50 protein-coding genes and 1 pseudogene are annotated in these 53,685 nt (G+C 72.5%); 29 read left to right on the top strand and 22 right to left on the bottom strand.

The features are described from left to right. The first annotated feature begins 228 nt into the window (after positions 1-228). Together L2K70_RS13495 and L2K70_RS13500 are read left to right on the top strand one after the other, a co-directional pair. Positions 229-1,377, top strand: coding sequence for a CaiB/BaiF CoA transferase family protein (locus L2K70_RS13495; RefSeq protein ID WP_236402696.1), 1,149 nt, complete (start codon positions 229-231; stop codon positions 1,375-1,377). A gap of 65 nt (positions 1,378-1,442) precedes the next feature. Continuing rightward, positions 1,443-2,891 (top strand): flavin-containing monooxygenase, encoded by a 1,449-nt coding sequence (locus L2K70_RS13500; RefSeq protein WP_236402697.1) that lies wholly within the window; start codon positions 1,443-1,445, stop codon positions 2,889-2,891. A 7-nt stretch (positions 2,892-2,898) separates the two neighbouring features. Here L2K70_RS13500 and L2K70_RS13505 read toward each other — a convergent pair whose 3' ends face one another. Genes L2K70_RS13505 through L2K70_RS13515 form a run of 3 tightly spaced genes read right to left on the bottom strand, consistent with a single transcriptional unit; the run spans position 2,899 to position 4,327 of the window. Beyond that, a complete protein-coding gene (locus tag L2K70_RS13505; RefSeq protein WP_268930611.1) occupies positions 2,899-3,294 on the bottom strand; it encodes an arsenate reductase ArsC in 396 nt (131 codons plus the stop codon). Further along, the gene (locus L2K70_RS13510; RefSeq protein WP_236402698.1) at positions 3,291-3,974 is read right to left on the bottom strand and encodes an aquaporin; all 684 of its coding nucleotides are present in this window, start codon (positions 3,972-3,974) and stop codon (positions 3,291-3,293) included. Before L2K70_RS13510 ends, L2K70_RS13505 begins: the two co-directional genes overlap by 4 nt. Then, entirely contained in the window at positions 3,971-4,327 is a 357-nt protein-coding gene (locus L2K70_RS13515; protein ID WP_236402699.1) for an ArsR/SmtB family transcription factor, read from the bottom strand. Before L2K70_RS13515 ends, L2K70_RS13510 begins: the two co-directional genes overlap by 4 nt. A 76-nt stretch (positions 4,328-4,403) precedes the next feature. Here L2K70_RS13515 and L2K70_RS13520 point away from each other — a divergent pair, with 76 nt between their 5' ends. The 5 genes from L2K70_RS13520 (at position 4,404) to L2K70_RS13540 (ending at position 9,736) form a co-directional block, all read left to right on the top strand. Next, positions 4,404-4,844 carry an ArsI/CadI family heavy metal resistance metalloenzyme gene (locus L2K70_RS13520; protein WP_236402700.1) on the top strand — a complete coding sequence of 147 codons (441 nt, stop codon included), beginning with the start codon at positions 4,404-4,406 and terminating at the stop codon, positions 4,842-4,844. Between the two features lie 212 nt (positions 4,845-5,056). After that, positions 5,057-6,586 carry a DEAD/DEAH box helicase gene (locus L2K70_RS13525; protein ID WP_236402701.1) on the top strand — a complete coding sequence of 510 codons (1,530 nt, stop codon included), beginning with the start codon at positions 5,057-5,059 and terminating at the stop codon, positions 6,584-6,586. 161 nt (positions 6,587-6,747) lie between these two features. Next, positions 6,748-7,851, top strand: a complete 1,104-nt coding sequence (locus L2K70_RS13530) for an LLM class flavin-dependent oxidoreductase (RefSeq protein WP_236402702.1) — start codon at positions 6,748-6,750, stop codon at positions 7,849-7,851. A gap of 50 nt (positions 7,852-7,901) precedes the next feature. Next, complete coding sequence (locus L2K70_RS13535; RefSeq protein ID WP_236402703.1) at positions 7,902-9,029, top strand: carboxylate-amine ligase; 1,128 nt, start codon at positions 7,902-7,904, stop codon at positions 9,027-9,029. Positions 9,030-9,049: 20 nt separating this feature from the next. Beyond that, a complete protein-coding gene (locus L2K70_RS13540; protein WP_236402704.1) occupies positions 9,050-9,736 on the top strand; it encodes a CPBP family intramembrane glutamic endopeptidase in 687 nt (228 codons plus the stop codon). Between the two features lie 38 nt (positions 9,737-9,774). On the opposite strand, the gene L2K70_RS13545 is transcribed toward L2K70_RS13540, so the two are convergent. From L2K70_RS13545 to L2K70_RS13560, 4 genes are all read right to left on the bottom strand, one after another. Next, complete coding sequence (locus tag L2K70_RS13545) at positions 9,775-10,656, bottom strand: nucleoside hydrolase (protein ID WP_236402705.1); 882 nt, start codon at positions 10,654-10,656, stop codon at positions 9,775-9,777. Then, on the bottom strand, positions 10,653-11,549 hold the full coding sequence (locus L2K70_RS13550) for an NAD(P)H-binding protein (RefSeq protein WP_236402706.1): 897 nt from the start codon (positions 11,547-11,549) through the stop codon (positions 10,653-10,655). The genes L2K70_RS13545 and L2K70_RS13550 overlap by 4 nt, the downstream gene beginning before the upstream one ends. 12 nt (positions 11,550-11,561) lie before the next feature. Beyond that, positions 11,562-12,884, bottom strand: coding sequence for a cation:proton antiporter (locus L2K70_RS13555; RefSeq protein ID WP_236402707.1), 1,323 nt, complete (start codon positions 12,882-12,884; stop codon positions 11,562-11,564). A gap of 73 nt (positions 12,885-12,957) precedes the next feature. Continuing rightward, positions 12,958-13,536 carry a helix-turn-helix domain-containing protein gene (locus L2K70_RS13560; RefSeq protein WP_236402708.1) on the bottom strand — a complete coding sequence of 193 codons (579 nt, stop codon included), beginning with the start codon at positions 13,534-13,536 and terminating at the stop codon, positions 12,958-12,960. Between the two features lie 78 nt (positions 13,537-13,614). Between L2K70_RS13560 and L2K70_RS13565 the strand changes: the two genes are divergently transcribed. The 16 genes from L2K70_RS13565 (at position 13,615) to L2K70_RS13640 (ending at position 34,065) form a co-directional block, all read left to right on the top strand. Continuing rightward, positions 13,615-14,826 (top strand): acetyl-CoA C-acetyltransferase, encoded by a 1,212-nt coding sequence (locus L2K70_RS13565; RefSeq protein WP_236402709.1) that lies wholly within the window; start codon positions 13,615-13,617, stop codon positions 14,824-14,826. 122 nt (positions 14,827-14,948) lie between these two features. Further along, complete coding sequence (locus tag L2K70_RS13570) at positions 14,949-17,168, top strand: 3-hydroxyacyl-CoA dehydrogenase NAD-binding domain-containing protein (RefSeq protein ID WP_236402710.1); 2,220 nt, start codon at positions 14,949-14,951, stop codon at positions 17,166-17,168. 156 nt (positions 17,169-17,324) lie between these two features. Beyond that, entirely contained in the window at positions 17,325-18,023 is a 699-nt protein-coding gene (locus tag L2K70_RS13575; RefSeq protein WP_236402711.1) for an ABC transporter ATP-binding protein, read from the top strand. Next, positions 18,007-19,545, top strand: coding sequence for a hypothetical protein (locus tag L2K70_RS13580; protein ID WP_236402712.1), 1,539 nt, complete (start codon positions 18,007-18,009; stop codon positions 19,543-19,545). Before L2K70_RS13575 ends, L2K70_RS13580 begins: the two co-directional genes overlap by 17 nt. Before the next feature lie 184 nt (positions 19,546-19,729). Then, positions 19,730-20,356 (top strand): PadR family transcriptional regulator, encoded by a 627-nt coding sequence (locus L2K70_RS13585; RefSeq protein WP_236402713.1) that lies wholly within the window; start codon positions 19,730-19,732, stop codon positions 20,354-20,356. Next, the gene (locus L2K70_RS13590) at positions 20,353-21,075 is read left to right on the top strand and encodes an ABC transporter ATP-binding protein (RefSeq protein WP_236402714.1); all 723 of its coding nucleotides are present in this window, start codon (positions 20,353-20,355) and stop codon (positions 21,073-21,075) included. The genes L2K70_RS13585 and L2K70_RS13590 overlap by 4 nt, the downstream gene beginning before the upstream one ends. Then, positions 21,072-23,726, top strand: coding sequence for an ABC transporter permease (locus L2K70_RS13595; protein WP_236402715.1), 2,655 nt, complete (start codon positions 21,072-21,074; stop codon positions 23,724-23,726). Before L2K70_RS13590 ends, L2K70_RS13595 begins: the two co-directional genes overlap by 4 nt. Before the next feature lie 204 nt (positions 23,727-23,930). After that, positions 23,931-24,557, top strand: coding sequence for a TetR/AcrR family transcriptional regulator (locus L2K70_RS13600; protein ID WP_308195818.1), 627 nt, complete (start codon positions 23,931-23,933; stop codon positions 24,555-24,557). Between the two features lies 1 nt (position 24,558). Then, positions 24,559-25,338 carry a TIGR03084 family metal-binding protein gene (locus L2K70_RS13605; RefSeq protein ID WP_236402716.1) on the top strand — a complete coding sequence of 260 codons (780 nt, stop codon included), beginning with the start codon at positions 24,559-24,561 and terminating at the stop codon, positions 25,336-25,338. Further along, positions 25,335-27,083, top strand: coding sequence for an acyclic terpene utilization AtuA family protein (locus L2K70_RS13610; protein WP_236402717.1), 1,749 nt, complete (start codon positions 25,335-25,337; stop codon positions 27,081-27,083). The genes L2K70_RS13605 and L2K70_RS13610 overlap by 4 nt, the downstream gene beginning before the upstream one ends. Next, on the top strand, positions 27,080-28,255 hold the full coding sequence (locus L2K70_RS13615) for an acyl-CoA dehydrogenase family protein (protein ID WP_236402718.1): 1,176 nt from the start codon (positions 27,080-27,082) through the stop codon (positions 28,253-28,255). The genes L2K70_RS13610 and L2K70_RS13615 overlap by 4 nt, the downstream gene beginning before the upstream one ends. Positions 28,256-28,307: 52 nt before the next feature. Then, the gene (locus L2K70_RS13620) at positions 28,308-28,778 is read left to right on the top strand and encodes an SRPBCC family protein (RefSeq protein ID WP_236402719.1); all 471 of its coding nucleotides are present in this window, start codon (positions 28,308-28,310) and stop codon (positions 28,776-28,778) included. A gap of 14 nt (positions 28,779-28,792) precedes the next feature. Continuing rightward, positions 28,793-30,424 carry an acyl-CoA carboxylase subunit beta gene (locus L2K70_RS13625; protein WP_236402745.1) on the top strand — a complete coding sequence of 544 codons (1,632 nt, stop codon included), beginning with the start codon at positions 28,793-28,795 and terminating at the stop codon, positions 30,422-30,424. Further along, complete coding sequence (locus L2K70_RS13630; protein WP_236402720.1) at positions 30,421-32,397, top strand: acetyl/propionyl/methylcrotonyl-CoA carboxylase subunit alpha; 1,977 nt, start codon at positions 30,421-30,423, stop codon at positions 32,395-32,397. Before L2K70_RS13625 ends, L2K70_RS13630 begins: the two co-directional genes overlap by 4 nt. Continuing rightward, a complete protein-coding gene (locus L2K70_RS13635; RefSeq protein ID WP_236402721.1) occupies positions 32,394-33,560 on the top strand; it encodes an acyl-CoA dehydrogenase family protein in 1,167 nt (388 codons plus the stop codon). Before L2K70_RS13630 ends, L2K70_RS13635 begins: the two co-directional genes overlap by 4 nt. 124 nt (positions 33,561-33,684) lie before the next feature. Further along, positions 33,685-34,065 carry an MmcQ/YjbR family DNA-binding protein gene (locus tag L2K70_RS13640; RefSeq protein WP_236402722.1) on the top strand — a complete coding sequence of 127 codons (381 nt, stop codon included), beginning with the start codon at positions 33,685-33,687 and terminating at the stop codon, positions 34,063-34,065. Between the two features lie 2 nt (positions 34,066-34,067). Here the strand turns inward: L2K70_RS13640 and L2K70_RS13645 are convergent, their stop codons facing one another. The 14 genes from L2K70_RS13645 to L2K70_RS13710 all read right to left on the bottom strand — a co-directional run bounded on the left by L2K70_RS13645 (position 34,068) and on the right by L2K70_RS13710 (position 47,031). Continuing rightward, on the bottom strand, positions 34,068-34,508 hold the full coding sequence (locus L2K70_RS13645) for a hypothetical protein (RefSeq protein WP_236402723.1): 441 nt from the start codon (positions 34,506-34,508) through the stop codon (positions 34,068-34,070). A 9-nt stretch (positions 34,509-34,517) separates the two neighbouring features. Then, positions 34,518-34,997, bottom strand: coding sequence for a cupin domain-containing protein (locus tag L2K70_RS13650; protein WP_236402724.1), 480 nt, complete (start codon positions 34,995-34,997; stop codon positions 34,518-34,520). A gap of 7 nt (positions 34,998-35,004) precedes the next feature. Next, a complete protein-coding gene (locus tag L2K70_RS13655; protein WP_236402725.1) occupies positions 35,005-35,475 on the bottom strand; it encodes a VOC family protein in 471 nt (156 codons plus the stop codon). A 10-nt stretch (positions 35,476-35,485) separates the two neighbouring features. Continuing rightward, positions 35,486-35,941 (bottom strand): helix-turn-helix domain-containing protein, encoded by a 456-nt coding sequence (locus L2K70_RS13660; protein WP_236402726.1) that lies wholly within the window; start codon positions 35,939-35,941, stop codon positions 35,486-35,488. Between the two features lie 207 nt (positions 35,942-36,148). Then, the gene (locus L2K70_RS13665; protein WP_236402727.1) at positions 36,149-37,108 is read right to left on the bottom strand and encodes a PT domain-containing protein; all 960 of its coding nucleotides are present in this window, start codon (positions 37,106-37,108) and stop codon (positions 36,149-36,151) included. 34 nt (positions 37,109-37,142) lie between these two features. After that, positions 37,143-37,694, bottom strand: a complete 552-nt coding sequence (locus L2K70_RS13670) for an RNA polymerase sigma factor (RefSeq protein WP_236402728.1) — start codon at positions 37,692-37,694, stop codon at positions 37,143-37,145. A 70-nt stretch (positions 37,695-37,764) separates the two neighbouring features. Then, a complete protein-coding gene (locus L2K70_RS13675) occupies positions 37,765-38,541 on the bottom strand; it encodes a DUF1295 domain-containing protein (protein WP_236402729.1) in 777 nt (258 codons plus the stop codon). After that, entirely contained in the window at positions 38,535-39,866 is a 1,332-nt protein-coding gene (locus tag L2K70_RS13680) for a class I SAM-dependent methyltransferase (protein ID WP_236402730.1), read from the bottom strand. Before L2K70_RS13680 ends, L2K70_RS13675 begins: the two co-directional genes overlap by 7 nt. Continuing rightward, on the bottom strand, positions 39,863-41,236 hold the full coding sequence (locus L2K70_RS13685; protein WP_236402731.1) for an SAM-dependent methyltransferase: 1,374 nt from the start codon (positions 41,234-41,236) through the stop codon (positions 39,863-39,865). The genes L2K70_RS13680 and L2K70_RS13685 overlap by 4 nt, the downstream gene beginning before the upstream one ends. Then, on the bottom strand, positions 41,233-43,221 hold the full coding sequence (locus L2K70_RS13690) for an FAD-dependent oxidoreductase (RefSeq protein WP_236402732.1): 1,989 nt from the start codon (positions 43,219-43,221) through the stop codon (positions 41,233-41,235). The genes L2K70_RS13685 and L2K70_RS13690 overlap by 4 nt, the downstream gene beginning before the upstream one ends. A gap of 2 nt (positions 43,222-43,223) precedes the next feature. Then, positions 43,224-43,961 carry an anti-sigma factor gene (locus L2K70_RS13695; protein WP_236402733.1) on the bottom strand — a complete coding sequence of 246 codons (738 nt, stop codon included), beginning with the start codon at positions 43,959-43,961 and terminating at the stop codon, positions 43,224-43,226. Continuing rightward, entirely contained in the window at positions 43,958-44,569 is a 612-nt protein-coding gene (sigK, locus tag L2K70_RS13700; protein ID WP_236402734.1) for an ECF RNA polymerase sigma factor SigK, read from the bottom strand. The genes L2K70_RS13695 and sigK overlap by 4 nt, the downstream gene beginning before the upstream one ends. A gap of 34 nt (positions 44,570-44,603) precedes the next feature. After that, positions 44,604-45,266 carry a fasciclin domain-containing protein gene (locus tag L2K70_RS13705; RefSeq protein ID WP_236402735.1) on the bottom strand — a complete coding sequence of 221 codons (663 nt, stop codon included), beginning with the start codon at positions 45,264-45,266 and terminating at the stop codon, positions 44,604-44,606. A 223-nt stretch (positions 45,267-45,489) separates the two neighbouring features. Next, complete coding sequence (locus L2K70_RS13710; RefSeq protein ID WP_236402736.1) at positions 45,490-47,031, bottom strand: molybdopterin-dependent oxidoreductase; 1,542 nt, start codon at positions 47,029-47,031, stop codon at positions 45,490-45,492. Positions 47,032-47,087: 56 nt separating this feature from the next. On the opposite strand from L2K70_RS13710, the gene L2K70_RS13715 reads away from it, so the two are divergent. The 3 genes from L2K70_RS13715 to L2K70_RS13725 all read left to right on the top strand — a co-directional run bounded on the left by L2K70_RS13715 (position 47,088) and on the right by L2K70_RS13725 (position 49,027). Beyond that, positions 47,088-47,864 carry an enoyl-CoA hydratase-related protein gene (locus tag L2K70_RS13715; protein ID WP_236402737.1) on the top strand — a complete coding sequence of 259 codons (777 nt, stop codon included), beginning with the start codon at positions 47,088-47,090 and terminating at the stop codon, positions 47,862-47,864. A gap of 69 nt (positions 47,865-47,933) precedes the next feature. Continuing rightward, positions 47,934-48,617, top strand: a complete 684-nt coding sequence (locus L2K70_RS13720; RefSeq protein ID WP_236402738.1) for an SDR family NAD(P)-dependent oxidoreductase — start codon at positions 47,934-47,936, stop codon at positions 48,615-48,617. Continuing rightward, positions 48,614-49,027, top strand: coding sequence for a DUF1772 domain-containing protein (locus L2K70_RS13725; RefSeq protein WP_236402739.1), 414 nt, complete (start codon positions 48,614-48,616; stop codon positions 49,025-49,027). The genes L2K70_RS13720 and L2K70_RS13725 overlap by 4 nt, the downstream gene beginning before the upstream one ends. Positions 49,028-49,033: 6 nt before the next feature. On the opposite strand, the gene L2K70_RS13730 is transcribed toward L2K70_RS13725, so the two are convergent. Then, a complete protein-coding gene (locus L2K70_RS13730) occupies positions 49,034-49,996 on the bottom strand; it encodes a hypothetical protein (protein ID WP_236402740.1) in 963 nt (320 codons plus the stop codon). Between the two features lie 86 nt (positions 49,997-50,082). Here L2K70_RS13730 and L2K70_RS13735 point away from each other — a divergent pair, with 86 nt between their 5' ends. From L2K70_RS13735 to L2K70_RS13745, 3 genes and pseudogenes are all read left to right on the top strand, one after another. Further along, positions 50,083-52,290 carry a HelD family protein gene (locus L2K70_RS13735; RefSeq protein ID WP_372477488.1) on the top strand — a complete coding sequence of 736 codons (2,208 nt, stop codon included), beginning with the start codon at positions 50,083-50,085 and terminating at the stop codon, positions 52,288-52,290. A gap of 78 nt (positions 52,291-52,368) precedes the next feature. Next, complete coding sequence (locus L2K70_RS13740; protein WP_236402742.1) at positions 52,369-53,214, top strand: LamG domain-containing protein; 846 nt, start codon at positions 52,369-52,371, stop codon at positions 53,212-53,214. Positions 53,215-53,378: 164 nt separating this feature from the next. Continuing rightward, a pseudogene (locus tag L2K70_RS13745) lies at positions 53,379-53,685 on the top strand (hypothetical protein); the annotation flags it as partial.

A 53,685-nucleotide genomic window follows, 5' to 3' on the forward strand; every position in this document is an offset into this window, starting at 1 on the left:
GAGGTGTCGGGGGTGCTGGTGGGCCATGCCGGGTGTGTGCCGGACGTTGGCAACGAGTTGCAAGGTGGTCTGGGTCACCTCCGGTTGTGGTCACCGGATGTCCGGTGACCACAACGCTTGTCGGCCGAGATCTCGGGTACGAACCGTAGGACTCACCGGATATCCGGTGACTCCAGCCGTGCGGCCGCGCCCTCGCGACCGTGACAGCGTCGGTGTCATGATCGGCCCATGACGTACGAGCTGGGTCAGGGCACCGGGCCGCTGCGGGGCGTGAAGGTGGTGGAGCTCGCCGGGATCGGGCCCGGCCCGCACGCGTGCATGCTGCTGGCCGACCTCGGCGCGGACGTGATCCGCATCGACCGCCCGGGCGGGGGGATGTTCGCGCTCGGGCGCCAGGACCTGCTCAACCGCGGCCGGCCGAGTGTCGCGCTCGACCTCAAGCAGCCGGCCGCGATCGAGACCGTGCTCCGGCTCGTCGAGAAGGCGGACGTCCTCGTCGAGGGCCTGCGCCCGGGTACGACGGAGCGGCTCGGCCTCGGGCCCGACGACTGCCTGGCCCGGAACCCCCGGCTGGTCTACGGCCGGATGACCGGCTGGGGGCAGGACGGGCCGTGGGCGCAGGTCGCCGGGCACGACATGAACTACATCGCGATCACCGGCGCCCTCCACGGCCTCGGCCAGGACCGCGACCGGCCGCACTTCCCGGGCAACCTGCTCGGCGACTTCGGCGGCGGGTCGACCTACCTCGTCGTCGGCATCCTCGCCGCCTTGCTCGAGGCGCGGGTCAGCGGCGAGGGACAGGTCGTCGACGCGGCCATCGTCGACGGCACTGCCCACCTCAACACGATCGCCTCCGGTTTCGCCGCGATGGGCCTCGACAGCGGTCGGCGCCGGTCGGGACTGCTGGACGGCGGCACCCCCTGGTACGACGTCTACGAGACGGCGGACGGCGAGCACGTCAGCGTCGGCGCGCTCGAGCCGCAGTTCTGGGCGGCGCTGGTCGAGCGGATCGGCGTCGAGCTGCCCGACCGCGACGACCCGGCCAGCGCGCGCGTGATCAGGGAGAGACTCACGACGAGGTTCAAGGAGCGGACGCAGGCCGAGTGGGCCGAGGTCTTCGACGGCACGGACGCCTGCGTCGCGCCCGTCGTACCGCTCGCCGAGGCGCCGCACCACCCGCACCTCGCTGCGCGCGGCACCTTCGTCGAGCGCGACGGCATCACCCAGCCGGCCCCCGCGCCGCGCTTCTCGCGCACCGAGGCCGCCCTCGGCACCCCGCCGGCCCTGCCGGGCGAGCACACCGGTGAGGCGCTGGCGGCCTGGGGGATCGACGACGTCGACGCGCTGATCGCCTCGGGGGCGGCGGTGCAGGCCTGATCCCCCGGGCCAGTGAGGTGTAACTCATAGTTACGCCGTCGCCGGGTCGGCCTACATTGGGTGCCATGACGAAGGCCGAGCACGTCGACGTGCTGATCATCGGAGCGGGGCTGTCGGGCATCGGTGCGGCGGCCCACCTGGCCAAGGACCTGCCCGGGACGTCGTACGTCGTCCTCGAGCGGCGCGCGGTCAGCGGCGGCACTTGGGACCTGTTCCGCTACCCCGGCGTGCGGTCCGACTCCGACATGCACACCCTCGGCTACCGGTTCCGGCCGTGGCGCGGAAACGTCGCGCTCGCCGACGGCCAGTCGATCCTCGACTACGTGCGCGACACCGCGCGGGAGTACGGCGTCGACCAGCACGTCCGCTACGGCCACAGCGTCGTCTCGGCGGACTGGGACTCGACGACCGCGCGCTGGACCGTGACGGCCGAGGTCGACGGCGAGCCCCGCACGATCACCGCCGACTTCCTCTGGGCGTGCAGCGGCTACTACGACTACGAGGAGGGCTACACGCCCGACTTCGAGGGGCAGGAGCGCTTCGCCGGTCAGCTCGTGCACCCGCAGCACTGGCCCGAGGACCTCGACTACGCCGGCAAGCGCGTCGTCGTCATCGGCTCGGGCGCGACCGCGGTGACGCTCGTGCCGGCGATGGCCGCGGGCGGTGCGGGCCACGTGACGATGCTCCAGCGCTCGCCGACCTACATCCTCTCGGTGCCGGGCAACGACTCGGTGAAGGCCAGGCTCACCAGGCTGGTGGGGGAGGAGCGGTCGTACTCGCTCACCCGCTGGAAGAACGTCGCGCTGCAGTCCGCGCTCTACCGCATCAGCCGCGCCCGGCCCGACCTCGTGCGCAAGGTGGTGCGGAAGACCAACGTCGCCCAGCTCCCCCCGGGCTACGCCGTGGACACGCACTTCAACCCGTCCTACGACCCGTGGGACCAGCGGATGTGCCTGGTGCCGGACGGCGACCTCTTCGCAGCGATCAAGGACGGCACCGCGTCGGTCGTGACCGACCGGATCGCGTCGTTCACCGAGACCGGCATCGACCTCGTCTCCGGTGAGCACCTCGACGCCGACATCGTCGTCACGGCCACCGGTCTCAACCTGCAGATCTTCGGCGGCGCCGAGCTCTCCGTGGACGGCCAACCCGTCAAGCCGCACGAGACCATGGCCTACCGCGCGATGATGCTCTCGGGCGTGCCCAACTTCGCCTTCACGATCGGCTACACCAATGCCTCGTGGACGCTGAAGGCCGACCTCGTCGCGGAGTACGTCGTCCGACTGCTGAAGCGGCTCCGCTCGACCGGCACGCGCAGCGTCGTACCCGTGCGCGACGACTCGGTCGAGGAGGTCCCGCTCATGGACTTCGACGCCGGCTACGTCCAGCGGCTCGTGCACACCCTGCCGCGGCAAGGCACCGTCGCGCCGTGGGCGCTCAAGCAGAACTACCTCTACGACGCCATCAAGCTCCGCACCGCGAAGCTCGACGACGGCGTGCTCGACTGGCGCTGAGGCGCGGTCAGAGCGAGGCGATCAGGTCCTCGACACGCCGCCTGATCTCGTCGCGGATCGGCCTGACCGCCTCGATGCCCTGCCCCGCAGGGTCGTCGAGCGCCCAGTCCTCGTAGCGCGTGCCGGGGTAGAACGGGCAGGCGTCGCCGCAGCCCATGGTGACGACGACGTCGGCCTGCTGGACAGCCGAGTCACTCAGGAGCTTCGGCTGCTGGCCGGCGATGTCGATGCCGACCTCGGCCATCGCCTCGACGGCGACGGGGTTGATCGACCCGGCGGGCGCCGATCCCGCCGAGAGCACCTCGACGCTGTCGGCGGCGAGGTGGCGCAGCCATCCTGCGGCCATCTGCGAGCGGCCGGCGTTGTGGACGCAGACGAACAGTACGGTCGGCTTCTCACTCAACGGGTGCCTCCTGGGGCGCGCTGGGGCGTGGGGTGGAGCAGCCGCAGCAGGCCGAGGGCGACCGCGCCCCCGACGAGCTGCATGAGGACGAACATCGGCACCGATGCCGGGCTGATGCCGGCGAAGGTGTCGGACAGGGTGCGGGCGACGGTGACCGCCGGATTGGCGAAGCTCGTGGACGAGGTCGACCAGTACGCCGCGACGATCCAGCCGGCGACCGCCCAGGCGATCGTGTCCGAACGGCCCGTGCGGGTGCAGCCGACGATGACGAGCACCAGCCCAGCGGTCGCGACGACCTCGCCGAGCCACAACCCGGTTCCGGTGCGGTCGTGCGACGACAGGTCGACGGCGGACAGGTCGAACATCACGTTGGCGATGATCGCGCCCAGTGCGCCGCCGACGACCTGCGCGACGACGAGGACGGCCGCGGTGCGGGCCGGGATGACGCGGAGCACGAGCTCGACCAGCGTCACGACCGGGTTGAAGGCCGCCGACACCGGCTGGAGCGACACGATCAGGGCGACCAGTGCGGCACCCGTCGCGAGCGAGTTGGCGAGCAGCTGCAGTGCGACGTCGTCAGTGAGCTCGGTCGCCATCACACCCGACCCGACCACCGTGGCGACGAGCAGCATCGTCCCGACCAGCTCGGCGGTGGCGCGCGCGACCAGGGTGGGGGTCATGCGCTCCCGCCGATGAGGGCGGCGACGTCGGCCAGCACCTCGCGTCGTACGGCGTAGTAGACCCACACGCCCCGCTTGGACCGGTCGAGCAGCCCCGCCTCGTGCAGCACCTTGAGGTGGTGGCTGATCGTCGGCTGCGAGATGTCGAAGGCGTCGTTGAGGTCGCACACGCACGCCTCGCCGCCCTCGCTGGCGGCCACGATCGAGACCAGTCGGAGCCGCACGGGGTCCGCGAGCGCCTTCAGCAGCGGTACGACGCGCTCCGCCTGGTCGAGCGACAAGGGCTCGCGCAGGAGGGGTGAGCAGCAGGCGGCCGTCTCGACGGGCGTGAGCGTGAGCAACGACTTCGACACAGATCAATATTGACAGATGTCGATGTCTGCTGCAATCTCAACACATCGACCATCATCTATATGACTGGAGATTCTCATGTCCCGCCTGCAGCTCGCCCTCAACGTCGACGACCTCGAGACGTCGATCGCCTTCTACTCCACGCTCTTCGGCGCCGAACCCCACAAGCGCCGGCCGGGCTACGCCAACTTCGCCATCGCCGAGCCGCCGCTCAAGCTCGTGCTGATCGAGAACCCCGGGAGCGGCGGCAGCATCAACCATCTCGGGGTCGAGGTCGCGGACGTCGACACCGTCGACTCCGAGCTCACCCGCCTCGGTGCCGCGGGCTTCGCGACGACGGAGGAGCGCGACACCACCTGTTGCTACGCCAAGCAGGACAAGTTCTGGGTCCAGGGCACGCCCGACGGCGAGCGGTGGGAGATCTACACGATCACCGACGACCTGACCGCGCCGACCGACGTCGTGGTCGAGGAGACCCGTGAGCAGCTGACGGGAGATGCCCAGCCCTGCTGTGCGTGACCACCGGCTGGGCGTCTGAGTGGCGGCTCACACCGCAAACGATTCGCGGGAACACTACCCGTCCCACTAGCGTTGTCACCTCAGACGCCCGGCCGGTCTTGCCCCGGGCGCAGGTCCCCGATCCGGGTGACCCTCCCTCACTACTGAGGCACGTACGCCGCTCGACACAGATGCGGCTCACGGTGGCGAGACGCCAACCGAAAGCAACTCACATGACCTTCGCCGACCTCGGCGTCCCGTCCTCGCTCGTCCAGATCCTGGAGCAGCAGGGCATCACCACTCCCACCCCCATCCAGACCGCGACGCTGCCCGACAGCCTCGCCGGGCGCGACGTCCTCGGCCGTGGCCGCACCGGCTCGGGCAAGACGTACGCCTTCCTCCTCCCGCTCGTCGCCCGCCTGGACGCGAGCAAGCTGCCGGCCATGCCGCGCAAGCCGCGCGCGCTGATCCTGGCGCCGACCCGCGAGCTCGTCGGACAGATCGAGGCCTCGCTCAAGCCGCTCGCGGACGCGACCGGTCTCACCACCCGCACCGTCTTCGGCGGCGTCGGTCAGAACCCGCAGGTGACCGCGCTCAAGAAGGGCGTCGACATCGTCATCGCCTGCCCCGGCCGCCTCGAGGACCTCATGGGCCAGGGCTACGCCGACCTGTCGGCCGTCGAGATCACCGTCCTCGACGAGGCCGACCACATGGCCGACCTCGGCTTCCTGCCCGGCGTGCGCCGGATCATGGACAAGACGCCGCGGACGGGCCAGCGCATGCTGTTCTCCGCCACCCTCGACAAGGCGATCGACGTCCTGGTGAAGCGCTTCCTCACCGACGCCGTGACCCACGAGGCCGACTCGGCGCAGTCGCCGGTCGCCACGATGAAGCACCACGTCCTGCACCTCTCGCGCGAGCAGCGGGTGCCGGTGCTGGTCGACCTGACCAGCGCGCCCGGACGCACGGTCGTCTTCACGCGCACCAAGTACGGCGCCAAGGCGCTGGCCCGCCAGCTCAACAAGAACGGTGTGCCGAGCGTCGAGCTCCACGGCAACCTGTCCCAGAACGCGCGCACCCGCAACATGGAAGCGTTCCACGCAGGCCACGCCACGACCCTGGTCGCCACCGACATCGCCGCCCGCGGCATCCACGTCGACGACGTGTCGCTGGTCGTCCACGCCGACCCGCCGGTCGAGCACAAGGCCTACCTGCACCGCTCGGGCCGTACGGCGCGCGCGGGCAACGAGGGCACCGTGATCACCCTCATGACCGACGAGCAGCAGCGCGACGTGCGCGACCTGACCCGTCAGGCCGGCATCAAGCCCGTCACCACCAAGGTCGACGGCCCCAGCCACCCCGTGCTGGTCCAGCTCGCTCCCGGCGAACGGACGCTGGTCCCCGGTGGCCTCACCGTCGAGGCGCCGGCAGCCGGCGCCAACGGTGGTGGCGGTCGCTCCACCGGTGCCAACGCCCAGCGCAAGCGGGCCCGCAAGTCCGGCCAGACCAACGGCCGGTCGCGGCGCGGCAACCCGACGTCGTACACCACCGAGACCGGCCAGCCCTCGGGCTCCGGCTCGTCCGGCTCGTCCAACGGTGGCGGTGGCCAGCGCCGTCGCTCCGGCGGCGGCCAGTCCTCGCAGGGCGGCCAGGGAGGCAACGGCGGCAACCGACGTCGCTCCGGTGGCCGGTCCTCGCAGGGTCGCGGCCAGTCCTCGCAGGGCGGCGGGCACAGCGCCGCGTCGTTCTCCCGCGGCCGCTGACGGACACGATCACACCTCTCGACCGCTGGTCGAGGAAGGCGCCCTGGCGCCTGTCACGAGACCTGCACCGGGTCTGGTGACGGTCGCTGCGCGACCTCCTCGACCAGCGGAATGATGCTCCCGTCCCGATCGTTCACCCTTCAACCAACCCGGAGGCTGACATGACCGACGACGTCCGCGAGTTCGACCACAGAGTGCTCGGCACGAAGGAGCACCCGAGCCTCGGGCTCGACACGTTCGGCGACGCGCCCCTCGACGGCGCTCCCGGCAACCACGCCGAGACGATCCGGGAGGTCGTCGCGGAGGCGGTGCTGGCGGACCGGGTCGGCCTCGACTACATCGGCCTCGGTGAGCACCACCGCGCGGACTACGCGATCTCCGCGCCGGACGTCGTCCTGGCCGCCATCGCCGGACAGACCGAGCGGATCCGCCTCGGCACCGGTGTCACGGTCCTGTCCTCGGACGACCCGATCCGGGTCTACGAGCGCTTCGCCACCCTCGACGCCGTGAGCAACGGCCGCGCCGAGGTGCAGCTGGGTCGCGGCTCCTTCATCGAGTCCTTCGGGCTGTTCGGCCTCGACCTCGGTGACTACGACCGGCTCTTCGAGGAGAAGCTCGACCTCTTCGCCGCCGTCCAGCGCGAGCAGCCGGTGACGTGGGAGGGCACGATCCGCACGCCGCTGGTCGACCAGCCGGTCTTCCCGACCACTGCGGCCGGGAAGGTGCCCGCCTGGATCGGTGTCGGCGGCACGCCGCAGTCCGTCGTACGGGCTGCGCGCTACGGCATGCCGCTGATGCTCGCCGTGATCGGCGGCTCGCCGTCGGCGTTCGTGCCGTTCGCCGACCTCTACCGCGACGCGCTCGGCCAGCTCGGCCTGCCCGAGCTCCCGATCGGCATGCACTCGCCGGGCCACATCGCGGCGACCGACGACGAGGCGCGCGAGCAGCTCTACCCCCACCAAGCCGAGCTGGTCACCCGCATCGGCCGCGAGCGCGGCTGGGGTCCCTACAGCCGGATCGCCTTCGAGCAGTCGGCCTCGCCGACCGGCGCGCTCTTCGTCGGCTCGCCCGAGACCGTCGCCCAGAAGATCGCCTGGGCCGCACGGACCCTCGGCCTCTCCCGCTTCCAGCTGAAGTACTCCGTCGGTGCGCTCCCGCACGAGCAGCGGCTCGAGTCCATCCGCCTCTACGGCGAGGAGGTCGTACCGCGCGTCCGCGAGCTCCTGGCCGCCGACGCGGGCGCTCGGCAGGCCCAGGACCGCTGAGGCCCCGGGGAGGGGGCGGGGCCCGACACGGGTTTGATTGGATCGATCCCATGCGAACGATCGGGGTGGAGGAGGAGCTGCTCCTCGTCGACGCGGGCACGGGCCGGCCGAGCAACGTCGCGGCGGAGGTGATCCGGGCGGCGGAGGCGAGGGACGTGCGCAACCCGATGCCCGCCGACGAGCACGGCGGGTCGCTGGGCCACGAGCTGCACCAGACCCAGGTCGAGACCGACACGCCGCCGGTCGACAGCCTGGCCGCGCTCGAGGACGCGCTGCGTGCCTGGCGCGAGCGCACGCGCGCGGCCGCCCTCGAGGTGGGTGCGCGGGTGGTGGCGACCGGGACGTCACCGCTCGCCGGCCAGACGAGGGTGGAGCGGACCGACAGGTACGACGCGATGGCGCAGCGCTACGGGCTCGTCATCGCCGAGCAGCTCGTCTGCGGCTGCCACGTCCACGTGTCGGTGTCGGGCGCGGCCGAGGGCGTCGGCGTGCTGGACCGGATCCGCACGTGGCTGCCGCTGCTGCTGGCGATCAGCGCGAACTCGCCGTGGTCGCAGTCGGTCGACACCGCCTACGAGAGCTACCGCTCCCAGATGCAGGCACGCTGGCCCAGCTCGGGCGCCCTGCCCGTGCTCGGCACGCCCGAGGCCTACCGCGCCCACGTCGACGCGATGCTGGCGACCGGCGTGCCGATCGACGAGGCGATGGTCTACACCGACGCCCGGCTGTCCGCGCTGCACCCGACGGTCGAGATCCGTACCGCCGACGTCTGCCTCGACGTCCGCGATGCCGTCGTCGTCGCGGGACTCGCCCGTGCGCTGGTCGAGACCGCCGCCCGCGAGTGGGCCGACGGCGTGCCCGCTCCCGACGTACCGGCTCCGCTGCTGAGGCTGGCCGGCTGGAAGGCGGGTCGCTACGGCCTGACCGGCGAGCTCGTCCACCCGCCCACCGGCACCTCGCGCCCTGCGACTGACGTCCTCGGAGACCTCCTCGACCACGTCGGCGACGCCCTCGACGACGCGGGCGACCGCGAGCACGTGGACGCGGGGATCGCCCGGCTCCTCGCCGACGGAACCGGCGCGCGCCGCCAGCGTGAGCTGCTCGAGGCGGCCGGCGGGGACGAGGAGTCGCAGTCCCGGGCCGTCGTCGCCCTCAGCCGGATCACCGCGGGTGGATGAGGGTCCGTACCGTGGTCGACATGCGCACCTGGATCCAGCGGTCGTTGTGGGACGTCGTCCCGCGCGACCAGCGCGACACCGACGCCGCGTTCCGCCGACGCCAGGTCGTCGCCGCGGTCGTGGTGCTCGTCGGTGCCGGCGTGCTCGGCTGGTCCCTGCGGCTCGAGCCCGGTGGCAACCTCTTCTACGTCGCCGCCGTCGTGCTCGCCCTCGTCTGGGCGGTCGGGGCCTTCCTCTCCGGTCGGCTCCACCTCGGACGGATCGCTGGAGAGGGTGAGATCTTCGTACGACCGATCCTCGCGCCGATCCTGCTCGGCCTGCTGATGGTCGGGATCTTCATCCTCGGGGCGCTCGTCGTGCGGGAGATACCTCCGCTGGCCGACTACGTCTCGTCCGTCCTGGCCTACGCCGACGAGGGATCGCTGGCGCTGCTGGCCGTCATCACGTTCGTCAACGGCATCGCCGAGGAGCTGTTCTTCCGCGGCGCGATGTACGCCGCGATCCCGCGCCACCCCGTCGCCTGGACCACGCTGGCGTACGTCGTCGCGACGCTCGCCACGGGCAACATCATGCTCGGCTTCGCGGCCGTCCTGCTCGGCGCGGTCTGCGGCCTCGAACGACGCGCGAGCGGCGGGATCCTCGCACCGATCCTGACCCACATCACGTGGTCCCTGTCGATGCTCTTCCTGCTCCCACTGCTCTTCTAGTCCGACCGGCCGCGCTCGGGCGGCACGCGGCCTGCTCGTCAGGCACCGCCGAGCATCGTCTCGACGAAGGCCGTCGCGACGGCTGCTGCGTCCACGTCCACGACGACGTCCACCAGGGTGCCGCTGGCGTCGTCGGTGAGCACGTCCCCGAGCATGCCGATGCGACGGCGCTCGGTGACGAAGAGGTGGGGGTGGGTGAGGAGCACGAGGGCGCCCGCGTCACCGATGAGGTGGTTGCGTCGAACCTGGATCAGCTCGCCCGCGAGCACGGCGCTGGGCCGCTGGCTCCCGCGGAGGAGGTCGATGTCGGCGGCCGCCACCGCGACCCGTTCGAAGACGTCGGCCACGTAGAGCGTCGTGGGGCGTCCGGCGGCGATGACCTCAGCAGTCGCGGCGGCGTCGTGGGACGCGTTGAACTCCGGAGGCTGCTCCACGACCAGCTCGCCACCGACCAGCACGAGCGCGTCGGAGTGCGGCGCCAGCCGAGCGACGTTGGTCATGGGAGCCAGCCCGACGAGGGTCACGGCTCCGCCGCGTGCCGCCTCGGCGAGCAGGTCCACCGGATCGGCGTCGACCGGGTCGGGGCCGGAAGGGGCCGACACCCCGCCCAGGCCGTCCGGGCCATGGTTCGTGGGACCGGTGCGCGGACCGCGACCCTGCGTCGTCCGACGCGCACCGATGGCGACCGGCACGTGTGCGGCGCCGGCCTGCGCCAGCACGCCGGTGGAGTTGTGCGCGGCGCGCTCGGCGGGGACGTTGCCTGAGACAGTGGTCACTGCACACAGGTCGAGAGCGCCGCTGCTGACGGCGTACAGCAGCGCTAGCGCGTCGTCGATGCCGGTGTCCACGTCGAGGACGATGCGTGTGCCCTTCGTGACCGCTCGCTCGTCCGACGCGCTGGTGGCGTGCCGGTCGATCACTGGCTCTCGGACGCGCGTTCCTCCAACGCCCGCCGCACGGACTCGTCGTAGGACAGCGGCTCGCCCGGCACCACGTCGCGGATCGACGTGTCGCGGACGAGGACCTCGGTCGACATCGAGTCGATCAGGTTGCGACCGGTCGTGACGTCGACGTCGGTGACGAGCGCGAGCCAGCGCGACGACAGGCCGGGGGTGAGCAGCGGGAGGACGACGATCGGGAGCTTGCGGCCTGTCATCGCGAGCGCCACGCCCTGGAGCATGTCGCCGTAGGTGAGCTGGTCCGGGCCGCCGATCTCGAAGACGCGACCCAGCGCGTCCGGGTGGTCGACGACGCCGGCGAGGTAGCGCACCACGTCGTCGATCGCGATCGGCTGCGTGCGCGTGCCGACCCACTTGGGCACGACCATCGCGGGGAGGTTCTTCACGAGCTGGCGGGTGATCTCCCACGAGATGCCGCCGTGGCCGACCACGATCGCGGCGCGCAGGACCGTGACCGGCACGCCGTCCTCGCCGAGCAGGCCCTCGACCTCGCGCCGCGAGCGCAGGTGCGCGGACAGGTCGTGCTCCTCGTCGCCGAGGCCGCCCATGTAGACGATCTGCTTCAGCCCGGCAGCAGCGGCCGCGCGGCTGAAGTTGCGCGCCGCCTCCGCGTCCTTGCGCTCGAAGTCGGGGTCGTCGAGCGAGTGCACCAGGTAGATGGCGACGTCGACGCCCTCGAGCGCCGGGACCAGGGAGTCGGCGTCCATCACGTCCGCGCCGACCGGGTCGCCCGGGCCGTCGTACGTCTCGGGGTGCCGCGTCATGGCGCGCACGTCGTGACCGGCGTCGAGGAGGGCGGGCACGAGGCGGCGGCCGATGAACCCGGTCGCGCCGGTGACGAGGACGGTGCTCATGTGGACACTCTGTCAGCCCACCGAAGTGGAGCGTCCGCGCCGGGCGTCGATCCGGGCCATCGCCGGCGTCGCGGTCACGCCGTGCAGCAGCACCGACGCGATCACCGTGAAGGCGACGGTCGACCACAACCACGGCTCGTCGGGCAGGTGCTCGTGCGCGCCGGCGTACGCGAGGTAGAACAGCGAGCCGACGCCGCGGACGCCGAAGAACGCGACCGCCGCCATCTCGCCGCGGTCGAGCCCACCCTCCTCCCGCTCGTCGCGGCAGAACAGCCGGACGGCGGCGTAGCCCGTCAGCGGGCGCACGACCAGCAGGAGCGCCAGCGCGAGCAGGACCCCGCGCCAGTCGAGGTCGGAGAGCAGCCCCTGCGTCATCGCCATGCCGAGGACCAGCAGGACGAGCAGCGTCATCAACCGCTCCAGGCGGTCGACCACGCCGTGCATCGCGCGCTGGTAGGAGTGACCGCGGTCGGAGGCGCGCAGCCGCATCGCGCACACGAAGACCGCGAGGAACCCGTAGCCGCCGACGAGCTCCGCGGCGCCGTACGACGCCAGCAGCGCGGCGAGTGCCAGCAGTGGCTCGCCGGCGTCGGCGAGGCGCAGCGTCTCCACGCGGGTGTGGAACGCCTGCCGTCCCAGCAGCCACCCGACGACGAGGCCGACCGCGACGCCGGCGGCGATCTTGCCCAGGACGTACCACCCGATCCACGCCCCGGCGTCGAGGGCGGTGAAGCCGCCGGCCAGCAGCAGCAGCGCGAGGTGCACGAAGGGGAAGGCGAGGCCGTCGTTGAGGCCGGCCTCCGCGGTGAGGGCGAAGCGGATGTCGTCGTCCTCCTCGACACCGTCGTCCTCCTCCGCCTCGGCCACGTCCTCGGTGATCGGCTCCCCGACCTGGACGTCGGAGGCCAGCACCGGGTCGGTGGGGGCGAGCACCGCGCCGAGCAGCAGCGCGATCGCGGGCGCGAGCCCAGCCACCCACCAGCCGATCAGCGTCATCGCGCCGATCGTGAGCGGCATCGTGACGAGCAGCAGCCGCCAGACCGGCGACCAGGTGCGGATCGATCGCCACGACCGGAGGTGCAGGTGCCGGTCGATCGCGAGCCCGACGCCCATCAGCGCGACGAGCACCGTGAACTCGGTGACGTGGACGACGAGGTCGCGGTGGTCCCGCGGGTCGAGGCTGACCTCGTCCGCCATCGGCAGCAGCCCGAAGAGCATGCCCACCCCGACCAGCACCATCGGCGGGGACAGCGCGATGCGCTGGGTGGCGAGGGGCAGGACCGTCGCGACGAGCAGGGACAGGCCGAGCAGCAGGTAGACGGCTGCGCCGGTCATCGGGTCCGCTCGCTCGACGCTGTCATGTGCCCAGCCTGCCAACACCCGTCACGACCCGTGACACCCCGTGGGGCTAGTGCCGAGGTTGCCTGCCGTCGTACGTCGCCTGGCTGGCGTCGATCGCCTGCTCGTAGGCGGCGACGAGGCCGGCGATGGTGAGCGGCTTGAGCCGGTGGATGAACTCGCGCAGCTGCTCGGCGGTGTAGCCGGCGGCGCGGAACTGCGGCCACACCATCGTCCGGACGATCTCCGACAGCTCCTCGGCGACCTGCCGGCCGTGCTCGGCGTACACCTCGGCGACGGCCGCGGCCGCCTCCGGCGAGATACCCATCCCCGACAGGCCGCCGGGCACGTCCACGTCGCGGTCGCCGGTGACGGGAGCGAGGAGTGAGAGGTGCAGGGCGATGTCGGAGGGGGTGGCGCTGTCGGGGATCGCGTCGACGTACTTCTCGATCGCGGACAGCGTGAAGCCGTGGCCCTGGAGCTCGCGGACGAGCTCGAGCCGGGCGACGTGGTCGGGGCCGTAGTAGCCCGAGCGGCCGCGGCGCACCGGCGAGGGGACCAGGCCGCGTGAGGCGTAGAAGCGCACGTTGCGCGCGCTCACTCCCGTGCGCTCGGTCAGCTCGTCGAGCGTGAGCAGCTCGGTCTCCACCACTTCTCCTCCATCTCTCCTTCATGACGCGGGTCACACCTGTTGGACTGTGACAGTAATGGTGTCACAATCGCTGGCATGGCAGAAGCATTCGTCTACGACCACATCCGGACGCCTCGTGGCCGCGGCAAGGCCGTCGGCTCGCTGCACGAGGTCAAGCCGGTCGACCTGGTCGTCGGACTCCTCGACGAGCTCAAGACCCGCAATCCCACGCTCGACCCGGCCCGCGTCGACGACGTCGTGCTCGGCGTGGTGACCCCGATCGGCGACCAGGGCGGCGACATCGCCAAGACCGCTGCCCTCAAGGCCGGCTACCCCGAGACCGTCGCCGGCGTGCAGCTCAACCGCTTCTGCGCCTCCGGCCTCGAGGCCGTGAACCAGGCCGCGCAGCGCGTGCGCTCCGGCTTCGAGGACCTCATCCTCGCCGGCGGTGTCGAGTCGATGAGCCGTGTGCCGATGGGCAGCGACGGCGGTGCCTGGGCGATGGACCCCGCCACCGCGCTGCAAACCGGCTTCGTGCCGCAGGGCATCGGCGCCGACCTGATCGCCACGATCGAGGGCTGGAGCCGCGAGGACGTCGACGCCTACGCCGCCGAGTCCCACCACCGCGCCGCCAAGGCGTGGGCCAACGGCTACTTCGACGACGCCGTCATCCCGGTGCGCGACCTGTCGGGCGTGACCGTCCTCGACCGCGACGAGACCGTGCGCCCCGACACCTCGGTCGAGGGCCTCGCCGGGCTCAAGCCGTCGTTCGCGCAGATCGGTCGCGACGCCGGCTTCGACGACGTGGCGCTCGAGAAGTACCACTGGATCCCCGCGATCGACCACGTCCACCACGCCGGCAACTCCTCGGGCATCGTCGACGGCGCGGCCGTGATGGCGATCGGCACGGAGGAGGCCGGTACGTCGATGGGGCTGACGCCGAAGGCGCGCATCATCGCGACCGCGGTGTCGGGCGCCGACCCGACGATCATGCTCACCGGCCCGGCGCCGGCCGCGCGCAAGGCGCTCGCGAAGGTCGGGCTCGAGGTCGACGACATCGACCTGTGGGAGATCAACGAGGCGTTCGCCGCCGTCGCCATGCGGTTCATGCGCGACATGGGCATCAGCCACGACGTCACCAACGTCAACGGCGGCGCCATCGCCATGGGCCACCCCCTCGGCGCCACCGGCGCGATGATCCTCGGCACCCTCGTCGACGAGCTCGCCCGCCGCGACCAGAAGCGCGGCCTCGCCACGCTCTGCGTCGGCGGCGGCATGGGCATCGCCACGATCGTCGAGCTGGTCTGACCTTCCCCCGTCGCTGGTTGAGCTGCGAGGGCGCCCAGCGCCCGAGCCTCGAAACCAGCCCCACCTGCAGAGCCTGGTCTCGTGACGGGACTTCGTCCCTCCTCGACCAGCGAAGGAGAGCAATGAGCACCACCACTGAGACCGCCGTCCGCTACGACCGCGACGCCGACGGCATCGTCACGCTGACCCTCGACGACCCGACGGCCAGTGCGAACACGATGAACGAGCTCTACCAGGCCTCGATGCAGGCCGCGGTCGAGCGGCTGTACGACGAGCAGGACGAGGTCACCGGCGTCGTGCTGGCGAGCGCGAAGAAGACCTTCTTCGCCGGCGGCAACCTCAAGGAGATGGTGAAGGCCACCGCCGAGGACGCCGACGAGATCTTCGCGATGGGCGAGGCGGTCAAGGCCAGCCTCCGCCGCCTCGAGACGTTCCCGCGGCCGGTGGTCGCGGCGATCAACGGCGCGGCGCTCGGTGGCGGCCTCGAGATCGCGCTGGCGGCCAACCACCGGATCGCCGTCGACGACCGCTCGGTCAAGATCGGGCTGCCCGAGTCGACGCTCGGCCTGCTGCCCGGCGGCGGCGGGGTGACGCGCGTCGTACGCATGCTGGGGCTGCAGTCCGCGTTGATGGACGTGCTGATGCCGGGCACGCAGTTCGACCCCCAGGGTGCGCAGGCCAAGGGCCTCGTCGACGAGCTCGTCGCCACCCGCGAGGAGCTGGTCCCGGCCGCGAAGGCGTGGATCCTCGCCCATGAGGACGACGCGGACGCGGCGAAGAACCCGTGGGACCGCGACGGCTACAAGATGCCCGGCGGCACCCCGAAGACCCCCGCGCTGGCGCAGTTCCTGCCGGCCTTCCCGGCGCTGCTGCGCAAGCAGACCAAGGGCGCGGTCTACCCCGCGCCGCGCGCGATCATGAGCGCGGCGGTCGAGGGCGCGCAGGTCGACTTCGACACCGCCTCGCGCATCGAGAGCCGCTACTTCACCAACCTGGTCGTGAGCCAGCAGTCCAAGAACATGATCCAGGCGTTCTTCTTCGACCTGCAGGCCATCAGCTCCGGATCGCTCCGCCCGCAGGGCATCGAGCGGTTCCAGGCGACCAGGGTGGCCGTGCTGGGCGCCGGGATGATGGGTGCGGGCATCGCCTACTCGTGCGCCCGCGCCGGCATGCAGGTCGTGCTGAAGGACGTGACGCTGGAGGCCGCCGAGAAGGGCAGGGCCTACACCGAGAAGCTCAACGCCAAGGGCGTCGAGCGCGGCAAGATCACCCAGGAGAAGGCGGACGAGCTGCTCGGCCGGATCACCCCGACCGCCGACGCGGCCGACCTCACGGGCTGCGACCTCGTGATCGAGGCCGTCTTCGAGGACCCGTCGCTCAAGGCCAAGGTCTTCGCCGAGGTGGCGCCGTACGTCGACGAGGACGCGCTGCTGTGCTCCAACACCTCGACGCTGCCGATCACCGAGCTCGCGACGGGTGTCGACCGGCCCGCAGACTTCATCGGGCTGCACTTCTTCAGCCCGGTCGACAAGATGCCGCTCGTCGAGATCATCCGAGGTGCCGAGACCTCCGACGTCGCGCTCGCGAAGGCGTACGACGTCGTGCAGCAGATCCGGAAGACGCCGATCGTCGTCAACGACTCGCGCGGCTTCTACACCTCGCGCGTCATCGGCACGCAGATCAACGAGGGCCTGACGATGCTCGCCGAGGGCGTGCACCCGGTCTCGCTGGAGCGCGCCGCCACGTCGGCCGGCTTCCCCGTCGGGCCGCTGCAGATCAGCGACGAGCTCAACATGGAGCTGATGGCCAAGATCCGCAAGGCCACCGAGGACGCCGCAGCGCGCGACGGCGTCGACCTCGGCGACTACCCGGCCGGTGACGTGATCTCCACGATGATCGGCCTCGGCCGGCCGTCCCGCCTCAAGGGCGCCGGCTTCTACGACTACGACGAGTCCGGGCGCCGTACGACGCTGTGGCCGGGGCTCGCCGAGCACTTCCCGGTCGCCGAGCAGCAGGTCCCGATCCGCGACGTGCGGGACCGGATGCTCTTCATCGAGGCGCTCGAGACCGCGAAGTGCTTCGAGGAGGGCGTGCTCACCTCGGCCGCCGCGGCCAACATCGGCTCGATCATGGGCATCGGCTTCCCGCCGCTCACCGGCGGCGCCGCCCAGTTCATGACCGGCTGGCAGGCGCTCGACGAGACGGGCCACGGCGTGGGTCCGGTCGGCCTCGACGCCTTCCTGGCGCGTGCCGACGAGCTCGCCGACGCCTACGGCGAGCGGTTCCGCCCGACGCCGTACCTCCGCGAGCTGGCCGCGAGCGGCGGGTCCTTCCCCGCCTGACCCCGGCTGGCCTGACCCGCTGTAACGCCGGGTTAGGTGCTGTACCCCCTATGTTGCTTCGTAGTGGGTAGAGGCACCAACCCGGCGTTACAGCGCTCGCCGGACGGGTACGCCGATTCGGCCACGCGAGAGCCGCAGGCGCGGGAGAATCGTCCGGTGACCCACACCCCCGCCGTCGTCGTCCGCGACCTCCGCGTCCGCTTCGGCGACGTCGAGGCCGTGTCGGGCGTCGACCTGACCGCGGACAGCGGGCAGGCGACCGCGCTGCTCGGCCGCAACGGCGCCGGCAAGTCGACGACCATGAAGGTCCTCGCCGGGGTCGTCCCGCCGACCGCCGGCGCCGTCTCGGTGGCCGGGCACGACGCCGCGACCGACGCCCTCGGCGTGAAGCGGGTGGTCGGCTACTGCCCGGACGTCGGGGGCCTGGTCCCGCGCGCGACGCCCTGGGAGCACCTGCAGCTCACCGCCCGGCTGCGCCGGGTGGACGACTGGGAGGAGCGCGGCCGCGACATGCTGGAGCGCTTCGAGCTCGGCGACGTCGCGCACCGCGTGGTCGGCGGGTTCAGCCACGGCATGAGCCGCCGCCTGAGCGTCGTGCTGGCGGCGCTGCACGAGCCCGCCGTCCTCCTCCTCGACGAGCCCTTCGACGGCGTCGACCCACTCGGCGTCGAGGCCACGCTCGAGGTGGTCGCCGACGCGCGCGCCCGCGGCGCCTGCGTCCTGCTCTCCACCCACCTGCGCGACCTCGCCCTCAAGGCGTGCGGGACCGCCGTCGTGCTGCGCGGCGGCAACCGCGTCGCCGCGATGCAGGCCGCCGAGCTGACCGGCGAGGCCTACCGTGCCCTCCTCGACTGACGCCTGGTCCGACGCGCTGCGCGACACGGGCCACCTCGTCGCCTTCCGCTCCCGGACCGTACGACGCCGCGGTGCCCTCGTCGCCGGGGTCGTCGTGATGCTCGGCCTCACGGTGCTCTTCGCCCTCGGCCCCGGCTCGCTCCACGCCGGCGGCGAGCTCGGCGACCTGCTCGACACGCTCGTCGACTCGCTGACCGGCAACGTCGGCGCCGCGCTCCTCGGGACCCTGGTGCTCTCGATCACCTCGTCGATGAGCTCCGGGGGCGGGCGCGAGCTGCTCTCGCGCAGCGAGGCCGCGATCCACCCGATCAGCGCCCGCACCGAGCACCTCGGTGCCCTCGCGCTGTCGCCGCTCAACCTCGCCTGGTTCATCCAGATGTGGGGGCTGCTCGCTGTTGTCGCGCTCGTCGCGCCGCCCGGTCGGCTCGTCAGCGCCCAGGTCGTCGCCGTGACGTGGATCCTGGCCGCCACCGCCCTCGGGCAGGCGATCGGCTGGGCCGTCGAGGGGGTCCGGCGCACGCCGCACGGCGTGCTGGTCGTCCGGGTCGGCGGCGGCCTGGTCGTCGCAGCCGTCGTGCTGCTGCACCTCACCGGCACCCTGTCCTCGCTCGTCCGAGCGCTGCCGACGACGTGGATCGCGGACGCCATGCTGGGTGAGCGGTGGTACGCCGTCGCGCTCGGGCTGCTCGTCCTCGCCGGCCTCGCCGTCGTACTGGGTGCACGGCCCGCCGCCTGGGCCCTCGGGCTCCCGCCGCGCGAGGAGCTGCGAGTGCAGTCGGGCGTCCACGAGGCCCGTCCCGTCCCCGTCCCGCGCTGGGGCTCCGCCGACCGGGCGCTCCTGCGACGCCTCGACCGCGGCTCGGTCTGGCGCTCGATCGGCATGCGGCGCGGCCTGATCGTCCTCGGCGCCGGTCCCGGCCTGCTCGCGCTGGTCGCCGGACTCCAGTGGAGCACCGTGATCGTCCTGCCCGGTCTTACGGCGAGCGGCGCCGCGCTGCTCTTCGCGGTCAACGCGTGGTGCCTCGACGGCAAGGGGATGGTCTGGCGCGAGACGCTGCCGGTCCCGGCCGCCGACGTGTTCGCCGCCCGGGCGACCGTCATCGCCGAGTGCATGGTCGCCGTGTCCGGCGTGACCGTCCTGCTGGCGGTGCTGCGCAACGGCCTCCCGCCCCTGGTCACCGGCCTGTCGGTCCTGGCCTGCTGGCTCGTCGTGGTGGTGCAGATCCTCGCCACGGCGATGTCGTGGTCGGTGCGCTCGCCCTACTCCGTCGACCTCTCGTCGCCGCGCGCCACCCCGGCACCGCACGCGGCCATGGCGGCGTACGCCGGCAAGCTCTCGCTGGTCACGACGATGACCGCCCTGCTGTTCACCGGCGCCGCCGCGACGCCGGTCGCGTGGCTGCCGATCGCCATGGCCGTGCCGTTCCTGGCCTGGTCGACCTGGAAGCTGCGCCGCGCCCGCCGCCGCTGGCTCGCCCCCGTCGAGCGCGCCCGCATCGTGCTCACCGTCGCCGCCGTCTGACTTCCGCGCAGGAGTCACCGCTTGGGCGGTGACTCCCGCGCTGATGGGGCGTTGCAACGGCCCACTAGCGCGGGACTCGGCCCACCGAGGTGACGTGAGGGACGCGTGCGTCCGTGCATACGTGGTATACATACCCGGTATTCATCGCTCACGGGGGCGGTGGGACGCGATCACGGAGGCACGGATGTCGATCCGGCAGGCGATGCTGGCGATCCTCGAGCAGGGGCCGATGTACGGCTACCAGCTGAGGGCGGAGTTCGAGCAGCGGACGGGGGAGACCTGGCCGCTCAACATCGGGCAGGTCTACACGACCCTGACCCGGCTCGAGCGGGACGGACTGGTCGAGGTCGTCGGACACGGGGGTGCCGACGAGACCGACCAGGCCGACACGAGCAGCGACCGCCAGGTCAGCTACCGCGCCACCGAGGCGGGGCGGAGCGAGGTGTCGGAGTGGTTCGCCACGCCGGTGCCTCGCTCCCAGCCCCCGCGCGACGAGCTGGCCATCAAGCTCGCCATCGCCGTGACGCTCCCGGGCGTCGACGTCGGCACGATCATCCAGCGCCAGCGCAGCGCCACCATGGCCTCGCTCCAGGACTACACCCGGCTCAAGCGCACCGGACGCGCCGCGACGCCGACCGAGCCCGCCGACCTCGCGTGGAGCCTGGTCCTCGACGCTCTCGTATTCGACGCGGAGGCCGAGGTGCGCTGGCTCGACCACTGCGAGGCGCGGCTGCGTCGCGCGGCCGCCGACGCGACCGAGGTACGACGTCAGGCGCCGGCCGCGACGACCGCAGAGGAGGCCGCCCGGTGAACGCCGTCCTCCACCTCGCCGCCGTCTCGCGCATCCACGGCGAGGGTGCCACCGAGGTCCACGCTCTCCGCAGCGTCACCTTCCGCGCCCACCCCGGCGAGCTCGTCGCCGTCATGGGTCCGTCGGGATCCGGCAAGTCGACACTGCTCACCCTCGCCGGCGGCCTCGACGCCCCGACGTCCGGATCGGTGTGGATCGAGGGCACCGACCTCGCCTCCCTCGACAACGCCGGACGCGCCCGCATCCGGCGTACGTCGGTGGGCTACGTCTTCCAGGACTTCAACCTCATCCCGGCCCTCACCGCCGCCGAGAACGTCGCCCTGCCCCGCGAGCTCGACGGCGAGAAGGCGCGGATCGCGCGGCGGCTCGCGCTGACCGCGCTCGAGGAGGTCGGCATCGCCGACCTGGCGGACCGCTTCCCCGACGAGATGTCGGGCGGACAGCAGCAGCGCGTCGCGATCGCCCGCGCGATCGTCGGCGAGCGCCGGCTGATCCTCGCCGACGAGCCGACCGGCGCGCTCGACACCGACACCGGTGAGGAGATCCTCCGGCTGCTCCGCACGCGCTGCGACGCCGGCGCCGCGGGAGTGATGGTGACCCACGAGGCACGCCACGCCGCGTGGGCGGACCGGGTGGTCTTCCTGCGCGACGGCGTCGTCGTGGACGAGACCGGCTCCGACGAGCCCGAGGCCCTGCTCGCCGACGAGGCTTCGAGGTGAGCGGCTGGCGCCCGGCGCTCCGCATCGCCTGGCGCGACGCGCTGCGCCACAGGGGCCGCAGCATCCTCGTCCTGGTGATGATCAGCCTGCCTGTGCTGGCCGTCAGCGCCGCCGCGGTCCTCATCAAGACCTCCGAGGTCACCGGCGTCGAGGCCGCCGACCGCGTCATGGGCGCGGCCGACGCGCGGGTGCGGACCGAGGGCCGCGGCGAGGTGGTCCAGCTGGCCGACCCGATCCGGGGCGACGCGTGGATGCAGGTCGGCGACTTCGACTACGACGACCCGCTCGACGCGTCCGACGTCCAGGCCGTGCTCGGCGACGACGCCCGGCTGGTCCCCATCGCCGCCGGCTGGCAGCGGGCGCGGCTGGGGGAACGGGTCGTCAGCTTCAGCACCACCGGCGTCGACCTGTCCGACCCGCTCGCCCGGGGGCTCTTCGGGCTCGAGACCGGCCGGCTCCCCGGCGCACCCGGCGAGGTCGTCGTCAACGACGCGATGCTCGACAAGGGCTTCGCCATCGGGGACGACGTGCGCGTGGGCGACGCCATGCTGACCATCGTCGGCGCCGGACGCGACGCGACCGTGCGGGACCAGCCGGTCATGCTCGGCTCGGTCGCCGACCTGCCGAGCGACTCGACCAACGTGCGCGAGTGGCTGGTCAGTGGCGGACCCGTGAACTGGTCGACGGTGCGCGAGCTCAACGCCGTCGGCGGGCTGGTGACCTCGCGCGCCGTGCTGGCCGACCCGCCCGACTTCGCGGCGATCGCCGAGCAGATGGGCATGGGCGGGGGCAGCAGCGAGATGGTCGCGGTGGCCGTGCTGATCGTCGTGATGGCCCTCATCGAGGTCGTCCTGCTCGCCGGTCCCGCGTTCGCGGTCGGCGCGCGCCGACACGCCCGTACGCTCGCGCTCATCGCCGCGTCGGGCGGCACCCCGCGGCAGTCGCGCCGGGTGATCCTCGGCAGCGGACTGGTCCTCGGGCTGGTCGCGTCGGCCGTCGGCCTGGTCCTCGGTGTCGTCGCCGGATGGGCCCTGGAGCCGCTCGTCCAGCGGTTCAACGGCGAGTGGTTCGGCCCGTTCGAGCTGCCGTGGCGCTACCTCGCCGCGATCGTCGCCTTCGGCCTCGTCTCGGCCCTCCTCGCCTCCGTCGTGCCGGCCTGGCTGGCCAGCCGGCAGGACGTCGTCGCGGTGCTGGCAGGACGACGCGGCGACCGCCGCCCGCGCGCGTCGACACCGGTCGTCGGCCTGGTGCTCCTCGGCGTCGGCGTCGCCGCGTCGGCGTACGGCGCCGTGACGTCCGACAACAGCAGCGGGGCCTTCTGGATCGCCGGCGCCGCGATCGTGTCGGTGCTCGGCATGATCCTCGTCGTCCCCGTCGTCGTCGCAGCGTTCGCGCGGTGGTCGGGACGCCTGCCCCTGACGGCGCGGTACGCCGCACGCGACGCCGCGCGCCACCGCACGCGGACCGTGCCGGCGGTGGCCGCCGTCGCCGCCACGGTCGCGGGCGTCGTCGCGCTCGGCATCGCCAACGCGAGCGACGAGCTGCAGAACCAGGAGACCTACCGACCGCAGGCCCCGATGGGTGCGGGCGAGCTCACGTGGGCGCCCGAGGTGCTGCCCGGCGAGGCCGCGCCCGACGTCGCCACGACGTGGGACCGGATCGAGAGCGCCATCCACCGGGCCGTCCCCGAGGTGCGGACGACCGCGATCCGGGGGCCCGAGCAGCTCTACGACCCCAACGGCTACACGAGCACCTACGTCGAGGGCCCGCGCGGCATCGAGGAGGACGAGTGCTGCCTCGACTTCTACGGGTTCTCGTCGACGGTCGTCGCCGACCGTGCGGTCGAGCTCGGCCTCGACGGCGAGGAGGCGCGCCTGGTCGACGCTGGGCTATCGGCGGGACAGGTCGTGCTCTTCACGTCACGCACGGACTCCGTGGACGAGGTGACCATTCGGACCGAGACCTGGCGCGGCGAGTCGGCCACGGAGCCCGAGTCCCGGTCGTCCGAGCGCGTGCCCGCCCGGCTCGTCGCGTGGGACGCGGACCGGTTCGGGCCGGCCCCGGCGATGGCCGTGCTGCCCACCGAGGTCGCCGGTGCGGCCGGCATCCCGGTCGCGACGAGCAGCCTGCGGCTCACCGGCGACCTCGACGAGGCGACCGAGACGCGGATCCGGGAGACCGTCGACGCGGTCGTGACCGACTCCTCGCTCTACGTCGAGCGCGGCTACCAGCGGCCCGCCGAGGCGGTCATCATCCTCGTGGTGCTCGGCGCGCTGGGCGCCGTGCTGATGCTCGGCGGGACCCTGACCGCGACGTTCCTCGCGCTCTCGGACGCACGACCCGACCTCGCCACGCTTTCCGCCGTCGGGGCGGCGCCGAGGACCCGGCGCCGGGTCGCGGCGTCGTACGCCCTCGTGATCGGCGCGGTCGGCGCGGTCCTCGGGGCCGCCATCGGCTTCATCCCGGGCATCGCGATCTCACGTCCGCTGACGGCTGGTTACGGCAGCACCGGCCCCGGACCGGACGGGCCGTTCCTGGCGATCCCGTGGGCGCTCGTCCTCGTCATCGTGGTCGCCCTGCCGCTGCTGACCGCCGCGGTGGTCGGGCTGACCGCCCGGTCGCGCCTGCCACTCGTGGCCCGCCTCGACTGACACACCCGCCGGTGTCCGAGGACGCCGCGCCTGTGGACGCGGGGGTGTTCCGTCCGCCCCCGGAGGTAGTCCAGTGGCTTTTGGTTGCGTCTCGGTGCCGGAAACGACCGAAACCCACTGGACTATCGCGGCGGATGGGCAGGCACGGTGGCCGAACAAAAAGTCAGGCTTGACTGTTTGTTTGTACGACGGCAGGCTGGCGTCGTGCCCTCCCCGTCGAGCTCCGTCGAGAGCCCGGTCCGCGTGCCGCAGGCGGACCGCACCCGTGCGATGCGGGCCCGGCTGATGGAGGCGACGGTCGAGCTGCTGGTCGAGCGTGGCTTCGCCGGGACGACGACGACGCTCGTCTCGGAGCGAGCGGGCGTGAGCCGGGGCGCGCAGCTGCACCACTTCCCGACCAAGAACGCCCTCGTCGTCGCCGCCGTCGAGCACCTCACCGAGCGCCGCGGCGAGGAGCTCAGCCGGGCCGTCGACGCCCTGCCGGCCGGCGGGAACCGCACCCGCGCCGTCGTCGCGATGCTCGGCGACCACTTCGCCTCCCCCGTGTTCGCCGCTGCGCTCGAGCTGTGGGTCGCGGCCCGCACCGACGAGGCGCTGCTCGCCGCGGTCGCCCCGCTCGAGCAGCGGGTCGGCCGCGAGGCCCACCGGATGACCGCCGCCGCGCTCGGCGCCGACGAGTCGAGGCCGGGGGTGCGCGAGCTCGTGCAGGCCACCCTGGACCTCGTCCGCGGCCTCGGGCTCGCCTCGACGATCTCCGACGACTCCACCCGCCGCCGCCGGATCCTCGGCGAGTGGGCCGACGTGCTGGATCGAGAGATGGCGAGGGCCTGAGGTGAACGACGTCCTGCGGCAGGTGCTCGCCGACCTCGACGCCGAGGGCGAGCGGCTCGACGCGCTGGTCCGCGACCTCGACGACGCCGGGTGGCGCACGCCGACGCCGGCCACCGGTTGGGACGTCGCGACCCAGGTCGCCCACCTGGCCTGGACCGACGAGGTGGCGCTCATGGCCGCCACCGACAAGGAGGCGTGGGACGCCGTCGTGCTCGGCGCGATCGGCGACCCCGAGGGCTTCGTCGACACCGAGGCGCGCCGGATCGCCCGCGAGGACGGCCTCCTCGACCGCTGGCGCACCGGGCGTGAGGCGCTCCGCGACGCGCTGACGTCGTACCCGGCCGGGCAGAAGATGCCGTGGTTCGGTCCGCCGATGTCGGCCACGTCGATGGCGACCGCCCGGCTGATGGAGACGTGGGCGCACAGCCTCGACGTCCACGAGGGGCTCGGCGTACCGGTCGAGGACACCGACCGGATCCGGCACGTCGCGCACCTTGGCGTCCGCACGCGGAACTTCGCCTTCGCGGTCCACGGCCTCGACGTGCCCGCGGAGGAGTTCCGGATCGACCTGGTGTCGCCGTCCGAGGACGTGTGGTCGTGGGGACCGGAGGACGCCGCGCAGACGCTGACCGGCAGCGCGGGTGACTTCTGCCGGCTCGTCACGCAGCGCATCCACCGCGCCGACACGGACCTCGTCGCCACCGGCGCCGACGTCGACCGCTGGCTCGACATCGCCCAGGCCTTCGCCGGCCAGCCGGGTGAGGGGAGGGCGCCGAGATGAGCGAGTCTCGTGACGGTCGCAGGGCGACCTCCTCGACCACCGGAAGCATCAGGATCGGCAACTGCTCGGGCTTCTACGGCGACCGGCTGAGCGCGATGCGCGAGATGCTCGACGGCGGGGACCTCGACGTCCTCACCGGCGACTACCTCGCCGAGCTGACGATGCTCATCCTCGGCAAGGACCAGCTCAAGGACCCGAACCTCGGCTACGCGCGCACCTTCGTCCGGCAGGTCGAGGACTGCCTCGGCCTCGCACTCGAGGGCGGAGTGAAGATCGTCGCCAACGCCGGCGGGCTCAACCCCGCCGGGCTCGCCGACAAGCTGCGCGAGGTCGCCCACGGGCTCGGCCTCGACCCCGCGATCGCCCACGTCGAGGGCGACGACGTACGCCACCTGCAGCTCGAGGGCGCCCTGACCGCCAACGCCTACCTCGGCGGGTTCGGCATCGCCGCCGCGCTGAACGCCGGCGCGGACGTCGTGGTCACCGGTCGGGTCACGGACGCCTCGCTCGTCGTCGGCCCGGCCGTCGCGCACCACGGCTGGACCCCGACGTCGTACGACGAGCTGGCGGGCGCGGTCGTCGCCGGCCACGTCATCGAGTGCGGCACGCAGGCGACCGGCGGAAACTTCAGCGGCTTCCTCGACCTGCCGCTTCGCGACCGACCGCTCGGCTTCCCGATCGCCGAGGTCGCGGCGGACGGGTCGAGCGTGATCACCAAGCACGCCGGCACGGGCGGCGCGGTCACGGTCGACACCGTCACCGCCCAGCTCGTCTACGAGATCCAGTCCACGCGCTACCTCGGCCCCGACGTGACCGTGCACCTCGACGCCCTGCGGCTCGAGGACGTCGGCGAGGACCGCGTCGCGATTACCGGCGCCGTCGGCGAGGCGCCGCCCGAGCAGCTCAAGGTCTGCGTCAACGAGCTCGGCGGGTGGCGCAACCAGGTCGAGCTCGTGCTCACCGGGCTCGACGTCGAGGCCAAGGCCGAGTGGGTGCGCGACCAGCTCGGCGGCCGGATCACCGCAGCCGAGGTCGTGTGGTCCGAGGTCACGGCGCCGCCGCCTGACGCACCGACCGAGGAGTCCGCCTCGACCCTGCTGCGGTGCACGGTCAAGGACGCATCCCCCGACCCGGTCGGCCGCGCCTTCACCTCCGCGGCGGTCGAGCTCGCCCTCGGCTCCTACCCCGGCTTCACGATGACGGCACCGCCCGGACCGGCGACGCCGTACGGCATCTACCGCGCGGCCTACGTCGACCGCGCCGACGTCACCCACACGGTCGTCCACGCCGACGGCACCCGCGAGGTCGTCGCCGACCCCGGCCTCGGGGTGCCGCAGGGCGAGGCGCCCGGTGCGCGCCCGTCGCCGTACCCGGGCCGGACCGACGTGCTCACCCGCCGCCTGCCGCTCGGCACCTTCGTCCACGCGCGCTCCGGCGACAAGGGCGGCGACGCCAACGTCGGCCTGTGGGTGGCGCGCGACGGCGCGTCCCCTGAGGTGTACGACGCCCGCGTGCAGTGGCTGTTCAAGCTGATGTCGCCGCGCGGCATCCCTGCGCTGCTCCCGGAGGCCGACGGGCTCGACGTCGAGGTCTGGCTGCTGCCGCACCTCGGCGCGGTGAACCTCGTCCTCCACGGGCTGCTCGGCGACGGCGTCGCGGCGTCGACCCGCTTCGACCCCCAGGCCAAGGGGCTCGGCGAGTGGCTGCGCTCGCGACTGGTGTCGATCGAGGAGAGCCTCGTATGACGGAGCCGGGTCTCGTGACAGGACTTCGTCCTTCCTCGACCAGCGAGGTGGAGCGGGAGGCGCTGCGTCGTACCGCCGCGGAGCTCGTCCGGCGCGAGGTCGTGCCGCACCTCCAGGACTGGGAGGACGCGGGCGAGATCCCGCGCAACCTTCACCGGACCGCGGCGGACCTGGGGCTGCTGGGCGTGGCGTTCCCCGAGTCGGTCGGCGGCAGCGGCGGCGACCTGCTCGACTCGGTCGCGGTGCAGGAGGCGATGTTCGAGGCCGGCGCGTCGAGCGGCCTGATGGCCGGCCTCTTCACGAGCGGCATCGCGCTCCCGCACATCGCCGCGTCCGGCGACGCTGACCTCGTCGACCGTTTCGTCCGGCCGACCCTGGCCGGCGAGATGATCGGCTCGCTCGCGATCACCGAGCCGGGCGGCGGGTCCGACGTCGCCCGGATCACCACGCGGGCGGTGCGGGAGGGGGGCTCCTACCTGGTCAACGGCGTGAAGACCTTCATCACCTCCGGCGTCCGCGCCGACTTCGTCACCGCGGCCGTCCGCACGGGCGGCCCAGGCCACGCCGGCATCTCGCTGCTGGTCGTCGAGAAGGGCACGCCCGGCTTCACCGTCGACCGCTCGCTGCGCAAGATGGGCTGGCACTGCTCCGACACCGCCGAGCTGTCGTTCGTGGACTGCCGTGTCCCGGCGGCCAACCTCGTCGGCCCGGAGGGCTCGGGGTTCGCGCAGATCGCCGAGCAGTTCGTCGTCGAGCGGATCGCGCTCGCCGTCCACGGCTACGGCATCGCGGCGCGCTCGCTCGACCTCGCGGCGTCGTACGTCCGCGAGCGGCAGGCGTTCGGCCGGCCATTGGCCGCCCACCAGTCGGTGCAGCACACGCTGGTCGAGATGCGCCGCCAGGTCGAGGTCGCGCGCACCTACACGCGTCACGTCGCCGCCCGCCACGTCGCGGGTGACGTCGTCGTCGCTGAGGCGTGCCTGGCGAAGCAGACGGCGGTGGACTGCGCGGCCTTCGTCTGCGACCGCGCGGTGCAGCTGTTCGGCGGCACCGGCTACATGCACGGCACCGAGGTGGAGCGGCACTACCGCGACGCCCGGATCCTGCCGATCGGGGGTGGCGCCGACGAGGTGCTGCGCGACCTGACGGCCAAGCTGATGGGTTACTGCTGATGGGTCTCGTGACAGGACTTCGTCCTTCTTCGACCACCGACAAGGAGATTCGATGATCAAGCTGCCGTCTCTGGGCGACGAGGTGTCGGTGTGGATGGACGCCCCGCCCGCCGAGGTGTGGGACCTCGTCAGCGACGTGACCCGGATCGGTGAGTTCAGCCCGGAGACCTTCGAGGCGAGGTGGACCCGCGGCTCGACCGGACCGGAGGTCGGCGCGTACTTCAAGGGCCACGTGAAGCGCAACGGCGTCGGCCCGACCTACTGGTCCGGCTGCAAGGTCACGGCCTGCGAGCCGGAGAAGGTCTTCGAGTTCTCGGTCGGCTCCGACTCGGTGACCGTCAACAACTGGGGCTACCGCCTCGAGCCCCAGGACGGCGGCACGCTCGTCACGGAGTACTTCCGGATGGAGCCGAACCTCCCCACGCGCCTCTACTGGCTGCTGCTCGGCCCGCTGCGTCGTCGTACGAACCAGCGGGGGATGCGCACCACTCTCGAGCGGATGAAGGCGGTGGTCGAGAAGTGAGCAATCGCGAGGCGATGCTCGAGAAGATCGCCGACCTCGACGCCCAGCACGCGGTCGCGGTGGCGGGCGGCGGGGAGAAGTACGTCGACCGCCACCACGCGCGCGGCAAGCTCACGGCGCGCGAGCGGATCGAGCTGCTCGTCGACCCCGGGTCGGCCTTCCTCGAGCTCTCGCCGCTGGCGGGCTGGGGCTCGGACTTCACCGTCGGCGCGTCCGTCGTCACCGGCATCGGCGTGATCGAGGGCGTCGAGTGCATGATCAGCGCCAACGACCCGACCGTGAAGGGCGGCGCGTCGAACCCCTGGACGGTCAAGAAGATCTTCCGCGCCTCGCAGATCGCCGAGGAGAACGACCTCCCCACCGTCTCGCTCGTCGAGTCCGGCGGAGCCGACCTGCCGACGCAGAAGGAGATCTTCATCCCCGGCGGGCGGCTGTTCCGCGACCTGACTCGGTCCTCGGCGCGCAAGCAGCCGACGATCGCCCTGGTCTTCGGCAACTCGACCGCCGGCGGGGCCTACGTCCCGGGCATGAGTGACTACACGGTCTTCGTCCGCGGCGGCGCGAAGGTCTTCCTCGGCGGTCCGCCGCTGGTGAAGATGGCGACCGGCGAGGAGTCCGACGACGAGTCGCTCGGCGGTGCCGAGATGCACGCCCGGGTCTCCGGCCTGGCCGACTACCTCGCCGAGGACGAGCTCGACGCGATCCGCATCGGCCGGCGCATCGTGGCCCGCCTCAACCGGCGGCGTACCAATCCGGGTCTCGTGACAGGCCTTCGTCCTTCCTCGACCAGCAGAAAGCCGATGGTTGACGAGGTCGCGCAGCGACCGTCACGAGACCGAGGCTTGTCGTTCGCCGAGCCCGACGCCGACCCCGACACGCTGCTCGACCTCATCCCCACCGACCTCAAGGAGCCGTTCGACCCGCGCGAGGTGATCGTCCGGATCGTCGACGGCACGAGCGAGCGCAACGGCCGGCCGTTCGACGAGTTCAAGCCGCTCTACGGCACCTCGCTCGTGACCGGCTGGGCCCAGCTCCACGGCCACCCGATCGGGATCCTCGCCAACGCGCAGGGCGTGCTGTTCTCCGAGGAGGCGCAGAAGGCGACACAGTTCATCCAGCTCGCCAACCAGTCCGACACCCCGCTGCTCTTCCTGCACAACACGACCGGCTACATGGTCGGCAAGGACTACGAGCAGGGCGGGATCATCAAGCACGGCGCGCAGATGCTCAACGCCGTCTCCAACAGCAGCGTCCCGCACCTCAGCGTGATCATGGGCGCGTCCTACGGCGCCGGCAACTACGGCATGAACGGTCGCGCCTTCGACCCGCGCTTCCTCTTCACCTGGCCGAGCGCCAAGTCCGCGGTCATGGGCCCGGCGCAGCTCGCCGGTGTGCTGTCGATCGTGGCGCGCGCCGCCGCGGAGTCCAAGGGACAGCAGTACGACGAGGAGGGCGACGCCGGCATGCGGGCGATGGTCGAGCAGATGGTGGAGGAGCAGTCGCTGCCCTACGCCCTGTCCGGGATGTTGTACGACGACGGGGTCATCGACCCGCGCGACACCCGCACGGTGCTGGCGATCTGTCTCAGCGTGATCAGCAAGACGTCGTGGACCGGTGGCCAGGGATTCGGGGTGTTCCGGACATGATCAGCAGGCTCCTCGTCGCCAACCGTGGCGAGATCGCGCGCCGGGTGTTCGCGACCTGCCGCCGCCTCGGCATCGAGACCGTGGCCGTCCACTCCGACGCCGACGCCGGCCTTCCCTTCGTGGCCGAGGCCGACCACGCCGTACGCCTCCCGGGCAACGCGCCGGCCGACACCTACCTCCGGGCCGACCTCGTCGTGGAGGCCGCCCGCAGCGCGGGAGCCGACGCGGTCCACCCCGGCTACGGCTTCCTGTCCGAGAACGCCGACTTCGCCCGCGCCGTCATCGACGCCGGCCTCACCTGGGTCGGACCGCCGCCCGAGGCGATCGAGGCGATGGGTGACAAGGTCCGCGCCAAGGAGATCGCCGCGGCGGCCGGCGTACCCGTGCTGTCCGCACCCGCATGGTTTCGAGACGGTCGCAGCACGACCTCCTCAACCAGCGAGATGGAGGCCGACCTGCCCCTGCTGGTGAAGGCGTCGGCCGGCGGCGGCGGGCGGGGCATGCGCGTCGTACGCACCCTCGACCGGCTCGACGCCGAGATCGAGGCCGCGCGGGCCGAGGCCGCGTCGGCCTTCGGTGACGGCACGGTGTTCGTCGAGCCCTACGTTGAGGCCGGACGGCACGTCGAGGTGCAGCTGATGGCCGATGCCGAGGCCGCGGTGGCGCTGGGCACCCGCGACTGCTCCGTGCAGCGGCGCCACCAGAAGGTCGTCGAGGAGGCGCCCGCCCCCGGGCTCCCCGCCGCGACCGAGGCGGCGATGTGCGAGGCGGCCGAGCGGCTGGCCCGTGAGATCGGCTACCGGGGCGCCGGCACCGTGGAGTTCCTCCACGACCCCGCGACCGACCGGTTCTTCTTCCTCGAGATGAACACCCGCCTCCAGGTCGAGCACCCGGTCACCGAGCTGGTGTGCGGGGTCGACCTCGTCGAGATGCAGCTCGCCGTCGCCGAGGGACGTGATGCCGTGGGGGCAGCCGCTCCTCCCGAGCGCATGACGTCCGGGCACGCGATCGAGGTGCGCCTCTACGCCGAGGACGCGGCGTACGTCCCGCAGAGTGGCCGGCTGCTCACCTTCGACCTGCCGGCCGACGGCGGCTTCGACCTGCTGGCGCGCAGCGGCGTCCGTGTCGACTCCGGCTTCGCCGCGGGCGACGAGGTGTCGACCTTCTACGACGCGATGCTGGCCAAGGTCGTGGCATGGGCGCCGACCCGCGAGCAGGCGATCCGCCGGCTCGTCGCGGCGCTCAGGCAGGCCCGCATCCACGGCGTGGTCACCAACCGTGACCAGCTTGTCGAGATCCTCTCCGACCCGGTCTTCGTGTCCGGCGAGATGACGACGACGTGGCTCGAGTCGCGTCCGATTCCCGCTGAGTCTCCCAGCGACTCACGTGCGAGCGTGGTCGCCGGCGCACTCATGCTCGCCGCCGACGACGCCGCACGGCGTACGGTCCAGCAAGGCGTGCCCGCCGCGTGGCGCAACGTCGTCAGCCAGCCGCAGCGCACCACCTTCGAGGGCCACGACCCGGTCGAGTGGTGGGGCACCCGTGACGGCTTCGTCGTCGACGGCCTGACGGTGCTGGACGTGTCACCGAGCCACGTGCGCCTGGAGGTCGACGGCGTCGCCGCGCACTTCGACGGACTGATCACTGCCGGGCAGGCGGCCGGCACGCGTGCGGTGTACGTCGACGGGGGCGTTCGGTCCGTCGACCTGCGCGAGGTGCCGCGGTTCACCGACCCCGCCGACGCCGTGGCCAGCGGCTCGCTGCTCGCGCCGATGCCCGGCACGGTCGTCAGGGTCGTCGTCGAGGCAGGGCAAGAGGTCGCCGCCGGCGACGTCGTGCTGGTCCTCGAGGCCATGAAGATGCAGCACACCGTGACCGCGCCGCACGCCGGCACCGTCACCGAGATCAACGTCGAGCCCGGCGCGCAGGTCGCCGCCGGGGAGGTCCTGGCAGTGGTGGAGGAGACCCCATGAGCACGAGCACGTTCACCGAGTCCGAGGAGCGGATCGAGCTGCGCCGCCAGGTCCGCAAGCTGGCGAGCGGCTACGGCCGCGAGTGGTTCGTCGAGCGCGCCCGCGCTGGGGAGAAGACCACCGAGCTGTGGCTCGAGATCGCCAGGGCGGGCTACCTCGGGGTCAACATCCCCGAGGAGTACGGCGGCGGGGGCGGCGGCATCGGCGACGTGGCCGCCGTGTGCGAGGAGCTCGCCGCGCAGGGCTGCCCGTTGCTGATGATGGTCGTCAGCCCCGCGATCTGCGGCACGGTGATCGCCCGCTACGGCACTGAGCAGCAGAAGCAGGACTGGCTGCCCGGGATCTGCGACGGCACCGCGACAATGGCCTTCGCGATCACCGAGCCCGACGCCGGCACGAACTCCCACAACATCACCACCACCGCGCGCCGCGACGGCGACGAGTGGGTGCTGAAGGGCCAGAAGATCTACATCTCCGGTGTCGACGAGGCCGCCAACGTCCTCGTCGTGGCCCGCACCGAGGACGCCCGCACGGGCAAGCTCAAGCCCTGCCTCTTCGTCGTGCCGACCGACGCGGCCGGCTTCGAGTTCACCGCCATCCCGATGGAGATCGTCAGCCCGGAGAAGCAGTTCCAGGTCTTCATCGACGACGTCCGGCTCCCGGCCACTGCGCTCGTCGGCGACGAGGACGGCGGCCTGGTGCAGCTCTTCGCCGGCCTCAACCCCGAGCGGATCATGGCGGCGTCGTTCTCGACCGGCCTCGCGCGGCACGCGCTGGAGAAGGCGTCGTCGTACGCGAAGGAGCGCACGGTCTTCCAGGCCCCGATCGGCTCCCACCAGGCCATCGCCCACCCGCTCGCGACGGCGCACATCGAGAACGAGCTCGCGCGGCTGATGACGCAGAAGGCATCAGCACTCGTCGACGCCGGCGACGACCTGGCCGCGGGGGAGGCGGCCAACATGGCGAAGTACGCCGCCGCCGAGGCCGCGGTGCACGCCGTCGACGCCGCCGTGCAGACCCACGGCGGCAACGGGATCACCCAGGAGTACGGCATGGCCGGCATGCTCGTCGCCGCCCGCGCCGGGAGGATCGCCCCGGTGAGCCGGGAGATGATCCTGAACTTCGTCGCGATGCACTCCCTCGGCCTGCCGAAGTCCTACTGACGTGCTGGCCGTCTGACCACCCTGAAGGCAGTTCGGGTCCACGATGCGTCTGCTGAGCGTGGCAGGCCACATCGCCCGGCGAACTGCCTTCATGGGTGTCGCACCTCGGTGGCAGGATCGCGCCGTGGCCCTGGCAGACCGTCCGCTCGTCCCGGAGGAGTGGGTGAGGCGGATCGACGCCGTGCTCGGCGCCCTGCCGCGGTGCGAGCAGGAGGCCGCATGGACGGGGACCCGGTGGCGGGTCGGGAGTGCGACCGTCGCCCACGTGTTCGGCGGTGAGGACCAGGTCTTCCGGATCACCTTCCGCGGCGAGCCCGACGAGGTGGCCGCCTTCGAGCACATGGGCGAGCCCTACTTCCGCTCGGGCTGGGGCGGCAACGTCATCGGGATGGTGCTCGACGACGACACGGACTGGCAGGAGCTGGCCGAGCTGCTGACCGACTCCTACTGCCTCCAGGCGCCGGCCGGCCTCGCGGAGAAGGTCAGCCGGCCCGGCTCGCGGTGAGCTCAGCAGGCAGGGACCTCGCTGAAGATTCCCGAGCTCACCTTCTTGGTGCCCGCCAGCGTCTTGATCGTCACCTTGAACTTCGTGGACGCCACCACCGACGCATTGATGCCGCCGCTGCTGGTCGGCCGCGAGACCCTGCCCGGGCGGACCGTCTCGTACACCTTGCCGGTCCAGATCGGGGCGGCGGGCGTCTGCAGCTGCACGGCGACCTTGAGCTTCTTGGTGGCCTTGCGTGCGTCCACTCGCACCAGGAGCTCGTAGCCCGCGTCGCCGTCGGTCGAGGTGAAGGAGCTCAGGCACGCCTGGACCTTCGCCTTCTTGAAGTCCATCAGCGGAGTCCAGTCCGAGCGCGCCGAGGCGTACGTCGGAGCGGTGACCGCGCCGGCCGAGAGCAGGACCGTGGTGAGGAGGACGACGAGGACGACGAGGCGCGACTTCATGCGCCGACCCTAGACCCAGGTGTTGTCGTGCTCGCGCATGAAGCGGTCGTAGTCGTCACCGTCGAGGTCGCCGGCGCCGGCGGCGAGACCTTCGAAGTACGCCTCGCGCGGCGCGCCGGGCGCGAAGTGGAGCAGCATCTTCGCGGCGCCGTCCTCGTTGCGGAACCCGTGGATCCCACCTGCCGGCACGTGGGCGAAGTCCCCCGCCGAGCACCTCACCCAAGCAGTGCCGTCGAAGATCGAGACCGTGCCCTCGAGGACGAAGAACGACTCCGTGATCGTGCGGTGGAAGTGGGCTGCGGGGCCGCTCGGTGGCCCGGCGAACTCCCAGCGGTACAGGCCGAAGGTGCCCTGGGTCTCGCTGCCCTGCGCGAGGTAGAAGACCCTGTTGCCGTTGGGGTACACGACGGCCGGCTCGATCCCCGCCCGCTTCACGCGCGCGGAGACCTCGCCGGCGTCGCCGTGGTAGATCGGCGGTGGATAGCTCATGTGGTGATCATGCCCGGGCGGCGTCGTACTCCGCCTTGACCTCGTCGTTGCTCGCGTCGTTGAACTGGTTGATCCGGATCTGGTTGCCGAAGGGGTCGCGGATGCCGAAGTCGGTGCCGTAGGGCTGCTCGACGGGCTCCTGGGTGATCTCCACGCCGGCGTCACGGAGCGCGGCGAAGGTCGCGTGGACGTCGCTGCTCGTCAGGAACAGCCCGCCCAGCGCGCCCTTGGTGACGAGCTCGCGCACCTGGGCGGCGGTCGACTCGTCGTGCTGGGGACCGCCGACGAGCTCGAGGAGCAGCGCGGTGTCCTGGCCGGGCACGCCGATGGTGAGCCACCGCATGAAGCCGAGGTCGATGTCGTCGCGCACCTCGAAGCCGAGGTGGGTCGTGTAGAAGTCGAGCGCCTCGTCCTGGTCGAGCACGGGCACGGAGCGGATGTGGAGGGACGTGATGTGGTTGTTGGTGTCGGTCGTCATGACGAGGACGCTAGTGAGCGTCGACCTCCTCCTGCTTCTCCGAAACGACTGTCGCTGAGGACCGCGCCGTGCGGGGGCGGGTCCACGCCGCGATGAAGCACGACGGCACCCGGACGGCCTCGTGCTGCGCGCGGAACTCGGTCGGTGAGAGCCCGACGATGGTGCTGAAGGTCCGGCTGAAGGTGCCGAGGCTCGCGAAGCCGACGTCCCACGCGACGTCGGTGACGGGACGGTCCGTCTGCCGCAGCAGCGTCATCGCCCGCTCGACGCGTCGTCTCTGGAGGTAGCGGTGCGGCGTCTCGCCGTACACCTCCTTGAAGACCCGGCCGAACTGCGAGGCCGACAGGTGCGCGATCGCCGCCAGCGTCGGTACGTCGAGGGGCTCGGCGTAGCGACGGTCCATCTCGTCGCGGGCCCGCAGCATCCGACGGTTCAGGTCCTCGCGGGCGGACAGCGGCACGGCCATGCCCCGAAACCTAGCCGGGAAAGGAGCAGCGGCACGGCCCCGGGGGGAAGCCGTGCCGCTGCGGTGCGTTGAGGGCCAGTGCCCGTCGCCGGTGGAGCGGGGATCTCTCCGTACTCGAGGTGGGGGTGGATGAATACGGTGGCGACGAGTGCAGCCCGCGGAACGCGGCCGCTCCGGTCCTCATCAGAGACCGGACATCCAGGTGTCCTAGCCGCCTCCCTCGCCGGTCGGGGACGGCTGGTCGGTCGGCTTGCCGGGGGCAGAACCCGGCTTGCCGGTGGGTGCGTCGGTGGGCTTCCCCGTCGGCTGCGACGTGGGGGAGCCGGTCGGCTGCGAGGTCGGCGTGGGCTTGTCGGTCGGCTTGCCGGTGGGTGCGTCGGTCGGCTTGCCGGTGGGTGCGCCGGTCGGCTTCCCGGTCGGCTTCGAGGTCGGCTTGCCCGTGGGCGTGGAGGTCGGCTTGCCCGTGGGCTTCGCGGTCGGGGTCGGGAGCCCGGTGGGCTTGCCGGTCGGCTCCGGCTCGCCGATGAGGTCCACGCAGTAGTCGGCGACCCGGTCGGCGCCGCCCGCAGCAGCCGAGAGGGCGCCGAACGCTGCACTGTCGAGCGACGATCCGTGGGCCGAGCGGTCCGTGGCCTGGAACGCGCGGCAGAGACCCTGGAGGTTCGGCGTCGGGGTCGGGGTCGTTCCCGAGGTCGACCCCGCCCCGCCCGTCCCGGGTCCACCGGTCGCGGACGCCTCGTCCCCAGGGGCGGCGGAGGTGCTCGACGCCTCCGCGGGTTGCGGGTCCTCGGCGGCCGACGACGACTCGGTGGCCTGGTCGGAGGCCTGGCCGGGGAGGCCAGGGACGTGCGGCAGGCCGATGGACCCCGCCACCGCGAAGCCGCCCGTGGTCAGCAGGACGATCGCGCCGGTCGCCGCCGCGGCACGCACGGCGGTCCGCCCGCTGCGTCGCGGAGCCGGCAGCACCATGCTGCCGCCGCCGGGCGAGGGGACCATCGCGGTCCGGTGGAACGCGGCAGCTGCTGCGTCCTCGCGACCCAGCTCGCTCGGCTGGGCGGGACCGCTCGCGGCCGCCAGCACCGAGCCGAGCGCGCTGCCGTGCGCCGCGGGGTCCTCGAGCAGTCGCTCGGCCTCCCCGCGGGACAGGTGTCGTCGGTGGATGCGCATCTCACTCCGTTCAGCGCCACGGGCGGACGCGGTGTTACGGCTCCCGGTCGATCTTCTTGGCCAGCTGGCGCAGGCCGCGGAAGGATGCCGCCCGCACGGCACCCGGGCTCTTGCCGAGGATCTGCCCGGCGGTGGCAGCGTCGAAGCCCAGCACCGTGCGCAGCATGATCGACTCGGCCTGGTCGCGCGGGAGCGAGGCGACCAGTGCGAGCGCGGCCTGCGACTGGACCCGGCCGAGCGTGTCCCCCTCGACATCGGCGTCGTCGAGCAGGTCGACCATCTCCTCGACCGCGCGGTCGTCGGTCGGCCGGCGGCGGGAGTGCCGGAGGTGGTCGAGCGCCCGGTTGCGCCCGATGGTCGTCACCCAGCCGCGGAAGCCGTCCGCGTCACCGGTGAACCGGTCGAGGTCGCGGAACGCCTGGGCCCACGCCTCGCTCGCCACGTCCTCGGCGTCGCCGGCGCCGACGAGGACCGTCAGGTAGCGCAGCAGCGGGGGGTGGACCGCCCGGTAGACGGTGCGGAACGCGCCGTCGTCGCCCACGAGCATCTGCGCGACGGCAGCGTCGAGGGGATCGGGAGGGGGCACCCGCCGGTTCTACCCCACGGACCGGGTCGGATCACAGGTCGCACCGCGCGTGTCCCGCGGCAGGGAGCAGTCAGCGGCGCGGCGGGCGGGGGAAGAACAGCGGGACGCGGGCGGCGTACTCGTCCCACCCGGGCCGCTGCGACATCGTCTTCTCGAGCAGCGCGGCACCGGTGACGTTGCGGATGAAGTACGTCATCAGGGCGGGTGCCCACACGGTCAGGAGGCCCGGCAGCCAGCCGAGCGCGAGCGCGCCGGCGATCCACAGCCCCCACCAGACGGTCGCGTCGCCGAAGTAGTTGGGGTGGCGGGTCCAGCCCCAGAGCCCGGTGTCGAGGATCTTCGGGCGGGACTCGCGCGGCGTCGCCTTGTAGGCCTCGAGCTGGGCGTCGCCGACGACCTCGAAGAAGAGGCCGATCGCCCACACGACCGCGCCCACCCAGACGGCGGGCCACCAGCGGACGTCGTACGCGGCGGCGACCTGCAGCGGTGCGGAGATGAGGAGTGCGACGACGGCCTGGGTGAGGAAGACGCGGGTGATGACCTTGCCCGCGCCGGAGGACCAGCCCGGCCCGCCGAGCATCTTCTCGTAGCGCGGGTCCTCGCCGTGGCCGCGCGAGCGGCGGGCGATGTGCCAGGCGAGGCGGCCTCCCCACACCGTGACGAGCGCGGCGAGCACCCACGAGTGGGTGTCGGGGAAGACGATCGCCTCGAGGAGCGCGATCGTCACGAACGCGAGCCCCCACGCGACGTCGACGACCGCGACCCTGTCCCGCGCCTTGCTGAGGGCGGCGAAGCCACCCATCACGAGCGCCGCGCCGAGGACGGCGACGACGATCGCGGTCACCACGTACGGACCGCCGGCAGGTCGTGGGCCGCGCCGGGCCGGACGGCGAGGATCTGGTCGACCCCCATGCGTCCGTCGCGGAAGGCGAGGGCGCCGCCCACGAGGTAGAGCCGCCAGACGCGCACGACCTCCTCCCCGACCAGGTCGCGGATGCGGTCGATGTTCGTCTCGAAGTTCTCCATCCAGCCGGCGACGGTGAGCACGTAGTGCTCACGCAGCGCGTGGACGTCGCGGACCTCGAGGCCACCGGCCTCGATCAGTCCCACGGTCTCGCCGACCGGGCGCATGGTCATGTCGGGAGCGATGAACGACTCGATGAACGGCCCGCCACCGGGGTGCTTGCCCCCACCGGCACCCTGCCGTGACATCTGCTGCACGAGCACGCGACCGCCGGGACGCACCGCGCGTCGCAGGACCTCGACGTAGGTCGCGTAGTTGGTGGCACCGACGTGCTCGCCCATCTCGAGGGAGCCGACGGCGTCGAAGTGGTCACGCTCGGGGACCTCGCGGTAGTCCTGGAGCCGGATCTCGACCCTGTCCTGCAGGCCGCGCTCCGCGATCCGGGCGTCGATGAACTTCTTCTGCTCGGCCGCGATCGTGACGCCGGTGACCTGCGCGCCGAAGTGCTCCGCGGCGTGCAGGGACAGCGAGCCCCAGCCGCACCCGACGTCGAGCATCCGCATCCCCGGCTGCAGGCCCAGCTTGGTGCAGACGAGGTCGAGCTTGGCGCGCTGCGCCTCCTCGAGCGGCACGTCGGGCGTGGCGTGGTAGCCGCAGCTGTAGGCCATCTGCGGCTCGAGGATCAGTGAGTAGAACTCGTTCGAGAGGTCGTAGTGGTGGCTGATCGACGACCGGTCGCGGGCCAGGCTGTGCAGCCGGCCCTTGATCCGCGCCTGGGACGCGGGAGGTGCCGGCGGGCGGCCGAGCGCGCCGAGCCCGGCGGCGGTGCGGATCGCGTCGACCATCGCGCGCGGCGAGAGCCGTACGCCGGACAGGCCGCGCTCGGCGCCCACGGCGAAGGCGTGCGTCAGTGCGGACTCGAGCGTCCAGCCGTCCTGCTCCGGCACGTCGAGCTCGCCGGTCACGTAGGCCTGGGCCGCACCCAGCTCGCCCGGGTGCCACAGCAGCCGCCGCAGCGCGTCGGGCGAGCGCAGCACGACGAGCGGCGCCCCCTCCGGCCCGGCGACCGAGCCGTCCCAGGCCTCCAGGCGCACGGGGAGGTCGCCGCCGATGAACGGGCGGACGGCCTCGGCCAGGCGCGCGGCGACGCCTTCCGAGGTCGAGCCGCTCGTGCCGGTCGAGGTCGGACGCGGTGCCGTCTGGGTCACTGGTGCTCTCCGTCTTGGGGTCGGGTGAAGGTCAGCTGCGAGACGTTGATGTAGCCGCTGGCGAAGCCGGCCTGCGAGTAGGTGAGGTAGAAGTGCCAGACCCGCATGAAGAGGTCGTCGAAGCCGAGGGCGTGCACCGCGTCGCGCTGGGCGAGGAAGCGGCGGTCCCAGCGGCGCAGCGTCTCGGCGTAGTGGCTGCCCATCTCGAGCTGGCCGGTGAGGCGCAGCGTGGTCTCGTCGCGGGTGATCTGGTCGATCACCTCGACGCTCGGCAGGAAGCCGCCGGGGAAGATGTACTTGTTGATCCACGTCTGGCCGTCGCGGGTGGCGAGCATCCGGTCGTGCGGCATGGTGATCGCCTGGATCGCGACGCGGCCGCCGGGGGCGAGGACGCTGTCGATCGTGCGGAAGTAGGTCCCCCAGAACTCGTGGCCCACGGCCTCGATCATCTCGACCGACAGCACGGCGTCGTACGTCGCGCCGCTTGCCGTGAGGGCGCGGTAGTCCATCAGCTCGACCCGGACGCGGTCGGAGAACCCGGCGTCGGCGATGCGTCGCTCCGCGAGCTCGAGCTGCTCCACGGACAGGGTGATCGTGTGCACCGTGGCACCGCGCCGGGCGGCGCGGATCGCGAGCTCGCCCCAGCCGGTGCCGATCTCGAGGACGCGGGTGCCGCCGGTGACCCCGGCCTCGTCGAGCAGGCGCTCGATCTTGCGGCCCTGGGCCTCGCTGAGGTCGGGGCCGTGGACGAGCGGGTCGTCGCTGTCGGCGGGCTCTGGTGGGGTGGCGACCAGGTGGTCACCGACGGAGCCGGGCCCGGCCGCGGCCGACGAGACGGAGGTGTCGAAGAGGGCGGAGGAGTAGCTGAGGGTGTCGTCGAGGAAGAGCTCGAACATCTCGTTGGACAGGTCGTAGTGGTGCGAGATGTTGGCGCGGCTGTTGGCCTCGGTGCTGCGCTGGTGGCCGGGCAGGCGCGGGGTGAGGAAGGCGCGCAGCCGCTGCAACGGCTCCGGGATGAGGGTGGCGATCCGGGCCGCGGGCACGGTGAGGAAGCCGGCCAGGTCCTCGGCGTCCCAGGCGCCGGTCATGTAGGCCTCGCCGAACCCGATCAGGTGGTCGCGGCCCAGGCGCGCGTAGAACTCGTCGGGGCGGTGGATCTGCATCGTCGGCCCGCCCTGGCCGAGGAGACGACCGGAGTGGCCCTCGACGACGGTGACGTCGAGGCGGTTCACCGCGGCGTGGAAGAGGCGCCTGGCGACGGCGGCGGAGATCGCGGTGCGGGGCCCGCCGCGCAAGGGCTCGAGGGCGGGCACGCCCTGGGTGGCGGCGACGGGCTGTCCCTGGTCGCGGCGGTTCTTCTCGAGGGTCATCGGACGCCCTCCTGTCGGTGGGTCGGACGTGGTCGGATCGGCAGCCGGCGCGCCCACAGCCAGATCCCGTGGGCGCGGATCAGTGCGCTGCCGCGCAGTGCGGAGCCCAGGGTCCGGCGGAGGGGGACGTCGCTGCGGGTGCCGGTGAGGCTGGCGCTGAACGGCGAGGCCGAGCGGGCCCCGTCGGTGTGGCCGCGCAGGGTCACCGCGACGTGGAGCCGGTCGGTCGGGATCGGCACGGCGACGTCGTACGTGCCGTCGACGTCGTGGAAGGGCGAGACGTACATCGCCTTGTCGGTCGTGGCGCGGCCCTGCTCGTCGGGGTGGACGAGGTAGGCGTGGCGGTCGCCGTAGGTGTTGTGCACCTCGACGACCACCCCGGCCTGTCGGCCCTCGTCGTCGAAGCACCAGAAGACGCTGATCGGGTTAAAGGCGTAGCCGAGCGAGCGCGGGTTGGCCGCCATCAGGATCGTGCCGCCGCCCTCGCCCAGCCGGACGTCGTGGCGGGCCAGGAAGGACTCGACGTTGTGGCGCAGCGTCCGCCCAGGGTCGCCGAGGTGGTCGCGTGCCTCGAACCGGGCGAGCACGCCGTGGTCCGGCAGGTCGTCGAGGTCGACCAGCCAGAAGGTCGAGGAGTGCTCGAAGCTGCGCCTGAACGGCGTCCGGCGGGTGTGGCGGATCGTCGTCTCGAAGCGACCGGGAGCCGGCAGGACGGACGTGGTGCGGGTCCAGGGCAGGCCGAGGCGCGTCGCCGCGGCCAGCCCGGAGCGCGCGCCGTCCTCGTGGAAGCCCCAGCCGTGGTAGGCCCCGGCGAAGGCGATGCGGTCGGTGTCGATCTCCGGCAGCCGGCGCGCGGCGGCGACCGACTCCGGGGTGTAGAGCGGGTGCTCGTACTCCATCCGGTCGATCACCAGGGCGGGGTCGACGAGGTCCTCGCCGCCGAGGGTGACGAGGTAGTGCGTGTCGGTCGGCAGCCGCTGGAGGCGGGTGAGGTCGTAGGTGACCGTGACGGCGCCGGTCTCGTCCGCGGGCCGGAAGAAGTTCCAGGACGCGCGCGCGCCGGGAGCCGCCGGGAGCAGCGAGGCGTCGGTGTGGAGGAGCGCCGGGTTGCTGCTGTAGGGGAGGGCCGAGAGCACCTCGCGCTGCAGGTCGGTCGGCGCCTCGAGCATGCCGAGGGCGTGGGACGGGTGCGTCGCGATGACGACCCCGTCGAACCTCGTCGTGGCGCCGCTGCCGTCCGTGACCTCGACACCGTCCGCGAGCTCGCGGACCGAGGTCACCTTGGTCTCGAGGCGTACGACGTCGAGTCCGGCCGCGACCGCGGCGACGTAGGTGCCGGAGCCGCCGGTGACGGTGCGCCACTCGGGCGATCCGAAGACGCCGAGCATGCCGTGGTGCTCGAGGAAGGTGAAGAGGTAGCGCGCCGGGTAGTCGAGCGACGTGGCGGGGTCGCACGACCAGACGGCCGCCACCAGCGGCTCCATGAAGTGGCGGACGAATCCCGGGGTGAAACGTCCCTCGGCGAGGAACTCGCGCAGGGTCTGGTCGGAGCCGTCGTCGTCGGCGGCGAGGACGCCACGCGCCCGGCGGTGGAAGCGCGGGATCTCCAGCAGCATCTGCCAGTGCGCGCGCGAGGTCAGCGACGACCGCTGCGCGAACAGCCCGCGCGGCCCCAGCGCGCCGGCGTACTCCACTCCGGTGCCGGCGTCGCTCACCGACAGCGACATCTCGCTGGGCTGGGTGGCGATGCCGAGCTCGGCGAAGAGCCGCAGGAGCGTCGGGTAGGTCCGCCGGTTGTGCACGATGAAGCCGGTGTCGATGGCGAGGTCGCCCTCGGGGGTCGGCACCCGGTGCGTGTCGGCGTGGCCACCGAGCCGCGCGTCGGCCTCGTAGAGGGTGACGTGCGCCGTGCGTGAGGCGATCCAGGCGGCCGTCAGCCCGGCAACACCGGACCCGACGACGGCGATCCGTCGGGAGGCGTCCACGCTCAGGTCGCCTGGGTGAGGTCGAAGACCGCGATCGGGTCGCTGGTGGGCTGCGTGGAGCCGGACTCCGGCTCGACGGTGATGCCGACGGCGGCGGCCTTGCCGGCTGCCCCCTCCAGCACGACCGTCTGGTCGGCGACGTCGGGCATCAGGCCGGCGGAGGTGAAGCTGTCGCCGTCGATGAACCAGAGCTCGTAGGCCTTGCCCGCGGGCGCGGCGGTCATGTCCTCGGTCGTGATGACGGCCTTGTCGGCGGACTTCGACCGGGTCACCGTCGCGCGGCCGGCGTCGCCGAGGTCGACCGAGACGTGCTCGGCGTCGGGCGCCTGGAGGATCTGCTCGGCCGCGGTGAGGCGGGGGACGTCGTCGTCGGACGCCCAGGGCTGGGTCACCGCGGCGCCGATGCCGACGATCAGTGCGAGTGCCGCCGCGACCAGAAAGGGCACCCAGCCCCGCCTCCGGCCCGCCGGCTCGACAGCGTGGCGGTGCGCCGGTGCGATGACGGGTACCTCGGGAGGCAGTGGACGGACCTGGGCGACGCCGGCGAGCACGGACTCGCGCAGCGCGGCGGGCGGGGGAGTGGCGACGGCGTCGGCGAGCAGCGCGGCGGTCTCCCGCAGCTCGGCCACCTCGGCGCGGCAGTCGTCGCACTCGCGGAGGTGCTGCTCGAACCGGGCACGCTCGATGTCGTCGAGCGCGTCCACGGCGTAAGCCCCTGTGAGCTTGTGCAGATCGCTCATGAGGCAACTCCCATCAGGTCTCGCAGGCGGATCAGTCCGTCGCGTATTCGGGTCTTGGCGGTGCCCAACGGGACGTCGAGCATGGTGGCGACCTCGGTGTGCGTGTAGCCGCCGAAGTACGTGAGCTCGACGGCCTGGCGCTGCACGTCGGTCAGGGTGGCGACCGCGTTGCGGACGCGGGTGGCCTCCAGCGAGGCGTGGGCGGCCTCGGAGGTCTGGTCGTGGTCGATCGGTGCGGACTCGCGGTTCCAGGTCTCGTCGCGAGCCGTGGCGGCCTCGACCGAGCGGACCCGGTCGACGGCCTTGCGGTGCACGATGGTGAGCAGCCAGCCGGCCGCACTCCCTCGTTCGGCGTCGTACCTGGCGCTGGAGCGCCAGGCGTCGAGGTAGGCCTCCTGGGTGACCTCCTCGGCGTGCGCCGGGTTGCGTACGACGCGCAGCGCCAGGCCGTAGGCCCGCGCCGACGTCGCGTCGTAGAACTCGGCGAAGGCGGCCTGGTCGCCCAGGGCCGCCTGGCCGAGGAGGCCCGCGAGGCGGGCGGCGTCGTTGCCCCCGGACGGGGCACCCTCCTGGGGTGCCCCGTCCGGTACGGGCCTCACGTGTTCCACGTCAGCATCCTTGCGCAATCCGTTGGTGGACGGATCACATCTTCGGCATCAGGACCTGGTCGACGACGTACACGGTCGCGTTGGCGGTCTGGACGTTGCCGCACACGACGGTGGCGTCACCGATGGTGAAGTCCTCGCCGGAGCCCTCGACAGTGAGGGTGTCACCGGCCAGGGTCTCGTGGTCACCAGCGAGGTCCTCGGGGCTGAGGCGCTCGCCGATCACGTGGTGGGTCAGGACGGTGGTCAGCGCCTTCTTGTCCTTCAGGAGGGCGTTGAGGTCCTTCTTCGGGATGGCCGCGAACGCGTCGTCGGTCGGGGCGAAGACGGTGAGCGCCTCGGCCGAGTTGAGCGTGTCCACGAGACCGGCCTCGCCGACAGCGGCGACGAGCGTCTTGAGGAGCGGGTTGTTCGACGCGGCGGTGGCGACCGGGTCGTCGGCCATGCCCTCGACGGAGCCCTCACCCGAGGTGGGGACGCCGGCGCAGCCGGGGCCGAACGGAGCGTCCATGGCGGGCTCCTCGGACGGGGACTCGGACTCCATCGGGGTCTCCGACTCCGAGGGGGTGGCCGAGCTGGTGGTGTCGTCGGACGCCGAGGTCGAGGCGTCGTCCTCGCTGCCACAGGCGGCGAGGCTCATCGACGCGGTCAGCGCCAGGGCGGCGAGGCCGAGGGAACGGGTGCGGAGCTTGGTGTTCATGACGGTGCCTTTCGGTAGGTCACTACGTTGCGGAGGGGCCGTGGGGCCCGCTGTCGGGAGGTGTTCGGCACCCCCCGGCAGACGGATGGGTGGTCTGCGAAAAAACTTTGGACAATCCATGGACAACGCGGGTGCGCGACGACGGGCGGAGCGTGGCGCAGGTCCCGGAGGCTCAGGACCTGCGCCACGCACCGCCCGTCGTCGTCACGGTGCGAGCGCGCGCTCAACCGATGGAGACCGAGATCTCCTGGATGCCGCTCGACCCCTCGGGGAACGGCCGCATCCGCACGTCGGTCTGGACGTCGCCGTCCTTGTTGGTCGCGCGGCAGGCGATGAAGTGCTGGCCGGGGGTGGCGTCCCACTCGTAGTACCACTGCCGCCAGTAGTCGTCGTTGACCTGCGCGCCGAGCTTCGCCGGCCTCCAGGCCTCGCCGTCGACGCGCACCTCGACCTTCTCGATGCCGACGTGCTGCGCCCAGGCGATGCCGCCGATGACGACCTTGCCCGGCTCGCTGCTCGAGAGCGGCTTGGGGGTGTCGATCCGGCTCGAGATCTTGATCGGGGCGTCGGTGGCCCAGTCCCGCTCGGTCCAGTACGCCTGCTCGGCGTCGTACGTCGTCAGGGTCATCCGGGTGATCCACTTGCACGCGCTGACGAAGCCGTAGAGCCCGGGCACGACCATCCGCGCCGGGAAGCCGTGCTCGCGCGGCAGCGGCTGGCCGTTCATGCCGATCGCGATCAACGCGTCGCGGCCGTCGAGCGCGACGCCGAGCGGCGTCGAGATCGTCATGCCGTCGACGTCGGTGGAGAAGATCTGGTCGGCCTTGGTCGAGTCGATGCCGGCCTTGTCGAGCACGTCCTTGAGGGGCACGCCGAGCCAGCGGGCGCTGCCGACGTAGGGCCCGCCGACCTCGTTGGACACGCAGGTGAGCGTGATGTCGCGCTCGACCGTCGTCATAGCGGCGAGCTCGGCGAAGGTCAGCGTGACCTCCTGGTCCACGTCGCCGTCGATCGTCAGCGTCCACGAGTCCACGTCGACGGCCGGGACCGTCAGCCGGGTGTCCACCCGGTAGAAGTCCGCGTTGGGCGTCCGCAGCGGCGTGATGCCGTCGTACTGCGCCTCGAGGCCCTGCGGGAAGGACGGCGCGGGGTCGGTGGCCGTCGGCAACGCGATGTCGGTCCCGCCGAGGCGGTACGACGTCACGTAGCGACCGAGCGCCCCCATGGTCACTGCGGCCGCGGCGAGGCCGCCGGTGGCCAGCACGACCCCGCGCCGGGTCGGACCGTCGACCCCAGGCGACGACCGATCGGCACCCCGGTCCGACACGCGGTGCAGCCACCACAGCGAGGTGGCGGCCACGGCCGCGGCGGCCAGGGCGGGAAGGAGGTCCAGCGGCCCGGAGCCCGGGCGCAGGACCGCGAGCACGCCGGCGACGGCGGCGAGCCCGACGAGGATGAGGAGGCCCAGCGTCTCGCGGCGGTCGGCGATGATGCCGGCGACCGCTGCCAGCAGGAGCACGACGATGGTCACCGAGCCGACCAGCACCAGCTTGTCGTTGGTGCCGAACTGCCGGATCGCCCACTCCTTGAGCGGGGTCGGCGTGAGGTCGATGACCGTGGACCCGACCGCCAGGACGGGAGACGCGGCGGGGACGGTCAGGGCTGCGACCAGGTGCCCGGCCGCCAGGCCGACCAGCGTCGCGAGGACGCCGTACGCCGCGTGGAGCAGGGTGCGGCGGCGGCGTCGAGGCGCGGAGGTCTCCATGGGCGGTGTTCGGAGCGGGACGGCGCGCGGATGGGCGGTGGGGCAGGATGACCGGCATGCCCGACGAGACCGACGCCACTCCCGAGTCGTCCGAGCTGGTCCACTACGCCGTCTCCGACGCGGTCGCGACGATCACCCTCGACAGCCCGGCCAACCGCAACGCGCTCAGCCGCCAGCTGGTCACCGAGCTCTTCGGGCACCTCGAGCGCGCCGGCGCCGACGACGACGTCCGGGTCGTGCTCGTCGAGAGCAGCGGCAAGGTGTTCTGCTCCGGTGCCGACCTGTCCGAGGCCACGACCGAGGGGATGGAGGTCGGCGCGCGACGCATCGTCGACCTGCAGCGGCTCGTCGTCACCCTCGACAAGCCGGTCGTCACCAAGAACCTCGGCGCCGTCCGCGCCGGCGGCATCGGCATCGTCGCCGCGGCCGACATCGCCATCAGCGCCGAGGAGGCCACCTTCGCGCTGACCGAGGTCAAGCTCGGCCTGGCCGCCGCGATCATCAGCCTCACCGTCCACCACCGGATGACCCCGCGCGCGGCGGCCCTCACCACCCTGGGCGGCGAGGTCTTCAGCGGCGCCGAGGCGGCGTCGTACGGCCTCGTCACGAAGGCCGTGCCGGCCGACCGCCTGGACGAGGAGGTCGCCGCCACCTGCGCGAGCCTGGCCACCGGCGCCGCTCAGGGGCTGCGGGAGTCCAAGCGGATCCTCAACCGCGACCTCGTCGCCCGCATCGACGCGCTGGGCGACGAGATGGCCACCACCAGCGCGCGGCTGTTCGCCAGCGACGAGGCCCGCGAGGCGATGACCGCCTTCCTCTCCCGCGGGAAGTAGCGACCGGCTGCATCCGCTCGGCGGGTCGGGCCCGAGAAGCGGGTGACACCCCTCGTCGAAGGAGACCAGATGACGCGCGACCTGTCCGGAGCCCGGATCGCGGTGGTGGGCGCCAGCGGCGCCCTCGGCTCGCTGGTCACCGCCGAGCTCGACCGCCGCGGCGCGCGGCTGCTGGTCGTCGGTCGCGACGCCGACCGCCTCGCCGCGCTCGGGACGGGTGTGCCGGTGGTCGCCGACCTCGGTGACGCGCTCGCCGGCGACGCCGTCGCCGCAGCCGCCCGCGAGCACCTCGATGGCCTCGACGGGTTGGTCAACGCCGCCGGCGTCGTGGCCTTCGGCGCGCTCGCCGACACCCCGGACGAGGTGGTCGAGGAGCTCTTCCTCACCAACGTCGTCGGACCGCTCTTCCTGCTCCGGCGGGTCCTGCCGCTGCTCGAGGAGTCGCAGGGGTTCGTCGCGCAGGTCAGTGCCGTCGTCGCCGAGCGCCCCCTGCCGCGGATGGCGGCGTACTCCGCCAGCAAGGCCGCCCTGAGCGCCGTCGCGACCGCGCTCCGCACCGAGCTGCGCCGCAGCAAGGTGGAGGTGTACGACGTCCGCCCGCCGCACACCGAGACCGGCCTGGCCGCCCGGCCCCTGTCCGGCGAGGCGCCGTCCCTGCCGCAGGGGCTCGACCCCGAGCAGGTCGCCCGGCGGATCGTCGACGCGATCGCGGCCGGGGAGCAGGACGTCCCCGCCTCGTCCTTCACCGGATGAACACGTGGCTGCTGCTGGTCGCGGGCGCCCACCTCGGCTTCCAGCTCACCGTCGACCTGGTCGTCTATCCGGCGCTGCGCGACGTCGGCCCGGAGGACTGGACACGGGCCCACGCCGCCCACTCGCGGCGGATCACGCCGGTCGTGGGCCTCGTCTACGTCCCGCTCGTCCTGGTGCTCGGCTGGGCCGCCGTGGCGGAGCCTGACGACGTCGGCACGTGGGTCGCGGTCGCCGGTGGCCTGCTCGCGGTCGGGACGACCGCAGCGGTCGCCGCCCCGGTCCACGGTCGGCTGTCCTCCGCCGGCGAGGACCGGCGAGCTGCCCTGCTCGACCGGCTCACGCGTGCCGACCGCGTCCGGACCGTCGGTGCGGTGGTGTGCACGGTGGGCGCGCTGCTCGTTGCGCTGTGAGCAGCGTCAGGGCCTGCTGCGGCTGACGACCCGGACCAGGCGGGGAGAGGCCAGGCCGAGGTAGGTGTCGACCGGCGGCGTCCCGATCGCCGCCTGCACGGTCGCGCATCGGGTGGGGTCGATCGCCAGCGTGCGCGTGGTCCCGGTCCGGTCGCCCAGCACGACGACGTACGACGTGGCGCCGGGGTCCGGCTCGCAGTCCGCGACGCCGTCGGTGTAGCCGGTGGTGGCCTGGGCGCGGATCGCGTCCGCCGTTGCCGGGTCGGTGCGCCACTGGTCGACCAGGGTGCGGCGGCGGCCGTCGCCGGAGTACGCGCACACGTCCGCGACGACCGCCGGCATCGGCAGCACGGGCACGGTCGACTGCCACGGATGCTCGGCCCCGTCGACCAGCTGTGCGGCCGAGGCGCCGTCGGCGTCGGTCAGGGTCGTGGTGAAGCGGCCGGGACAGCTGATCGGGTCCCGCGGGGCAGCGGCAGGGGCCGCCCCTGCGGCGTCCATCAGCAAGGTCGTCTCGAGCTGGCTGAAGAGCGTGGCGTCGCGGGTGCTGCAGCCGGTGCTCCCGGCCAGCTCCGCGACCCGGCCGTCGCCGAGCCCGACCTCGATCCGGAACCTCCGGTTCGGGCCGGAGGTCCGGCCGCCCTCGTCCCCGCACTGCGGTCGTCCGTCCTGGGTCTGCCACAGCGTCGCGGCGACCGCGGCGGCGAGGTCGCCGGTGACGACGCCCGCCGGGTGGCGTACCCGCTCCGCGGCCCCCTCCTCCGCGAGCGGGCAGAACCGCACCCACTCGGCCACCTGCTCGCCGATCTGCTCGGCCGGCGCGGTCGCCTCCGACACGCAGGCGGTCGACCGCGGGGTGGTCGACGGGTCGTCCGAGCCGCCCGTGCCGCAGGAGGTGACGGTCGCGACGATCGCGAGGACGCAGCCCACGACGGCGGGCACCACCGACCACCGGGCACGTAGCGTCACGAGTTCCACGCTAAATGAGTGGGTGGGGCACCGCGGCGCTAGGCTTGTCGGTCTGTCCGAGCAGGTTGGGCACGGTTCATCGGGGGATGAGGAGCGGGAGTTTGAGCGAGGAGCTCACGCCGGATTCGGTTCTGGCCAGCGAGATCGCTGCGGAGCAGCAGTACGTCGACGAGGTCTACGTCCAGCTCGAGGTGTCCACGCAGAGCGCGATGGCGCTCGCGCAGGAGGGCCGCAACCGCGGCCGGCTGGAGCACGAGGGCGGCCTCGTCGAGCGGGACGCGATGGTCTTCCAGGCCGCGAAGCGGATCGCCCAGCTCGACGCGGCCCACGAGGGGCTGGTCTTCGGCCGCCTCGACCTCGACCCGTCGATCGACCCCGAGCCCCGCTACATCGGGCGCATCGGCGTCCGCAACGCCGACCGCGACGTGCTGCTCATCGACTGGCGCGCGCCTGCGGCCGGGGTGTTCTACCAGGCCACCGCCGCGACCCCGCAGGGCGTCGTACGGCGCCGGGTGCTGCGCTCGCAGCACCGCACCGTCGTCGGTGTCGAGGACGAGCTGCTCGACGACCAGGCCGAGACGGACCTGCCGATCGTCGGCGAGGGCGCGCTGATGGCGCAGCTCTCCCGCGCCCGCGACCGCTCGATGCACTCCATCGTCGCCACGATCCAGGCCGAGCAGGACAAGGCGATCCGCGCGCCGGGCAAGGGCGTGGTGTCGATCTCCGGCGGCCCGGGCACCGGCAAGACGGTCGTCGCGCTGCACCGCGCGGCGTTCCTCCTCTACTCCGACCGCCGGCGCTACGAGGGCGGCGGGGTGCTCGTCGTCGGTCCGAGCGGCGTCTTCATGCGCTACATCGAGCGGGTGCTCCCCAGTCTCGGCGAGACCGCGGTCGCGCTGCGCTCGCTCGGCGAGGTCGTCGGCGGCGTCCGTGCGACCCGCCACGACGAGCCGGCCGTCGCCGACGTCAAGGGCGCGACGCGGATGGCCGAGCTGATGCGGCGTACGGCGCGCCAGCACGCGCCCGGCGCCCCCACCAGCTTCCGCATCTACTGGCGCGACGACACGATCGTGCTCGACCCCGGCACGCTCGGCCGGCTGCGCCGCCAGCTGATGTCGCAGGGCCGCCGCAACCGCCAGCTGCCCCGCGTGGCCCGCACGCTCCTCGACGCGATGTGGCGCCAGGTGCAGGGCGAGCGTGGTCGCGAGCGCGGTCGTGAGGCGTTCGACGACGACATGCTCGGCCACGCCGGCTTCGTCGAGTTCGCCTCCGCGTGGTGGCCGCCGCTCGACGCGACGACCGTCTTCGGCTGGCTCCGCGAGCCGGAGTTCCTCGCCCGGGTCGGCGAGGGCGTCGTCAGCCGCGAGGAGCAGCTGCTGCTCGCCAAGTCGTGGTCGTCGGGTGACCTCTCGATCGAGGACGTGCCGCTGCTCGACGAGCTGCGCTACGCCCTCGGTGACGTGCCGCAGCGCACCGACGACGAGCGCGACCTCGACGAGACCGGCCTCCTCGAGGGCGGCGTCGACCTGCAGGAGCTCACGACGGTGTCCGAGCGCGACTACGCGCCCGGTGGCCGCCAGTGGGCGCCGCCGACGCACCGCATCGAGGACGACGGCTACGCCCACGTGCTCATCGACGAGGCGCAGGACCTCACGCCCATGCAGTGGCGGATGGTCGGGCGCCGTGGCCGCACCGCGAGCTGGACGATCGTCGGCGACCCGGCGCAGTCGTCGTGGCCCGACGCTCCGGAGGCCGCCCGCGCGCGGCTCGAGGCGCTGGAGGGCAAGGAGATCCACGAGTTCCACCTCTCGACCAACTACCGCAACTCCGCCGAGATCTACGCCTTCGCCGCCGACTACGCCCGCCGGGTCGGGCTGGACGCCGACCTGCCCGACGCCGTACGCCGCACCGGCGAGGACCCGCTCGTCCTCGGTCCGGTCGACGACCTGGAGGCCGCCGTGCGCGACGCCGTCGTCACGACGGCCGGCCGGGTCAAGGGCACCGTCGGCATCGTCGTCCCGGTGGCCCGGCGCTCGGAGGTCAACGCGTGGCTGGCGTCCTGGCCCGAGCTGGCCGACGACGCCGCGGGTGCCCGCGCCGCCGTCGACTCCAGCGTGACCCCCAGCGGCGAGGACCGCGTCGTCGTACTCACCGGGCTCGACACCAAGGGCCTCGAGTTCGACGGCATCGTCGTGGTCCGGCCGCAGGAGATCGAGGACGAGTCGGTGACCGGTCGCGCGACCCTCTACGTCGTGCTCACCCGCGCGACGCAGCTGCTGACCACCGTGAGCTGACGGGTCCTGCACCGGCTGTCGGCGCAGGCTGCGTACGATCGCCCACTCGTCCGGAACGACCGTCCCCCGAGGAGGCCCGTGCCCCCGCGCTCGTCGTCCGTCGGCTGCCTGGCCGTCCTGCTGTCACTCGCCGCTGCTCCCGCGCACGCGAACCTCCCGCGGGGCGACCAGGTCGAGTCCGACCCGGCCCCGACCTGGGGGTGGGAGGTCCTGTTCCAGGACGGCTTCGACGGCGCGGCCGGGACGCCACCGGACAACTGGCACGCGATGCCCGGCTGGAACAACGCGTTGCAGAACGGCTACGGCCAGCTCGACGTCGGCGGCCTCGCGCAGGTCCGGTCCACGCCCGGGTGGCTGCTGCCCGCCGGTACGACGGTGCGGGTGACGGCCAGCCTGGTGATGCCTGACACCGGCAGCAACTACGCCGCGTTCTGGGTGCAGCACCCCGACCCGCTCGACCCGCGCGAGATCGACGTCATCGAGAGCTACGGACCGCTCAAGCCCACGGGCGCGCAGGTGGCCTCCCACCTCTGCTACGACGAGACGTTGGACAACGGCGTCGACGAGTGCGGCGCCGCCGGCCTCGTGCCCGAGCTGCAGGGCGTCAGCGACCACTTCCCCGACGGTGCCAAGCCGTGGGACGCCTACTGGCAGTACGACGCCGAGTTCACCGTCGGAGGCGACCACGTGTCGTTCGCCGTCCGAGACGGTGCCGGCAACCAGGCCTACAGCCTCGACACGACACCCGACCCGCGCCGCGTCCCCGGCAACCTGCTGCCCTTCCACCTCCGGCTCTCCAACAAGGACGTCGACCCCGAGTACGCCCTCCCCGGCGGCACGCGTCCCGCCATGACCGTCGACTGGGTGCGCGTCGAGGTCCGGTACCCGCCCGACCCCCGCCCGACGTCACCGGTGGTCGAGTAGCCCGCGCGACCCGGCTGTCACACCCCGCTGGTCGAGGAGCGACGAAGTCGCGTCACGAGGCCCATCGCCCTGTTCTCGGTGGTTGAGGTGCGAGCGCAGCGAGCCTCGAAACCACCCTGTGGAGATTGCCCCGGCTGTCGGTGCCGACGTCTATAATCGAACACATGATCGATGCGCTGGCAGGATCCGGAACTGGTGAGGCAGGCACGCTCACCGCCTCCGACCTGCTGGCTGCCTTGCGTGAGCGTCGCGCCACCGAGAACCGCGCCGCTGCCGATCAGCTCGACCTCGCCGCCCGGTGGGCCGACCTCCACCCACCCGAGTCAATCCATTCGGCTGCTGCTTTCGAGGTCCGCGGCACCGAGCACGAGGAACCCATCGCCGGCGACGGGTGTCCCCTGGTCGCCGAGTTCTGCGTCGCCGAGCTCGGCACCGTCCTCGGCATCTCCACGACCGCGGCGAAGAAGCTCA

Origin of the sequence: Nocardioides potassii (genome assembly GCF_021648885.1) — a bacterium.
GTDB classification, from domain to species: domain Bacteria; phylum Actinomycetota; class Actinomycetes; order Propionibacteriales; family Nocardioidaceae; genus Nocardioides; species Nocardioides potassii.

Excerpts from the sequence above, each read along its gene's own strand:
- L2K70_RS13495 (WP_236402696.1), top strand. The coding sequence starts at position 229 with ATGACGTACGAGCTGGGTCAGGGCACCGGGCCGCTGCGGGGCGTGAAG.
- L2K70_RS13500 (WP_236402697.1), top strand. The coding sequence starts at position 1,443 with ATGACGAAGGCCGAGCACGTCGACGTGCTGATCATCGGAGCGGGGCTG.
- L2K70_RS13510 (WP_236402698.1), bottom strand. The coding sequence starts at position 3,974 with ATGACCCCCACCCTGGTCGCGCGCGCCACCGCCGAGCTGGTCGGGACG.
- L2K70_RS13520 (WP_236402700.1), top strand. The coding sequence starts at position 4,404 with ATGTCCCGCCTGCAGCTCGCCCTCAACGTCGACGACCTCGAGACGTCG.
- L2K70_RS13525 (WP_236402701.1), top strand. The coding sequence starts at position 5,057 with ATGACCTTCGCCGACCTCGGCGTCCCGTCCTCGCTCGTCCAGATCCTG.
- L2K70_RS13530 (WP_236402702.1), top strand. The coding sequence starts at position 6,748 with ATGACCGACGACGTCCGCGAGTTCGACCACAGAGTGCTCGGCACGAAG.
- L2K70_RS13535 (WP_236402703.1), top strand. The coding sequence starts at position 7,902 with ATGCGAACGATCGGGGTGGAGGAGGAGCTGCTCCTCGTCGACGCGGGC.
- L2K70_RS13540 (WP_236402704.1), top strand. The coding sequence starts at position 9,050 with ATGCGCACCTGGATCCAGCGGTCGTTGTGGGACGTCGTCCCGCGCGAC.
- L2K70_RS13550 (WP_236402706.1), bottom strand. The coding sequence starts at position 11,549 with ATGAGCACCGTCCTCGTCACCGGCGCGACCGGGTTCATCGGCCGCCGC.
- L2K70_RS13555 (WP_236402707.1), bottom strand. The coding sequence starts at position 12,884 with ATGACCGGCGCAGCCGTCTACCTGCTGCTCGGCCTGTCCCTGCTCGTC.
- L2K70_RS13565 (WP_236402709.1), top strand. The coding sequence starts at position 13,615 with ATGGCAGAAGCATTCGTCTACGACCACATCCGGACGCCTCGTGGCCGC.
- L2K70_RS13570 (WP_236402710.1), top strand. The coding sequence starts at position 14,949 with ATGAGCACCACCACTGAGACCGCCGTCCGCTACGACCGCGACGCCGAC.
- L2K70_RS13585 (WP_236402713.1), top strand. The coding sequence starts at position 19,730 with ATGTCGATCCGGCAGGCGATGCTGGCGATCCTCGAGCAGGGGCCGATG.
- L2K70_RS13610 (WP_236402717.1), top strand. The coding sequence starts at position 25,335 with ATGAGCGAGTCTCGTGACGGTCGCAGGGCGACCTCCTCGACCACCGGA.
- L2K70_RS13615 (WP_236402718.1), top strand. The coding sequence starts at position 27,080 with ATGACGGAGCCGGGTCTCGTGACAGGACTTCGTCCTTCCTCGACCAGC.
- L2K70_RS13620 (WP_236402719.1), top strand. The coding sequence starts at position 28,308 with ATGATCAAGCTGCCGTCTCTGGGCGACGAGGTGTCGGTGTGGATGGAC.
- L2K70_RS13625 (WP_236402745.1), top strand. The coding sequence starts at position 28,793 with ATGCTCGAGAAGATCGCCGACCTCGACGCCCAGCACGCGGTCGCGGTG.
- L2K70_RS13630 (WP_236402720.1), top strand. The coding sequence starts at position 30,421 with ATGATCAGCAGGCTCCTCGTCGCCAACCGTGGCGAGATCGCGCGCCGG.
- L2K70_RS13635 (WP_236402721.1), top strand. The coding sequence starts at position 32,394 with ATGAGCACGAGCACGTTCACCGAGTCCGAGGAGCGGATCGAGCTGCGC.
- L2K70_RS13645 (WP_236402723.1), bottom strand. The coding sequence starts at position 34,508 with ATGAAGTCGCGCCTCGTCGTCCTCGTCGTCCTCCTCACCACGGTCCTG.
- L2K70_RS13650 (WP_236402724.1), bottom strand. The coding sequence starts at position 34,997 with ATGAGCTATCCACCGCCGATCTACCACGGCGACGCCGGCGAGGTCTCC.
- L2K70_RS13655 (WP_236402725.1), bottom strand. The coding sequence starts at position 35,475 with ATGACGACCGACACCAACAACCACATCACGTCCCTCCACATCCGCTCC.
- L2K70_RS13660 (WP_236402726.1), bottom strand. The coding sequence starts at position 35,941 with ATGGCCGTGCCGCTGTCCGCCCGCGAGGACCTGAACCGTCGGATGCTG.
- L2K70_RS13665 (WP_236402727.1), bottom strand. The coding sequence starts at position 37,108 with ATGCGCATCCACCGACGACACCTGTCCCGCGGGGAGGCCGAGCGACTG.
- L2K70_RS13685 (WP_236402731.1), bottom strand. The coding sequence starts at position 41,236 with ATGACCCTCGAGAAGAACCGCCGCGACCAGGGACAGCCCGTCGCCGCC.
- L2K70_RS13695 (WP_236402733.1), bottom strand. The coding sequence starts at position 43,961 with ATGAGCGATCTGCACAAGCTCACAGGGGCTTACGCCGTGGACGCGCTC.
- L2K70_RS13705 (WP_236402735.1), bottom strand. The coding sequence starts at position 45,266 with ATGAACACCAAGCTCCGCACCCGTTCCCTCGGCCTCGCCGCCCTGGCG.
- L2K70_RS13710 (WP_236402736.1), bottom strand. The coding sequence starts at position 47,031 with ATGGAGACCTCCGCGCCTCGACGCCGCCGCCGCACCCTGCTCCACGCG.
- L2K70_RS13715 (WP_236402737.1), top strand. The coding sequence starts at position 47,088 with ATGCCCGACGAGACCGACGCCACTCCCGAGTCGTCCGAGCTGGTCCAC.
- L2K70_RS13720 (WP_236402738.1), top strand. The coding sequence starts at position 47,934 with ATGACGCGCGACCTGTCCGGAGCCCGGATCGCGGTGGTGGGCGCCAGC.
- L2K70_RS13725 (WP_236402739.1), top strand. The coding sequence starts at position 48,614 with ATGAACACGTGGCTGCTGCTGGTCGCGGGCGCCCACCTCGGCTTCCAG.
- L2K70_RS13735 (WP_372477488.1), top strand. The coding sequence starts at position 50,083 with ATGAGGAGCGGGAGTTTGAGCGAGGAGCTCACGCCGGATTCGGTTCTG.